The sequence below is a fragment of the Streptomyces sp. cmx-4-9 genome (assembly GCF_046548835.1).
GTDB lineage: Bacteria > Actinomycetota > Actinomycetes > Streptomycetales > Streptomycetaceae > Streptomyces.
Genome location: NZ_JAEBEE010000006.1, coordinates 448,214 through 505,884 on the forward strand (window position 1 = coordinate 448,214; position 57,671 = coordinate 505,884).

The 57,671-nt window shown below is 68.4% G+C and carries 45 protein-coding genes and 7 pseudogenes (2 of these 52 running past the window's edge); 36 read left to right on the top strand and 16 right to left on the bottom strand.

Going from position 1 to position 57,671, the window contains the following annotated elements:
- Positions 1 to 862, bottom strand: the 5' portion of a protein-coding gene (locus ACLJTM_RS20995) for a LysR family transcriptional regulator (RefSeq protein ID WP_411105185.1). 20 nt of this gene lie to the left of the window's left edge; only the first 862 of its 882 coding nucleotides appear in the window; it begins with the start codon at positions 860 to 862; its stop codon lies beyond the left edge, outside the window.
- Between the two features lie 275 nt (positions 863 to 1,137).
- Between ACLJTM_RS20995 and ACLJTM_RS21000 the strand changes: the two are divergent.
- The 15 genes and pseudogenes from ACLJTM_RS21000 (at position 1,138) to ACLJTM_RS21070 (ending at position 15,116) form a co-directional block, all read left to right on the top strand.
- Positions 1,138 to 1,424 (top strand): annotated as a pseudogene (locus tag ACLJTM_RS21000) (hypothetical protein).
- Positions 1,421 to 1,735 carry a hypothetical protein gene (locus ACLJTM_RS21005; RefSeq protein ID WP_411105186.1) on the top strand — a complete coding sequence of 105 codons (315 nt, stop codon included), beginning with the start codon at positions 1,421 to 1,423 and terminating at the stop codon, positions 1,733 to 1,735. Before ACLJTM_RS21000 ends, ACLJTM_RS21005 begins: the two are co-directional and overlap by 4 nt.
- A gap of 192 nt (positions 1,736 to 1,927) precedes the next feature.
- On the top strand, positions 1,928 to 2,863 hold the full coding sequence (locus tag ACLJTM_RS21010; RefSeq protein WP_411105187.1) for an EamA family transporter: 936 nt from the start codon (positions 1,928 to 1,930) through the stop codon (positions 2,861 to 2,863).
- A 302-nt stretch (positions 2,864 to 3,165) separates the two neighbouring features.
- Positions 3,166 to 3,947 (top strand): annotated as a pseudogene (locus ACLJTM_RS21015) (phage/plasmid primase, P4 family); the annotation flags it as partial.
- A 515-nt stretch (positions 3,948 to 4,462) separates the two neighbouring features.
- Positions 4,463 to 5,293, top strand: coding sequence for an ArpA protein (locus ACLJTM_RS21020; RefSeq protein ID WP_411105188.1), 831 nt, complete (start codon positions 4,463 to 4,465; stop codon positions 5,291 to 5,293).
- Between the two features lie 84 nt (positions 5,294 to 5,377).
- A complete protein-coding gene (locus ACLJTM_RS21025; RefSeq protein WP_411105189.1) occupies positions 5,378 to 6,679 on the top strand; it encodes a cation:proton antiporter in 1,302 nt (433 codons plus the stop codon).
- On the top strand, positions 6,676 to 6,888 hold the full coding sequence (locus tag ACLJTM_RS21030) for a hypothetical protein (protein WP_411105190.1): 213 nt from the start codon (positions 6,676 to 6,678) through the stop codon (positions 6,886 to 6,888). The genes ACLJTM_RS21025 and ACLJTM_RS21030 overlap by 4 nt, the downstream gene beginning before the upstream one ends.
- Positions 6,885 to 7,067, top strand: coding sequence for a hypothetical protein (locus tag ACLJTM_RS21035; protein ID WP_411105191.1), 183 nt, complete (start codon positions 6,885 to 6,887; stop codon positions 7,065 to 7,067). The genes ACLJTM_RS21030 and ACLJTM_RS21035 overlap by 4 nt, the downstream gene beginning before the upstream one ends.
- A gap of 73 nt (positions 7,068 to 7,140) precedes the next feature.
- Positions 7,141 to 7,500 (top strand): hypothetical protein, encoded by a 360-nt coding sequence (locus ACLJTM_RS21040; RefSeq protein ID WP_411105192.1) that lies wholly within the window; start codon positions 7,141 to 7,143, stop codon positions 7,498 to 7,500.
- 79 nt (positions 7,501 to 7,579) lie between these two features.
- On the top strand, positions 7,580 to 8,893 hold the full coding sequence (locus ACLJTM_RS21045; RefSeq protein ID WP_411105193.1) for a hypothetical protein: 1,314 nt from the start codon (positions 7,580 to 7,582) through the stop codon (positions 8,891 to 8,893).
- Positions 8,890 to 10,101: an acetyl-CoA carboxylase biotin carboxylase subunit family protein gene (locus ACLJTM_RS21050; protein ID WP_411105194.1), complete on the top strand. Its 1,212-nt coding sequence runs from the start codon at positions 8,890 to 8,892 to the stop codon at positions 10,099 to 10,101. The genes ACLJTM_RS21045 and ACLJTM_RS21050 overlap by 4 nt, the downstream gene beginning before the upstream one ends.
- A complete protein-coding gene (locus tag ACLJTM_RS21055; protein ID WP_411105195.1) occupies positions 10,098 to 11,378 on the top strand; it encodes an acetyl-CoA carboxylase biotin carboxylase subunit family protein in 1,281 nt (426 codons plus the stop codon). The genes ACLJTM_RS21050 and ACLJTM_RS21055 overlap by 4 nt, the downstream gene beginning before the upstream one ends.
- A gap of 164 nt (positions 11,379 to 11,542) precedes the next feature.
- On the top strand, positions 11,543 to 12,748 hold the full coding sequence (locus ACLJTM_RS21060) for an MFS transporter (protein ID WP_411105196.1): 1,206 nt from the start codon (positions 11,543 to 11,545) through the stop codon (positions 12,746 to 12,748).
- The gene (locus ACLJTM_RS21065) at positions 12,745 to 14,298 is read left to right on the top strand and encodes an ABC transporter substrate-binding protein (RefSeq protein WP_411105197.1); all 1,554 of its coding nucleotides are present in this window, start codon (positions 12,745 to 12,747) and stop codon (positions 14,296 to 14,298) included. Before ACLJTM_RS21060 ends, ACLJTM_RS21065 begins: the two co-directional genes overlap by 4 nt.
- A gap of 8 nt (positions 14,299 to 14,306) precedes the next feature.
- Positions 14,307 to 15,116 (top strand): aminoglycoside N(3)-acetyltransferase, encoded by an 810-nt coding sequence (locus ACLJTM_RS21070; protein WP_411105198.1) that lies wholly within the window; start codon positions 14,307 to 14,309, stop codon positions 15,114 to 15,116.
- Positions 15,117 to 15,120: 4 nt separating this feature from the next.
- Here the strand turns inward: ACLJTM_RS21070 and ACLJTM_RS21075 are convergent, their stop codons facing one another.
- Entirely contained in the window at positions 15,121 to 16,119 is a 999-nt protein-coding gene (locus ACLJTM_RS21075) for a LuxR C-terminal-related transcriptional regulator (RefSeq protein WP_411105199.1), read from the bottom strand.
- Positions 16,120 to 16,309: 190 nt separating this feature from the next.
- On the opposite strand from ACLJTM_RS21075, the gene ACLJTM_RS21080 reads away from it, so the two are divergent.
- The 3 genes from ACLJTM_RS21080 to ACLJTM_RS21090 all read left to right on the top strand — a co-directional run bounded on the left by ACLJTM_RS21080 (position 16,310) and on the right by ACLJTM_RS21090 (position 18,060).
- Positions 16,310 to 16,609 carry a hypothetical protein gene (locus tag ACLJTM_RS21080; protein ID WP_411105200.1) on the top strand — a complete coding sequence of 100 codons (300 nt, stop codon included), beginning with the start codon at positions 16,310 to 16,312 and terminating at the stop codon, positions 16,607 to 16,609.
- A gap of 131 nt (positions 16,610 to 16,740) precedes the next feature.
- Entirely contained in the window at positions 16,741 to 16,938 is a 198-nt protein-coding gene (locus ACLJTM_RS21085) for a hypothetical protein (RefSeq protein ID WP_411105201.1), read from the top strand.
- 45 nt (positions 16,939 to 16,983) lie between these two features.
- Positions 16,984 to 18,060: a ParB N-terminal domain-containing protein gene (locus tag ACLJTM_RS21090; protein WP_411105202.1), complete on the top strand. Its 1,077-nt coding sequence runs from the start codon at positions 16,984 to 16,986 to the stop codon at positions 18,058 to 18,060.
- A gap of 84 nt (positions 18,061 to 18,144) precedes the next feature.
- Here the strand turns inward: ACLJTM_RS21090 and ACLJTM_RS21095 are convergent, their stop codons facing one another.
- Positions 18,145 to 18,561: an STAS domain-containing protein gene (locus tag ACLJTM_RS21095; RefSeq protein WP_411105203.1), complete on the bottom strand. Its 417-nt coding sequence runs from the start codon at positions 18,559 to 18,561 to the stop codon at positions 18,145 to 18,147.
- A 442-nt stretch (positions 18,562 to 19,003) separates the two neighbouring features.
- On the opposite strand from ACLJTM_RS21095, the gene ACLJTM_RS21100 reads away from it, so the two are divergent.
- The 4 genes and pseudogenes from ACLJTM_RS21100 to ACLJTM_RS21115 all read left to right on the top strand — a co-directional run bounded on the left by ACLJTM_RS21100 (position 19,004) and on the right by ACLJTM_RS21115 (position 22,066).
- On the top strand, positions 19,004 to 19,744 hold the full coding sequence (locus tag ACLJTM_RS21100; RefSeq protein ID WP_411105204.1) for an SDR family NAD(P)-dependent oxidoreductase: 741 nt from the start codon (positions 19,004 to 19,006) through the stop codon (positions 19,742 to 19,744).
- A gap of 866 nt (positions 19,745 to 20,610) precedes the next feature.
- Entirely contained in the window at positions 20,611 to 21,354 is a 744-nt protein-coding gene (locus tag ACLJTM_RS21105) for a 3-keto-5-aminohexanoate cleavage protein (protein WP_411105205.1), read from the top strand.
- Between the two features lie 359 nt (positions 21,355 to 21,713).
- Positions 21,714 to 21,797, top strand: a pseudogene (locus ACLJTM_RS21110) (lipase); the annotation flags it as partial.
- Between the two features lie 50 nt (positions 21,798 to 21,847).
- Entirely contained in the window at positions 21,848 to 22,066 is a 219-nt protein-coding gene (locus ACLJTM_RS21115; RefSeq protein WP_411105332.1) for a hypothetical protein, read from the top strand.
- 218 nt (positions 22,067 to 22,284) lie between these two features.
- Here ACLJTM_RS21115 and ACLJTM_RS21120 read toward each other — a convergent pair whose 3' ends face one another.
- A complete protein-coding gene (locus tag ACLJTM_RS21120; protein WP_411105206.1) occupies positions 22,285 to 23,208 on the bottom strand; it encodes a LysR substrate-binding domain-containing protein in 924 nt (307 codons plus the stop codon).
- Between the two features lie 144 nt (positions 23,209 to 23,352).
- Between ACLJTM_RS21120 and ACLJTM_RS21125 the strand changes: the two genes are divergently transcribed.
- The 4 genes and pseudogenes from ACLJTM_RS21125 (at position 23,353) to ACLJTM_RS21140 (ending at position 27,444) form a co-directional block, all read left to right on the top strand.
- Positions 23,353 to 23,994 (top strand): hemerythrin domain-containing protein, encoded by a 642-nt coding sequence (locus ACLJTM_RS21125; protein ID WP_411105207.1) that lies wholly within the window; start codon positions 23,353 to 23,355, stop codon positions 23,992 to 23,994.
- 524 nt (positions 23,995 to 24,518) lie between these two features.
- Positions 24,519 to 25,703 (top strand): annotated as a pseudogene (locus ACLJTM_RS21130) (glycosyltransferase); the annotation flags it as partial.
- 24 nt (positions 25,704 to 25,727) lie between these two features.
- The gene (locus tag ACLJTM_RS21135) at positions 25,728 to 26,465 is read left to right on the top strand and encodes an SAM-dependent methyltransferase (protein ID WP_411105320.1); all 738 of its coding nucleotides are present in this window, start codon (positions 25,728 to 25,730) and stop codon (positions 26,463 to 26,465) included.
- A 100-nt stretch (positions 26,466 to 26,565) separates the two neighbouring features.
- Positions 26,566 to 27,444: an alpha/beta fold hydrolase gene (locus ACLJTM_RS21140; RefSeq protein ID WP_411105208.1), complete on the top strand. Its 879-nt coding sequence runs from the start codon at positions 26,566 to 26,568 to the stop codon at positions 27,442 to 27,444.
- A 382-nt stretch (positions 27,445 to 27,826) separates the two neighbouring features.
- On the opposite strand, the gene ACLJTM_RS21145 is transcribed toward ACLJTM_RS21140, so the two are convergent.
- Positions 27,827 to 28,456, bottom strand: a complete 630-nt coding sequence (locus ACLJTM_RS21145; RefSeq protein ID WP_411105321.1) for a TetR/AcrR family transcriptional regulator — start codon at positions 28,454 to 28,456, stop codon at positions 27,827 to 27,829.
- A gap of 725 nt (positions 28,457 to 29,181) precedes the next feature.
- Between ACLJTM_RS21145 and ACLJTM_RS21150 the strand changes: the two genes are divergently transcribed.
- The 7 genes and pseudogenes from ACLJTM_RS21150 (at position 29,182) to ACLJTM_RS21180 (ending at position 35,972) form a co-directional block, all read left to right on the top strand.
- Positions 29,182 to 29,985 carry a VOC family protein gene (locus tag ACLJTM_RS21150; RefSeq protein ID WP_411105210.1) on the top strand — a complete coding sequence of 268 codons (804 nt, stop codon included), beginning with the start codon at positions 29,182 to 29,184 and terminating at the stop codon, positions 29,983 to 29,985.
- A gap of 90 nt (positions 29,986 to 30,075) precedes the next feature.
- Positions 30,076 to 30,957 (top strand): GNAT family N-acetyltransferase, encoded by an 882-nt coding sequence (locus tag ACLJTM_RS21155; protein ID WP_411105211.1) that lies wholly within the window; start codon positions 30,076 to 30,078, stop codon positions 30,955 to 30,957.
- A gap of 215 nt (positions 30,958 to 31,172) precedes the next feature.
- Positions 31,173 to 32,600: a rifampin monooxygenase gene (gene rox / locus ACLJTM_RS21160; RefSeq protein WP_411105212.1), complete on the top strand. Its 1,428-nt coding sequence runs from the start codon at positions 31,173 to 31,175 to the stop codon at positions 32,598 to 32,600.
- A gap of 378 nt (positions 32,601 to 32,978) precedes the next feature.
- Positions 32,979 to 33,980, top strand: coding sequence for an aminotransferase class V-fold PLP-dependent enzyme (locus tag ACLJTM_RS21165; protein ID WP_411105213.1), 1,002 nt, complete (start codon positions 32,979 to 32,981; stop codon positions 33,978 to 33,980).
- Between the two features lie 153 nt (positions 33,981 to 34,133).
- The gene (locus ACLJTM_RS21170) at positions 34,134 to 34,553 is read left to right on the top strand and encodes a DUF3224 domain-containing protein (protein ID WP_411105214.1); all 420 of its coding nucleotides are present in this window, start codon (positions 34,134 to 34,136) and stop codon (positions 34,551 to 34,553) included.
- Between the two features lie 314 nt (positions 34,554 to 34,867).
- Positions 34,868 to 35,399 (top strand): annotated as a pseudogene (locus ACLJTM_RS21175) (GNAT family N-acetyltransferase).
- 252 nt (positions 35,400 to 35,651) lie between these two features.
- The gene (locus ACLJTM_RS21180) at positions 35,652 to 35,972 is read left to right on the top strand and encodes a hypothetical protein (protein WP_411105215.1); all 321 of its coding nucleotides are present in this window, start codon (positions 35,652 to 35,654) and stop codon (positions 35,970 to 35,972) included.
- A 218-nt stretch (positions 35,973 to 36,190) separates the two neighbouring features.
- Here ACLJTM_RS21180 and ACLJTM_RS21185 read toward each other — a convergent pair whose 3' ends face one another.
- Entirely contained in the window at positions 36,191 to 37,429 is a 1,239-nt protein-coding gene (locus ACLJTM_RS21185) for an MFS transporter (RefSeq protein WP_411105216.1), read from the bottom strand.
- Positions 37,430 to 38,084: 655 nt separating this feature from the next.
- On the opposite strand from ACLJTM_RS21185, the gene ACLJTM_RS21190 reads away from it, so the two are divergent.
- Entirely contained in the window at positions 38,085 to 38,702 is a 618-nt protein-coding gene (locus ACLJTM_RS21190; protein ID WP_411105217.1) for a hypothetical protein, read from the top strand.
- Positions 38,703 to 39,126: 424 nt separating this feature from the next.
- Here ACLJTM_RS21190 and ACLJTM_RS21195 read toward each other — a convergent pair whose 3' ends face one another.
- From ACLJTM_RS21195 to ACLJTM_RS21230, 8 genes and pseudogenes are all read right to left on the bottom strand, one after another.
- Positions 39,127 to 41,703, bottom strand: coding sequence for an alpha-amylase family glycosyl hydrolase (locus ACLJTM_RS21195; RefSeq protein ID WP_411105218.1), 2,577 nt, complete (start codon positions 41,701 to 41,703; stop codon positions 39,127 to 39,129).
- 569 nt (positions 41,704 to 42,272) lie between these two features.
- Positions 42,273 to 44,933 (bottom strand): pullulanase-type alpha-1,6-glucosidase, encoded by a 2,661-nt coding sequence (gene pulA / locus ACLJTM_RS21200; RefSeq protein WP_411105322.1) that lies wholly within the window; start codon positions 44,931 to 44,933, stop codon positions 42,273 to 42,275.
- 21 nt (positions 44,934 to 44,954) lie between these two features.
- A pseudogene (locus ACLJTM_RS21205) lies at positions 44,955 to 45,626 on the bottom strand (hypothetical protein); the annotation flags it as partial.
- Positions 45,627 to 45,737: 111 nt separating this feature from the next.
- On the bottom strand, positions 45,738 to 47,429 hold the full coding sequence (locus tag ACLJTM_RS21210) for a glycoside hydrolase family 13 protein (protein ID WP_411105219.1): 1,692 nt from the start codon (positions 47,427 to 47,429) through the stop codon (positions 45,738 to 45,740).
- A gap of 187 nt (positions 47,430 to 47,616) precedes the next feature.
- Positions 47,617 to 48,510 (bottom strand): sugar ABC transporter permease, encoded by an 894-nt coding sequence (locus tag ACLJTM_RS21215; RefSeq protein ID WP_411105220.1) that lies wholly within the window; start codon positions 48,508 to 48,510, stop codon positions 47,617 to 47,619.
- Positions 48,510 to 49,508, bottom strand: coding sequence for a carbohydrate ABC transporter permease (locus ACLJTM_RS21220; protein WP_411105221.1), 999 nt, complete (start codon positions 49,506 to 49,508; stop codon positions 48,510 to 48,512). The genes ACLJTM_RS21215 and ACLJTM_RS21220 overlap by 1 nt, the downstream gene beginning before the upstream one ends.
- A gap of 86 nt (positions 49,509 to 49,594) precedes the next feature.
- A complete protein-coding gene (locus ACLJTM_RS21225) occupies positions 49,595 to 50,866 on the bottom strand; it encodes an extracellular solute-binding protein (protein WP_411105222.1) in 1,272 nt (423 codons plus the stop codon).
- A gap of 411 nt (positions 50,867 to 51,277) precedes the next feature.
- Entirely contained in the window at positions 51,278 to 52,348 is a 1,071-nt protein-coding gene (locus ACLJTM_RS21230; RefSeq protein WP_411105223.1) for a LacI family DNA-binding transcriptional regulator, read from the bottom strand.
- A gap of 695 nt (positions 52,349 to 53,043) precedes the next feature.
- Between ACLJTM_RS21230 and ACLJTM_RS21235 the strand changes: the two genes are divergently transcribed.
- Positions 53,044 to 53,460, top strand: a complete 417-nt coding sequence (locus ACLJTM_RS21235; protein WP_411105224.1) for a hypothetical protein — start codon at positions 53,044 to 53,046, stop codon at positions 53,458 to 53,460.
- Positions 53,461 to 54,331: 871 nt separating this feature from the next.
- On the opposite strand, the gene ACLJTM_RS21240 is transcribed toward ACLJTM_RS21235, so the two are convergent.
- Positions 54,332 to 56,665 carry an Orn/Lys/Arg decarboxylase N-terminal domain-containing protein gene (locus ACLJTM_RS21240; protein WP_411105225.1) on the bottom strand — a complete coding sequence of 778 codons (2,334 nt, stop codon included), beginning with the start codon at positions 56,663 to 56,665 and terminating at the stop codon, positions 54,332 to 54,334.
- A gap of 174 nt (positions 56,666 to 56,839) precedes the next feature.
- Between ACLJTM_RS21240 and ACLJTM_RS21245 the strand changes: the two genes are divergently transcribed.
- Positions 56,840 to 57,496, top strand: coding sequence for a TSUP family transporter (locus tag ACLJTM_RS21245; RefSeq protein ID WP_411105226.1), 657 nt, complete (start codon positions 56,840 to 56,842; stop codon positions 57,494 to 57,496).
- Positions 57,497 to 57,632: 136 nt separating this feature from the next.
- Here the strand turns inward: ACLJTM_RS21245 and ACLJTM_RS21250 are convergent.
- Positions 57,633 to 57,671: pseudogene (locus ACLJTM_RS21250) on the bottom strand (GNAT family N-acetyltransferase); it runs 455 nt beyond the window's last position.

The following is a 57,671-nucleotide window of genomic DNA, read 5'->3' on the forward strand; positions in this document are numbered from 1 at the left end:
TGCCGAGGACGGCGAGGAAGGCGGTGGCCGCGGGCGTGCTGTTGTCGCGGCTCCAGATGATGTACTCGACGCGGGTCGGGGCGTCGGTGACCTCGATGGTGGTGACGCCGCTGAGTTGGGCCACGTAGGCGGAGGGGAGCATGGCGACGCCGAGGCCCTGTCCGACCAGGCGCGCAAGGAAGTCCGCGTTGGTCACCTCGAAGGCGACGTCGCGGTGGACGCCGGCGGCCGAGAAGGCCAGGTCGGACTGGACACGTCCGGCCGTCTTGGCCGGCAGGTCCACGAACACCTCGGAGGACAGCCTGCGCAGGTCGACCTCCGACTCCTGGGCCAGCGGATGGTCCGGCCCCACCACCGCGACCAGCCGGTCACGGGCGAGTTCGCGGGAGTTGACGCCTTCGGGACGCACCGTCGTCGGCAGTCCGAGGAAGGCCACCTCGATGCCTCCCATCTTCACCTGCTCGACCAGTCCGTCGCTCGCGCCCACCCTCAGGCTGATGCGCACGTTCGGATACTGCTGGTGGAAGTCCCGCAGGGCGCCCGGGATGTCGACTGCGGCGACGGACGGGATGACGCCCACGGCGAGCCGTCCGCGTACCTCGCCGACAGCCGCGGCAACCTCGTTGGCCGCACGCTCGGCGGCGTCCAGACACTGCTGGGCTGCGGGAAGGAAGGCCGCACCGGCCGGCGTCAGCCGCACCCGGCGGCTGGTCCGCTCGAAGAGTCTCGCGCCCAGTTCCTTTTCGAGGCGGGCGACTTGGTGGCTGAGGGCGGACTGTACGACCAGACACCGTTCGGCGGCCCGGGTGAAGCTGTTCGTCTCGGCAACGGCAACCACGTAGCGCATCTGCTGAAGTTCCATAATCTATCGTGTATCACGATAGATCAAGTGACAAGCATGTGTTGGACTCATTGATCGGTGCGAACTGAGACTGTGTGTGTGTGCCAAGTCCAGCTGCCGCACCCCGGGCTTTCTCACGGACCCGCGTCGGTGTTCCTTGGGGAATTCCGCCCTCGCCCGTTTTCACGGTGCTCTCTCCCGAGCCTGAGCAAGCTGGCGCAACCAGAGTTCAACCGAGAGGACGAGCCGGTTATGAGCCTTACTCCACCGAAGCGGCAGACGTCACCGTCGCCGACATGTGGGTCGATCCGCGCTGTCCGTGGGCATGGATCACCTCCCGCTGGTTGCTGGAAGTCGAACAGGTGCGCCCTGTCGAAACGCGCTTCCACATGGTGAGCCTTTCGGTGCTCAACGAGGGACGGGAAGTACCGGAGAAATACAGGAAGGGCATGATCGAGGGCTGGAGGTGGTGCGCGTCTGCATCGCGGCCCAGGAGAAGTTCGGTTCCGAGGCGCTGCGTCCGCCCTACAACGCCATGGGAACCCGCATTCATCTCGAGCAGGCCGGCTGGCGGGGGACATGATGCTCGCGGCCTTTGCCGATGCCGATCTGCCGGGCCACCTGATCGAGGCGGCGGACACGACGGACTACGACGAGGCGCTGTGCGTCAGTCACCACGCCGGCATGGACCCCGTCGGCTCCGAGGTCGGCACCCCCGTCATCCATGTTCCCGGCCCCGACGGCGAGCCTGTCGCCTTTTTCGGACCGGTGATCAGCCCCACTCCGCGCGGCGAGGCTGCCGGACGCCTCTGGGACGGTGTCCTCGCCGTGGCGAGCACCGACGGCTTCTTCGAAATCAAGCGCATCCGCACCCGCGAAGCAATCCTCGACTGAGGTAGGTGGGTGGCCTGTCGCCGCACCACCTGGATGCCGCTCCTTCCCGACGAAATCGTCACCGTCCAAAACCACCATCTGGTCGCGGAGAGCGACCTCCTTCATCAAGGAATCAGTTGAACGTGAATGCATTTGCCCTGCCTGTCATCGGCGATGTCGATGACAGGTGTCCGGTACGGGAAGCGGCGTGACATGAAGAGCGAGCGGCAACTCTTCACCGCCGGTGTGACAGCACTGGCGCCGGCGGTCTGGGGCAGCACCTATCTGGTGACGACCGAGTGGCTGCCGCCGGACCGTCCCCTGCTGGCCACCACCGTGCGGGCGCTTCCAGGGGGCCTGCTTCTGCTGGCCCTCGCCCGCACGCTGCCAACCGGGGTCTGGCTGTGGCGCACCCTGGTGCTCGGAACCCTGAACATTGGCGCATTCAACTTCCTGCTGTTCGTCGCGGCCTACCGGCTTCCCGGTGGCATCGCGGCGGTGATCATGTCGGCGCAGCCGATGTTCGTACTCATCCTGGCGGCGCTGTTCATCGGCGACAGAATCCGGTTCCCCCATGTCGTGGCGTGTGTCCTCGGCGTGGTCGGTGTCGTGTTGCTCGTGTTCAGAGGAACGGTGGAACTCGACTACGTCGGTGTGGTGGCAGCGCTGGGCGGCGCGATGTGCATGGCCACCGGCATCACGCTGACCAAGCGGTGGGGGCGCCCGGACGGAGTGGGGCTGCTTCCCTTCACCGGCTGGCAACTCACCGTGGGCGGACTGGTCTTGCTGCCGTTCACGCTGGCCATCGAGGGACTGCCGTCCAGCATCGCGGGAACCAACCTCCTCGGGTTCGCCTATCTCGTCTCCCTCGGTGCTGTCATCAGTTACATGATCTGGTTCCGCGGGATGGAGAGGTTGCCGGCGCTGGCGGTCTCCTTCCTCGCCCTGGGCAGCCCGATCGTCGCCACCATCCTCGGATACGTGTTTCTCCACGAGACGTTGTCGATTCTGCAGCTGATCGGTGTCGTATCGATTCTCACAGCCATGCTGCTAGCGCAACCCCGGCCGGCCAAGCTGCAAAAGCCCGGCCCACACGTGCCTCTTCACCGCGACGCGACCAGCGGTACCCGAGCCAAGAAGGTGCATTGATCCGGTGAGACGCTTTGGAGAAGTCCGTAAGCCCTACAGCCTGAATCTATCGGAGCGACGAAGGGGTCACACAGCAGGAAGTGATCCGATAGGAAGAACGCCCGCCTTCAGCATGACGGGCATGGCTCGGTGTCTCCGCCATCACGGCCAGTCTGTTCGTCTTCCTCACCACTGAGCTGATGCCCGTCGGCCTGCTCACCCCGCTGAGCGACCGCCTGGACATCTCCGTCGGTGTCGCCGGCTGATGGTCACGGCGCAGGGTGTCGCGGCGGGGCCGGGCGTACCCTTCATCGTGGCCTGGGGCAGCCGGCGACCTTGCAGAAGCCATCGCCACCACAGACCCCCGCGGTATCCACAGCAACCAGTCGCTCCAAAAACACCGCCGCAGGGCTCTCAGCACCTCCGGAATGAACGCGATGCTCACCCAGGCCAAATCCGCCCCCGGCATGGTGCTGCGGGCCGAGCTGCTGGATACAGACCCCTACGCGCTCTGCACCCCGGCGGGCATCGTCGACCTGCGCACCGGCAACATCCGCGCCCCGCGCCCCGACAAGGACTTCCACTCCGCTCCACGTCCACCGGCCCCGAAGCCCAGCCGACCCCACGCTGGGAGCTGTTCCTTGCCGACACCTTCGGTGACGACACCGCAGGCCGCGAGATGATTGACTTCCTCCACCTGATGCTGGGCTACTCCATCACCGGAGAGGTCGGCGCACAGGTCATGCCCTTCCTCTTCGGGTCCGGCAAGAACGGCAAGTCCGTCCTCCTGGACGTACTGATGAAGCTCCTGGGCGACTACGCGGACGCTGCACCGCCCGGTTTCCTCATGGCCCGAACCTTCGACGGACACCCCACCGAACTCGCCGAACTCCACGGACGCCGTGTGATCGTCTGCTCGGAGGTCAAGCCCGGCGACAAGTTCGACAAAGCCCGCGTCAAACTGCTCACCGGCGGCGACCGCATCAAGGCTCGCCGCATGCGCCAGGACTTCTTCTCCTTCGCCCCCACCCACAAACTCTGGCTCATCGGCAACCACTGCCCCCAAGTCGGCACCGGCGGATTCGCATTCTGGCGCCGCATGCGATAGGTACCGCGCGACCGCGAGGGCAACGTCCAGTAGGCCCTTGCCTGGATCGTGTACCGCCCGAGGACGGCGCCCATGACCGCTTGGCGGGACGACCACCCGGCTACCGGGGCTTCGACCGACTCGCCTGATCCCCGCGCTGCCTGGTCTGGCGCATCGGGCACATGCCGCTGTCAGCAGTGAAGGGGTGTTCAACTGCTCCCGGGAGCAGTTGAACACGGGCCGCTCTTCCACGCACTTCGCCGAACACTCCGAAACTGGTTCGGAGTCGGCCTTTGCGTGCCAAGAATCCGCTGTTCAAGGTCTCAGTCATTTGCTCGTTGACCCTTTCGAAGACCTGCCGCAGGATTTCTTCCGTCGCCGCTAAACGGTGACCCGCCAAGAATCGGAAGCGTTCAATTCCGGCGAGGAGGCAGGGCTGTTCAGCCTTCTCTCCTGACCGGACTTGACAATGCCGCCGAATCTAATACGGCAGGGCTCTACCTCACTTCTGAAAGGCATTTCCTGTGACGATCATGGACGCTGGCGTGGACAACGCCGCCGTAACCCGTTCCGCCGCCCGGCAGCTCATCGAAGCGGGCAACATCCCCGGCGACTACGTGAACCGCGACAAAATCACCGAGATCGACGGGATCCTCGCGCGGAACAAGGGCCAGGTAGGTGAGGCCCTTGCCGTGGCGAAGAAGCAGTACTCAATGGAGCACTACGCCCGCACCACCGGCCTCCTCCCGGCCGAGCTGGTCAGCGCGCTGCGCGTCGAGGCACGCAAGCTGGCCGACACCAACACCCGCCGGATCGACATCAAGGTGCCGGTCACCGGCAACACCCCGCGCCGCCTGGGCAGCCTGCCCAACCCGCTCTTCCAGGAGCACAGCGAGCTCTTTACCGCCCTCTACAACTCCGCCGAGTTCCGCGCCCTGCTCTCGGAGGTCATCCAGACCCCGATCCTGGACGCCACCTTCGAGGACGAGAAGATCACCGGTACTCACCAGAGCCGCGTCGGCGACACGCACGGCTGGCACTGGGGCGACCACGAGTTCGCGTTCATCTTCATCTCCGAGGCCCCCTCCATCGAGCACGGCGGCATGCTCCAGTCCTGCCCGCACACCGCCTGGGACAAGACCAACCCGGCCGTCCACGAGCGCCTTGCCGAGGGCACCATCCGCACCTACTACCACGGTGCCGGTGAGTCCTACATCTTCAAGACGGACACCAGCCTGCACCGCACGGTCCCGATCGAGACCGAGGGCGTGGAGCGCATCATCATCAACCTGACCTTCGCCAGCTTCCGCGACTGGCTCGAGGAGAAGTCCTACGAGACCACCAACGCCGTCTACACCGACTGATCGAGCACTGCGTCGACCGCTTGGCGGGCCGCCCGGATGTGCCCGGGTGGCCCGCTTTTTCCCACCGCTCGTCATGGAGGAGAGATGGCAACGGCTAGCGCCCTGCCCCTTGACGCGATCGTCTTGGCCGATGTCGCGATCGTCCTGGTAGCCGGGGCCGCAATGGTGCGGCTGAGCCGGCGCCTGCACCAACCACCCGTCGTCGCGGAGATCGCGGTGGGCATCATGCTCGGGCCCAGCCTTCTGGGGCTGCTCCCCGGCAACCTGCCAGAGCTCATCTTCCCGCCCGAGGCCCGGCCCCTGCTCTCCGTACTGGCCCAGGTAGGTCTCGTCCTGTTCATGTTCCTCGCGGGCTGGGACCTGGACCTGAGCCGCCTGCGCGGCCGCGGCAAGGCCCTGAGCACCACCGCCGGGACAGCCATGCTGGTCCCGTTCGCCCTCGGCGCCGGCGCGGCCGCCCTGCTGTACGGATCCGCCGCTCCTGCGGGCGTGAGCACCTCGACCTTCGTGCTCTACATGGCCACGGCGTTCTCCATCACCGCTTTCCCCGTATTGGCGCGCATCATCCGCGACCGCGGTCTGTCCCGGACCAGGGTGGGCTCCCTGGCCATGGCCTGCGCCGCGGTCGGTGACGCGGTGGCCTGGTGCGTCCTGGTCCTCGTCGTGGCACTGGCCGGCGCGGGCGGCACCGGCGAGTTCTTCACCGTCGTCGCACTCACGGTCGCGTACGGGCTGGCCATGGCCTTCCTGGTACGTCCAGCCGTCGAACGGGTACTGGCCCGGTCCTTCGGGCGGGCGGACGGCGCCGTATTGCTCGCGGTCATCAGCTCCGGCGTGCTGCTGTCTTCCGTCCTGACCACCTGGATCGGCATCCACGCCATTTTCGGGGCCTTCGCGTTCGGCTTGGCCATGCCCCGGCAGGCGGCACCCCACCTGCACGATCAGGTGGCCGTCCCCCTGGAGAAGGTGACCGGCTTGCTCCTGCCCGTCTTCTTCGTCGTCACCGGCCTGTCCGTCGACATCACCGGGCTCGGCTGGTCCGGTCTGCTGACCCTCCTCGTCGTCCTGGCCGCCGCAGTGGCCGGCAAGTTCGCGGGGGCCTCCATCCCGGCCCGGATGTGGGGGATGAGCTGGCGCGAATCCGCTGCTTTCGGTGCCCTGATGAACACCCGCGGCCTCACCGAGATCGTCATCCTCGGAATCGGCCGCCAGATGGGGCTCATCGACGCCGACCTGTTCACGGTGATGGTGCTGATGGCACTCATCACCACGGCCATGGCCGGACCGCTACTGCGTGTGCTGCGCACGGCCGATCCCGTGCCGGTGCCTACCGCCGACCACCGGAAGGAAGAGCCGCGACTCCCGGAGTCGGCGCTCAGCAGGTGACCACCATGTCCCCTCCGCGTTTTTTCGGCTATCACCAGCGCAAAGACGGCACCGTCCTGATCACGCGCGGCTGCCGCACCCTGAACGTCGTCCGAGGCGAACAGAAGGTGTCTGAGCTGCTGGCCGCTCTCACCACAAGCGACGCGCAGAACGTGCTCGCGCACTGGGCCGCGGCGGACCTGGGGCACCGCGGTGGAGCCACCCCGTGACCCAGGACCACGATGACTTCGGCGACGCCCCCCAGACGGCGCGGTTCGAGACCTACGAGATCACCGCACCCCCACCCCCGTCCTTCCCGAGAACCTTCGGACACCCCGAAATCGAGGGCGCAGGCTCGGGGGGCGGCAGCAGGGACGCACGGGGCGAGAGCGCCTGGCAGGGCATCTGAGCAGGCACTCGAGCGGCCGCCCGGAGCTCCCAGGGCTCCCATGGACATGCACGGACCTCAACGAGAGACAGCCATGACAGCCACCAGCCAGGGATTCCAGATCGAAGGCAACGCCATCCATCTGGCCCGGCACCTCACGGACACGCACATCGACGAACTCGTCAGCTGGTCCTGCCTGCTCGACGACGTCAAGATCGAGCTTTCCGGTATCTCCTTCCGCATCAGCCTGCGCGAGCTCCGGGACACCGGCCGGCTCCACTTCCACGCCATCCACGACGGCCCCGGCAAAGACCGCACCTGGTCACGCCGCGTCCAAAGCGGCGCCTCCTCGAAGGACCTGGTCGCGCTGATCGTTTCCGACGTCCGCGCGATCCGCAGAGAGTTCCGTCTCCTGGAACCCCCCACCGCGGCACTCGGCCCTGCCGCGGTGTGAAGCCGCCGCAAGACCACGGCCCAAGGCGGAATCGGATTCCGCCCCCTCCTCCTCTTCAAAGCGACAGGACTCCGTCACCATGACCACCCTTCTCTTCGGCAAGGAAAGTGCCTGCACCGAGGACCCCGCCGGCCACGACCGCCGCACCGTCCTGGTCCCGGCGGACGTACGCGGCTACCTGGACGCCGGCTTCGACGTGGTCGTGCAGAGCGGCCTCGGCGAAGGCATCGGCTACATCGACAACCAGTACGAGATGGAAGGTGCCCGTGTCGAGCAGGGCCCGGAGTGCTACGCGGGCAAGGACCTGATCGTCAAGCTGAAGGGCGCCACCGCCGCCGAGATCGGCTGCATGTCCCCCGGCACGATCATGCTCACGATGGCGCACCTGTACTGCTTCCCCGAGCGCACGCAGCAGCTGGCCGAACGCCAGGTCAAGGTCATCGCAATGGAGGGTGTGCGCAAGACGCAGGAGGTCTCCGAGCGATTCCTGGCAGGCATCCGCGCCGGCGCCCGGGTCAAGGAGGACGCTCTGGGGCCCAACCCGCACGTCCACGTCCTCGACTCGGCCGACCAGGACTACCTCAACGGCCTGTTCCGAGCCCTCATGCGGAACGGCCGCGGGCCCCTCAGCGTCAGCTACCTCAAGGGCGACTCTCCGCAGACCGGCATCGAGGACGCCACCTCCAACCTCTGCGTCACCCGGTCCGGAGCCTACTTGCGCACCGCCGCCGGCGAGCTGTACGACCTCAACACCTCCTCCGAGGCGGGTGGCGACGAGAGCATGGTCGCCGAGGAGCTCACCAAGTCGGGCCGGGCCGTCGGCCAGACCCGCCAGGTCGGTATCGGCGCCACCCGCTACGGAGTCGGGCTGTTCCGCAAGGTGCACGGCCGTAGCCCCAGGGCGGTCGTCCTGGGCTACGGCAACGTCTCCATGGGGGCTTTCGAGCAGCTGCGGACGGCGGGCGTGGAATTCACCGTCCTGGGCCGCAAGCAGACCGCCCCGGACGCGCTCGGCAAGTGGCTGCGCAGCGCCGACCTGGTCATCAACGGCGCTGAGACCCCGGGCCAGAGCGATTACATCGTCACCGACCGGCACGTGGACAAGGACATCCGGCGGGGCACGGTAATCGTGGACCTCATCGGCGGCACCCCCTACCGGCGTTCGCCCGTCGAGGCGTTCGAGTGGACCACCTTCCTCCCCGACATCCACTTCGAGAAGGACGGCCGCTATTTCGCCGGCCTGTGGGCCTGGGACATGTACTACTCGATGCACGACACGACCGTTAACTACAGCCGGATGATCAAGGACCTGTTCACCGCTTCCGACCGCTACGTGAAGCAGCCCGCCGCCTTCGTCACCGACCACGCCTACGCCCAGCAGCTGGGGGCATGATGGCCACCGGCCTCGCACTGGTCAGGCACCCGCTAACCCAGTTCTCATACGAAACGCTCCCCGACGGCCTCGACATGCGGCTGCTGTGCCACGAGACCAAGAGCCAGATGCGCCGGACCTCCGGCGGCGTCAACCCTGAGCACATCACGGCGTACCCCGACTACGAGACCAACGACCTCGTGGAGTTCGACGCCGCACGGATCATTGAATCGACGGACTGCCGCGGCATCATCGCCCTCTCCGAAGTGGACATGCTCCGTGCCGCGCAACTGCGCACCCGGTACGGGATCCCGGGCCTGACGTACCCGACCGCCCGTCTGTTCCGCGACAAGGTCCTCATGAAGGAAGCCCTGCGCGAGGCGGGCCTGCGGGTGCCACGGTTCACCACCGTCGACAGCGGCCTCGACCTGATGGCGGCCGCCGCCGACTACGGCTACCCCTTCGTGGTCAAGCCGCGAATGGGCGGCGGCTCGATCGGCGCCACAGTGGTCCGCGACGAGGCGGCACTTCGCGCACTGCTGTCCAAGGGCCTGCGCCCCAACTTCTACACCCCCGCCCACCTGGAGGCGGAGGAGTTCGTGGCAGGAGACCTCTACCATGTCGACGGCCTGGTCCTGGACGGCGTCATACGCCTGCACACGGTCAGCAAGTACCGCTCGGACGTCCTGGAGTTCTCCACCGCCGTATCGACGCGCATGGTCGACCAGCGCTCTCCCCTGGCCCACCGGCTCAGCGAATTCACCGGCGCAGTGCTGGCCGAGCTGGGCCTGCTGAAGCCCGGCATTCACAGCTACTTCCACTGCGAGGCCTTCGACACCCCCGACGGCCCCGTCCTGTGCGAAGTGGCGGCGCGCCCCGGTGGCCTGGGCATCGTGGACCAGGTCGACGCGTACTTCGGCCTCAACACCTTCGAGCTGCTGCTGGCGGCCACCTTCGGAGGCGAGGTCCCCGAGCCCGCAGCCGACACCGAGCGACCCCTGGTCGGATGGGTCGGAGTCCCCAAGGCCTGCGACCCATCCGTCGTACAGGCGGGCATTCCCCGGGCCAATCTGGTCGGGGAGCGCATGCACAACACCTCGGTGGCCGGCCGCCAGATGTCCTCCGTGGACCTCGACGGCTTCGTGCTGGTGCGCAGCGAGTCGGAACAGGAACTGGACGCACTGCTGGGGGCCGCCGTGTCCCGCGCAGCACAGGCGGTAGCGGCGTGACGGGTACGGCAGGCACCGGCACCCGGGAGACCGTCCTCGTCCTCACCGGCTACGACCTGAAGAGCGTTCCCGTGGTCTCCTGGCTCTCCGACCGCTTCCGGGTCCTGCTGATCGCCTCGCGCAACGCCTCCAGCCCCCACGAGCCGGCCGCCTTCGCAGAGGTGGCCGCGGAAGCCGAGGAATGGCGCTGGATCGACGACGTGTTCGACAACTACGCGACCGTCGAGCAGGCGCTGGCCTGGCATGAGCGATACGGCATCCAGCACGTCGTCTGCCTGGACGAGTTCGGACTCATCAGCGCCGCGCGCATCCGCGAACTCCTCGGCACCTGCACCGGCCAGAGCATCGAGTCGGCGATGGCCTACCGCGTCAAGAGCCGGATGTACGAAGCGGTGGCCGGCAGTGTCCGGGTGCCCGAATACGCGGTGGCGTCCACGTCCTTCGAGGTGGCGGCTGCGGTCCGCGATTTCGGACTTCCGGTGGTCGTCAAGCCTGTGGACGGCGCCGCCTCCGTGGACACCCATGTGCTCCGCGATCAGGCAGACACCGACCGCTGGCTGCATTCCCATCCACTGGCCTGGGCGCGTCCGGTGCTGGTGCAGAAGTACGTCGACGGCGCCATGTACCACGTGGACGGGCTCACTGCCGAAGGCGAGGTACACGGGGTCACCGTCTCCGCCTACGGCTCCAACGCCCTGGCCCACCAGAACTCCCGCTCACTGACCTCAACCATGGTCGAACCGGGCAGCGAGCGGTACGAGCTGCTGGTGGACAGTGCGCGCAAGGTGGTGCGGGCCCTGCCGTGCACCGGGGGCAGTTCCTTCCATGCCGAGTTCTTCGTGACCGGGGACGGCGAGGTCCACTTCTGCGAGGTGGCCAGCCGGACCGGCGGCGGAGGAATCCGGAAGAGCTGCGAGCTGGCGACCGGCATCCACCTCACCCGCGCGCACGCCCTCCTGCAGTGCGGCCTCGCTGACGAGGTACTGCCAGCCGTAGGCCGGCCCGACCGGAGCGCCCGGTTCGGCTTCTACCTGGAATACGCGCCCAAGGGCCGGCTGCTGTCAGTGCCGGAGCAGTGCGGGCTGCCGGGAGTCGTCGGCTACGACGTGCTCGCCGGCGTCGGGAAGATCCGGGACGGAGCCACGTCAAGTGTGGACGCCATCCAGGTGTTCATCGTCGAGGCGCCCGACAACGAGGGCTTCGAAAAGACGTACCAGACCATCGGCGACTGGTGCCTTACCCACCGCGTCGTCGCCGACGCCAGCCCCTCGCCCTGAGGGGCCTTCCCCCGAAGCCCCGGCCCCCGGGGCCGGTCCGCCGTGATCCGGCGGTGCCGTGCCACGGGTGCCGGACGCGGCCGTGACCCGACCCGCTTCCGTACACCTCGCCGTACCGACTGACGCCCCCCACCCCCTCGCCCCGCCGACCCGTAAGGCAGGACATGAAGCAGGTCCTCGACAAGCCCGAGAAGAAGGAAGCCCGCTCGCGCCCGGCCGGGCTGGTGGCGTACTACGCCGCCGCCCTGGCCATCCGTACGTCCGACGCCGGAACGGCGGCCGCGGTCGTACTGCTGGCCCTGAGCACCGCGGGCGCCGGCGCCGAGGGAGCCGCAGCCTATTCAGGCCTGCTTGCCGCCTGCCTGACCATCCCGCACATGCTCGGCCCGCTCTCCGCGCGGTTCCTGTCGCTGATGCCCTCCGCCCGCAGCGGCCTCTGCGTCTCCTTCGCGGTGTTCGCGGTGACGTTCGGCGCCGCAGGCGTGCTCATCCACCGCGACAGCCCCCTACTCGCGGCCGCAGCCCTCGCCGTCACGGGTTTCCTCGGCCCCATCGTCACCGGCGGCCTCAGCAGCCACCTCAGCTCGCTGGTTCCCGTGGAGCAGCGCTCCCAGCGCCGCGCTCAGTCCGCCGACTCCCTCACCTACGCGATCAGCAACAGCGTGGGCAACTCCCTGGTCGGGGCCGCCGCCGCTGTGGTCTCCCCGTTGGCCACCGTGTTCATGCTGTGCGGGCTGGCTGCCGCAGCAGCCGTCCTCACCTCCGCGCTCCCGCTGGAGGACACGGACCGCGCCTCCAAGGCGCGGGCGTCCATGAAGAACGTGCTGCTGGCCATGGTGCGCATCAAGCAGCTGCGGGACATCGTCATCATCACGTACGGCAACGTGATCGGCTACGGCAGCCTGATCGTCCTCTCCACCACCTTCGCCCGCAGCCACGGCCTGCCCGCCTCGGTCGGCGCGCTGCTGCTGTCCGTCATGGGACTGGGGTCGTTGCTCGTCGCGGCATGGCTCATCGTCCGGCCGCTCGCCTTGGACGTGGTCACGGCGGCGAAGTGGAGCGCGGTGATCAGCGGTGTCTTCATGGTCGTTCCGGCCTTCACCGGGGTCTGGGTAGCCGGCGTCGCCTTCCTCGTCGTCGGCGGCTGCCAGGCCCTGCTGAACACTGCGGCCCTCGCCATCCGCCGAGAGGCCTCCCCGCCGGATCTGCGGGAGTCGGTCTTCGTCACGATGGCCGGCCTCAAGGTCGGCGTGGGAACCCTGGGCTTGGCCCTGGCCGGTCTCGTCCCCGCGGAACACATGGCATACGGCTTTCTTGCCGCGGGGGGGCTCAGCGTGGTGGCCGGCCTGCTCCCGAGGAGCCCCAAGTGAGGGCGGAATCCGGCATCGCCGGACCGGTCCGGGTCAACGGGGCAGAACCACAGAACGGCCTCGTCCCGTCCGACACGGTGGAGGGCCACGGCGGCCGCATCGTTGAACAGATCTTCACCGGGCTTTACCACTACGGGGCCGACGGGAAAATCCGGGCCGCCATGCTCGACACGCTGCGGACCGAGGACAACCGGCACTACACCATCACCCTGCGGGCCGGATGGACATTCACCGACGGCACCCCGGTCACCGCCCACAGCTACGTCGACGCCTGGAACCATGCCGCCTTGTCCACCAATGGGCAGGCGCAACGCAGCTTCTTCGCACCCGTCGAGGGATACGCCGACGTGGCCGCGACCCCGCCGCGTGCCCGCACCCTGTCCGGCTTGAGCGTGCGCGACGACCTCACCTTCACCGTCACCCTGCGCAGGCCCGACTCCGACTTCCCGCGCACCCTGGGCTGCCTGCCCGCACGGCCTTTGCCCCGCGCGTTCTTCGAGCTGGGCGCCCAGGCCTTCGGGGAAAACCCCATCGGCAACGGCCCGTACATGATGGCGGGGCAGGGGGCCTGGCGACATCACGAAGGGCTCGACCTGGTGCCCAACCCCGCCTACCGGGGGCCGGGAAGACCGCGCAACCAGGGGATCTCTTTCGTCTTCTACGACAGCCTCACCACGGCCTACGCCGACCTGCTGGACGGCCGCCTCGACGTCCTGGACAGCGTTCCCGACAGTGTGCTGGCCACCTACCACCGGGACATGGGCGCGAGAGCGGTGAGCCGGCCGATCGCTCTCAACAACCACCTAGCCATCCCCCTGGACCTGCCGCACTTCAGCGGACCGGAAGGGAGACTGCGCCGCGCCGCCATCTCCCGGGCCATCGACCGCACCCGCATCACCGAGCAGCTGCTGCACCACACGCGTTCACCCGCGAAGGACTTCACCGCCCGGGCCCTGCCCGGAGCCGGTGGCCCGCTGCCCGGCGCGCAGGTGCTGTCCTTCGACCCGGATGCAGCCAGGGCGTTGTGGGCCGAGGCGAACGCCCTCTCGCCGTGGGACGGGGTGTTCCGCATCGCGTACAACGAGAGCGGCGGCTATGACGTGTGGATCGACGCACTCGCCGGACAGCTGCGCGGGGTCCTCGGCATCGACGTGGCCACGATGGCCCATCCGACGTTCAAAAGCATCCGAGACAGCATCGCCGACGGGTCGCTGAAGTCGGCCTTCCGTACCGGCTGGCGCGGCGACTACCCGTCTCTGATCAACTTCCTGGCTCCGCTGTTCTCGTCCGGCGCCCCCGGCAACGAGGTCGGCTACCGGTCCCCAGAGTTCGAGGCACAGCTCACGGCGGCCAAGGCAGCTTCCGGGGCCGAACAGTGCGACGCTCATGTCCGGCACGCGCAGAGCATCCTGCTACGCGACCTCCCCGTGATCCCGCTGTGGGACTACCAGCACGCGGGCGGCTGCGGCGAGGGTGTGTCGGCGACATTCAAATGGAACGGCATGCCCGACTACCCGGGCATTGAGAAGCGGACACCGGTACAGAAATGAGAAACACCATGCTGAACCCGTGCGAAGGCCCCGTTGACGGAGGATTCCTACAGAAGGAGTTCGAGGCCCTGGGGCTGCCGAGAGGCGCCGTCGTCATGGTCCACGCCTCCCTGTCCGCCTTCGGATCCGTGCAGGGAGGTGCACACGCGGTGCTGAACGCGCTGCGCGGGTGTGTGGGGGAGTCCGGCACGGTCGTCGTGCCGACCTTCACCCCGCAGATCAGCGACCCCCACCCGGGGCTGCGGCCCTTCCAGGACAGCGGGGCCGACGCGGACCGCCTCGGCGTTCCTCTGTTCCACGACGCCCTCCCCACCCCGATGGGAGCGATCCCGAACGCGGCGCTGGCGGTGCCAGGGCGCCTGCGCGGCCGCCACCCGCAGGCCTCGGTCGCCGCCATTGGCCCCCGTGCCGAGGAGATCACCGGGAACCAGCCCCTGAACTACGCGCTCGGCAAGGACTCCCCGTTCGACCGGATGTACGGCATGGGTGCCCACATCCTGTTGTTGGGTGTGGGCCACAACCGCAATTCCTTCCTCCACTACGCCGAGTCGCTCGTGCCAGAGCACCGCACGAAGCTGCGTCGCTTCCCCTACGCGATGGGGGACGAGCGGGTCTGGGTGGAGGCCCCGGACGTCGGCGACGACAACGGCCGCTTCTTCCCGCAGCTGGGCGCCGAAGCCGACGCAGCCGGCCTGATCCGCCACCGCACCATCGGCCTGGCCCCCTGCCAGCTGATGGACAGCATCCCCTTCATCGATTTCACCGGCGCCCGCCTGGCGGAACTGCTCGCGCAGGGCCGCCAGGACCGGGGCCGTTAGCGGCTCAGTCCCGGGTGGAGGGCAGGTGGCCGAGCTGGACGGCATGGACACCAGCCTGGAAGCGGCTGCGCGCGTCCAGGTCTGAGAGCAGGCACGTGACTGTCCGGCGCACCGTACGGGTGGAGACTCCCAGGCTGTTGGCGATGGACTCGTCGGTCCTGCCCTCCGCCATCATGCGCAGTACCGCCAGCTGCTGCTTGGTCAGGGAGCCCGAATCGGATCGGACCGTGGCGCCGAGGGGCTCGGCCGACTGCCAGACGTGCTCGAAGAGCGAACACAGAAGTGTGATCATTCCGGGACTGGTGACGAGCGCTGCGCCCGCCCCGGTGTTGTCGGTGTCGGCTGCAATCAGCGCGGCCCGGCGGTCGAAGACGATGACGCGGTTGGGCAGCGTAGGCACGGTGCGGACCTGGGCGCCCAGGCTCTCCAGCCATTCGGCGTGCTCATAGGTCGGCTGGTCGCGGCGGATGCTGTCCAGGTAGATGGTGCGCATCCTGATGCCGCGCTCGAGCAGTGCGCGGTTGAGCGGCTTCGACGCCTTCATGTTCCCCGGAGCCTGCGGCCCGCCGGGGGCGAAGGTCAGCAACTCTTCCCGGACCTCGCTGCTGAGCAGTTCGATCTGGTCGCGGATGGCGTCGATCCCCTGCAGGTAGCGCAGCCCCGCCTGGGATCCGGGCAGGGCGCTGTCCGCGTACTCGGCGATGAGTTCGGCGGCGGCCGCACGCGTGGCCTCTATCCGCTGCTGCTGCGCCGACAGCTCGGCCTGCTGCCGGGCAAGGAGGATCTCCATGCCGAGCCGGGGATCGACCGCCCGGACCTGGGAGCGGTCCTCGCCGGAGATGCGCACCAGCGCCATCTCGCTTAGCCGGATCAACGCTTGGCGCACGTCCCGCCCGTTCATCTCCAGACGCGCCGCCAGCTCGGCTATGCCGTCCTGCGGATGGGCCAGCTTGCCGCGGTACACGGCCTCGGTGACAGCATCCAGTCCCAGTTTTGTAAACATGGACCGTTTCTCTCTCTGAACTCCATGCCGCTGGGTGAACGGCATGGTGGCTGGAAGGCTAACCGAGCCCGTGCAGCGGAGTGAAACCCGGCCGTGGAGGGTATGGCGACTTCTCTGTCAAAGAGCTAATGAGTCGATGAATGCCGTAATTCGTCCCCACCTGTCCGTTCCTTGAATAAGCCGGTTTTCCATGCACCTCGTCCACATTTATCTGCGCCCGCCCGAGTGTGGCCGCCCGCTCCCTCGTGAAACAGAGGAGCTGCTGGCCGGCTCCGCGGCTGACGCGGACGGTTGCGAACTGGTCGTCGCGCATCCGCAGGTAGAGCCGCACCCCGTGGTGGGGGTGTACATACGGGCGTCCAGTCTGGAGGCGGCGGAGGAGCGCGCAGGTGCGATCTGGCACAGTGCCTCCGCCGTCCACCCACAGCTGCGCCCCTGGGTACTGGTACGGGCTGAGATTCCACTGCTGCTGCCCGACCTCGACTGGTGACCGGCGAAGCGCGGCGGTGTCCCTTTCTGGACATGGCCGGATTGCCCGCCCCGCTTCCCCTTCAGTCCTGGGCATTGCCTCGGCAACACTGGAGCCCTCAACAAAATGTTGAAACACCAGGGGGTAAAAACATGAAGAACCGGACCAAACTCATCAAGCTCCTCGTCGCACTGGTCGCCGCCGTCGCAGTCGGCACCACACTGCCCGTAGGCCCGTCCACGACGTCATCCAAGGTGTCCACAACCCACCAGGTACGCGCCGACGCCGGCTGGCAGAACCCGGCCCCGCCGGTCGACCCCTTTGCCGTAGGCGACGCGGGCTGGCAGTAGGAAGCCCAAGTAGTCGACCTGGTAGTCGAACACATGGAACCGACCGTGCGCACCACTCAGAACACCGACTCCGACTATGTGCTGAAACTCCGCGACGAACTGCTCCGGGCGCCTACGGAAAACCTCGCCCTCGCGCAAATCCGCATCACCCACTCCCCTCGGATGCGGGGGGAGGACCCCGCCCACATCAGGACCCTCACCGAATCGGTAACCGAACTCCCGCCTATTCTCGTCCACCGCCCAACGATGCGGGTCATCGACGGAATCCACCGCCTGCGGGCCGCCGCGGAGCGCGGACTCACCCACATCCAGGCCCGGCTGTTCGACGGATCCGAATCGGACAGCCGACTGCTGGCCGTAGCCCTCAACGTCGCCCACGGCCTCCCGCTCTCTCTGGACGACCGCTGCGCGGCCGCCGAGCGGATGCTCGTCGCCCACCGCGACTGGTCCGACCGGGCGGTCGCCGCAGTCGCCGGAGTCTCGGCCAGGAAAGTCGCCGAAATCCGGCGACAGGCCCAGGCCGCCGCCGACAGCAACGGGCCCGGGAACGGGCACGAGACCAAGGACGCCCGAGTCGGGCGCGACGGACGCGCCCGGCCCGTCGACCCTGCACGCGGGCGGGAACTGGCCGCCGAGCTGCTGCGCCAGAACCCCGAAGCCTCACTGCGCCAGATCGCACGGCAGGCCGGGATCTCCCCTGCAACCGTGGCCGACGTACGCGACCGCCTGGCCCGCGGAGAAGGTCCCGTACCGCTGCGCCGACGACAAGCCGCGGGAAACACAGCGGCTGGCGGCGCAGCGACACTTACCGCCGTGCAAGCCCTCCCGGCCTACGACCGCCCGGAACCGGGGAAATCGGCGGCCGAGCTGGAGACCCTTGCCACCGCCATGCGGCGGGACCCCTCCATGCGGCACACCGAACGCGGCCGCGCCGTGCTGCGGATGCTCGACACCTGGGCCGCCTTCGCCCGGGACCGCGAGGCCATCGCGGCCAGCCTTCCACCCCACTGCCGCGGCGTGATGGCCGAACTCGTCCAGGGCTACACCCAGACATGGCAGCTCTTCGCGGACGAACTGCAGCACGGTGCCGATACGTGCGGCGCCACCACTGCCGCATGCTGACGGTAAACAGCGACGCCACTGCGCGACAGCTGCCAAGCCGTGCTGGAACGGTTGCTGTACGCCCAGCTTCGCCAGCCACTCCTGCTACTCCAGGAGAAGCTGGGTGCGCCAACCATCGGCGGAGTCGGAGCGCTCCCGTGCGCGCTGCGCCTTCTCCTCGAGGAGAAGGCGGAAGCCTGCCAGGGCGTAGCGTTCCCCGGTGCCCGCCCTGGGCCCGGGGATGCCGGCCACGGTGGCCATGCATTGCTGAGGCTGCGGCTGCCAGCCGGTGACCAGCACCCTCAAGCGCATGCGTTCGGCACGCCGGTGCAGGTTCAGGAGGTGGAGCAGGCCGTCGACGTCCATGGAAGCAACAGCGTGCAGGTCCACCAGGAGATCTCGCTCGTCCATGGTCACGTGGTCCAACGCGCGCTGGAAGGCTTCTCCTGCACGCTCGTCGAGCTCCCCGTTGGCGCTGATCAGAATCGAGCTGCCGCAGTGCCGGACTTCCACGTTGATCATTGTTCTGCTCCCGTCACCCGAAGGATCCGGACCTACGGGGTCCCATCCATCGTGGCCTGGTACGGCTTCGGGCCGGTGTACGGCGCGCTGAGGCGCACGTAGAGGCCGAACTGGGGTTGCACCGGGAGGAGGCTGGACCGTTGCCCGGAGGGTTGCTTTCAGCGGGGGGCCGTAGGTGTGGCCGGAGGTGGGGCAGGACGTGTGTGGTCCGGTCGGTGCCGTGGGGACCCCTACAAGACCTCCGACCCCGCGGACGCGGTCCATCACCACGGCGTCGTCCTCCAGTCGACGAGGCTGGTCGGCCGAGTGACACGCCGCCCCAGGTATCGGCCGATGACGCCCAGGCCGTGGGACCCATCGCGACAGGGTGTGTTCCACGATGTGGAATTCAATTTCCGCAAAGTGAGAGTTAGGCTGCGATCTCGTTCTCAAGGGAGGCAGAATGAACGAGGACCGCGTAGCCCTGATCACTGGCTCTTCTTCCGGCATCGGCGCCGCGATCGCCCGACGGCTCGCATCGGAGGGGATGCGGATCGTCGTGAACTCCGCCCGCAGCGAGGCTGCCGGCCGGGCGCTTGCCGAGGAGCTCCCGGATGCCGTGTACGTCCGGGGTGACGTGACCGACCTACGGGACGTCGGCCGCATCGTCCAGAGCGCCATTGACACGTACGGGCGCTTCGACGTGCTCGTCAACAACGCCGGGACCACCCGCTTCATCGCCCTGGACGACCTCGAGGGAGCCGACGCTGCCGCCTGGCGCGAGATCTTCGAGGTCAACGTCATCGGGGCTTGGCAGATGGCCACTGCCGCCGTCCCGCACCTGCGTGCTTCCGGCGCCGGCGCGATCGTGAACATCTCCTCCGTCTCCGGCACCCGGGCGCTGGGGAGCTCGGTCCCCTACGCAGTCAGCAAGGCGTCCCTGAACCACATGACCCGCTTGCTGGCCTCCCAGCTCGGTCCGGACGTCCGGGTGAACGCCGTCGCGCCGGGGCTGGTCGAGACCCCCTGGTACGACGAGGCGGAGGAGGTCTGGGAGAGCTCACGCGAGTGGATCACCGCGCACACCCCGCTGCGCCGCGTCGGCGCCCCGCAGGACGTCGCCGAGGCCACGCTCTACCTCGTCAACGCCGCCTATACGACAGGGGACGTCCTTACCGTCGACGGAGGCCGTCACATCGTGTAACGGCTGGGCCCGTACTGCGTTCCCCGTCGGCGAACGGGCCGCTCCTTCTGGCTCGCCAGCGCCCTTTCTGCTGTTCAGAGGGTGTATCAGATGTGGAAACCTAGTGGGGGGAGGCCGGATGCCTGGTGCGCTTGTCCATCCGGCTGTGGGTTCACCGGCAAACTCCACCTGAGTGCGGGCGGCCGCTGCCGCCCGTTGTCCCTGATCGTCACGCTAGGTCAGAGGGCGGACTGTACGCAGTTCATGCCGGTCCTGAAGAAGATCCGGGTTCCGAAGACTGGGCCCGGCAGGCCCCGAAAGAAACCGGAAGGGTCGCGGCCGACAAGGTTTACAGCAAGGGGCCCTGCCGCGAGTACCTGCGCCGACGTGGCATCCGGCACACCATCGCTGAGAAGACCGACAGCCGAAAGTCGGCCGCGCTCGGCGCAAGCTCCTTGCGTCGAACGCAGCGCACACTGCGCCCGGCCACCGGCCGTGCGGGCGGTGCGTCGCGGTTCGACGTACCGCTCAGGCTACCGAGCCGCCAGGCTACCCCGCGCCCCCGCCTATGAGGTCGGCAGCCGTGGGAGCGGGGCGCCCTCGGCTGCGGCGTGGCTCCCTGGGGCGCCGGGGCTCTTGAAGCTCATATTGCCGGTCGGGTGGGGCTGTGGAGGCACCAGTCGGGGCTGCGGGTGGGGCGAGGTGTCACAGCACTAGCCACCCCGAAGCCGATGGCTTCACGGGGCCGGGAGCACCTCTTCTGCGGGTGCCGCTCCGCTGCCCCAAGGGCCTGTGTCAGGTCGTGATCAATCGGCGGGAGTCGATGCCGCCCCGAGTCCGGTCGCCTGCCCAGGGAGACCCAGGGCGCGACCTGCGAAGATGACGCCATGCTGCAGGTTTGTCTCAACGGTGCTCGAAGCCGTGCCGAGTGTTCTCAATTGCCGCTGACCGCCGACGAGCTGGCGGTGGCGGCCCGTGAGGCTGTCGCGGCCGGCGCCGAGGATGTCCATCTGCACCCCAAGAACCTCGCCGGTCAGGACACGCTGGAAGCCACCGCCGTCGCCGCCGCTGTGAGCGCGGTGCGGGCTGCTGTCCCAGGCATTCCGGTCGGGGTCACCACCGGTGCATGGGCCACGGCCGACCCTTACGCCCGTGCCGCGCAGGTTCGAGCCTGGACCGTGCTACCTGACCACGCCTCCGTAAACTGGCACGAGGACGGTGCCACCGATGTTGCTGCAGCCTTGCTGGACCGGGGGATCGGCATCGAAGCCGGAATCTACTCTGGTACCCCCGCAGCACAACGGTTTCTGGACTGGCCCGGATCCCGCCGGGTCCTGCGCGTCTTGGCCGAGATCACCGAGGCCACCCCACAGGATGCGCTCCATGCCGCAGACGTCCTGCTGGACGAACTTGCATCGGCTGTCGCGCCGATTCTCATCCACGGTGAGGACACCGCCGCGTGGCCCATCCTGCATCTTGCGGCCTCCCGCCGTCTGGACGCCCGCATCGGCTTGGAAGACGTGCTCCACCTCCCCGACGGCACGCCGGCCGCAGGCAACGCCGACCTCATCCGCGCAGCACGCCAGATCGTCCAGGACACACACCGCAGGGCACGCCATGGTGAGCCGTGATCACGTCCTCCGCGTGAGGTCGTTGATCCCGGTCATGGGGCGCCGGTCCTCCTTCTCCGGGATGACGACATTAATCCGGCGTGTCCGCACATGGGAGTGGCTTGCATGGGAGGAGTACGCCTGATCCCGGGCGGCTGCGTCCGGCCGGGCGCGGGGTCAGGTGACCGTGCCCCAAGCCCGGATCTTTCTCAGGACCGCAGTGCATAGCGGACTGTCGGCCGCCTGACCGGTGGTCAGGATGGACGTCGGCGGGCGGCACTTCACCCAGTCCAACACCACCACCGCCGAGCAGCTGCCGAGGAGATCGAGCGGTCCTGCACACCACGGGCGCCACCGAGGTCGATATCGTCACTCATCAGATGGGCGCCCTGTCCTCCCGCCACTACCTCAAAAGCCTCGGTGGCACCTCCCGGGTCCACGCGTGGGTCTCCCTGGCCGGACCCAACCACGGCACGCATACCGCACGCCGGTGCAGCGGCACCCATGCATCGAGATGCGACCGGGATCCGCCTTCCTCAACAGCCTCAACTCCGGTGACGAGACCCCCGGCTCGCCCCGCTACGCCACCTGGGCCTCACCCTGCGACCGCACCCAACGCCGCCACCAGCGTCGCCCTTACCGGCGCCGTGAACACCACCACCGCTGCCTCGACCACAACGGACTGCGCATCGACCGGACGGTCTACGAACAGGTCAAGGAGCACCTTGGGTAGCCACTGCACGGTGCGGCGGCGCCCAGCTGTACAGGGGAGGACTTGCCGCCGAGCGGGCGCGGGACAGCACGTGATCGTGCACGGGCTGCCCGGCCCGCAGCTGAGGCCGCGGCCAACACGGACAGCCGCGGGACAGGAGCAAGCTGCGGCGGGCAACCTGCCCTGCCGGTACGAATGAAGTGTCGAGGGTTGGTAAAGAATGCGACAGGCTGCGGTGCCTACGGTGTGGTGGAGCCCGTCAGGCTGGCCTCAAAGCGGAATACACCCAGGTCGCGCACCGTGGCGGCCAGGGCGCGGATGAGGTCGTTTTCGGCTTCGGTCCGCCAGACCAGGGCGAAGTCCATGGTGGCCATGTCGGGGACGGGGAGCCACCGGATGTGGGACATGCCCCAGTGCCTGGTGACGTGGCCGGGGAACATGTGGATGATCTCACCCATGCCGACGTGACTGATCAGCTCGTCGGAGTTGTCCGAGGCTGCGGATGCGGTGCGCTCGATCGTGCGGCCTCGTGGGGTCTGGAACGGCAGGTAGCTGTCCTCCCAGTAGTCCGCCAGGCCGTGGGCGGTGCCGTGCGGGAACTCGGCGAGCAGTTCCAGTGACACGGATTCGCGTTCCGCGAACCGGTGGTCGGCGGCTACGGCAAGGATCCGGGAGTCGGTGCACAGGATCGGCCCAACGGTGAAATCCGGCTCTTCCACAGGCAGCCAGGCGACCAGCACGTCCATGGCACCACTGCGGAGCTGGCCGAACACATCGGTGAAGGTTGCCTGACGGACCTGGAGTCCCCACTGCGGGTGCCGCGCCCGGAAAGCCTTCCAGTAGGGGTGCAGATCGCCCACATTGAAAGGCATCAGGCTGACGCGCAGCTGGGCGGTGATGCCCCGGGCGGCCAGCTGGGCTCGCTCCAGGGATTCGTGCAGGCCCGTGTAGACGGGTTGCAGGTCGTCACGGAACTGCCTGCCAACCTCGGTCAAGCTGACCGAGCGGCTGCTGCGGGCGAACAACTCCGCGCCGATGCGCCGTTCCTGCTTCTTGATGGCCTGGCTGACGCGTGCCTGGGAGACGTGCAGCCGCTGCGCGGCCCGGCCGAAATGCAGCTCCTCCGCCAGTACGAGGAAGATCTCGATGTCCCGCAGCTCCACCGGCCCCCGCCCCCTGTATCGATAACCCAGCGGTTAACGAACCGCGCATAAGTATGACTTGATCATATGCAGGGATCGGCAGATCGTTGAAGGCATGGATTCACGCATGAAGAACTGTGAAGAACGCCGCGTTCGTCCGGCCCGATGAGCGCCGCCATAGACCTGACCTTGATGTACGCGATGCATGGCGCCCTGCGCCGGGATCTGGCCCAGCTCGACCGGGTCACCATCGCCGCGGACCGTGACCCCGCGCGCGTACTGGCCACCGCTGCCGGATGGACACTGTTCAAGCAGGCTCTGCGCGCCCATCACACGGCCGAGGACGGCGCGCTGTGGCCGTCACTGCGTCGAAACCTTGCCGACAGGCCGAAGGACCTGGCGTTGTTGGAGGTGATGGAAGCCGAGCACGCCGCCATTGCTCCGGTGATCGAGGCCATCGACGAGCTGCTGGCCGAACCCGAAGCCGACACGTTGCAGCTGGGCCAGCTCACTGACGCGCTGGCCCGCGGCCTGGCCGGACACCTTAGGCATGAAGAGGAGACTGCCTTCCCACTGATGCGGCGGTCACTGACCGCCGAGCAGTGGGCCCATTTCAGCCAGGTCCATGCCCAGCGCATGGGCAAGGACGCACCACTGCTGCTGCCGTGGCTCCTGGACGGCGCTGACGAGCTGACCACGACCAGGCTCCTCGCCCAGCTGCCCGCGCACATGTACGCCGACTGCACCGCCCGATGGATCCCGGCCTACATCGCTCTCGACCGCTGGAGCCCGGGAACCACGGCCTGACCCACCTTCACCACACGCCGCCCGCCGTCCATCGCCCCGCTGAATTCACCCCTCGGCCTCTACCACGAATGCCACGATGTCCCCACCTGTACATGTCGCTCCGCTCCAGCCCGCCTCGGACACCAGAATCCGCCGCGTGGCAGCGCGTCGTCGTCGCCTCGACGCCCCACGACCTGCCCGAGTACTGGCTCCAGCCTCGGACAGGTTCATGCCCAGCTCACCCGGCCCGCCCCGGCAGCCGCCGCTTCTTGCGGGCCCCGAGCCTGGTCCTCCCGCGCGGCCTCGTCCGTCGGATCCATGCCCCGGAACGTGCCCAGGCCCACGTCTCGATGCGCTCCGACGGGATTGTCTCCGTTCCCGGCACCCAGGGCACCCAGGGCACCCGGTAACTGCCATGGGCACGATGACCGCAGCTGCCGCGAACGAGCCTGCCCCCCTGCTCCAGAGGTTTCGGCAACGCCCGGATCTCTCCCTCGAAATTCGCCGGCCAAGGCCGGCCACCCACATGGAATGAGAGACACGATATGCGTGTGCTGTTGATGGCGTACGGATCGCGCGGCGACATCGCGCCGCTGGCGGCGCTGGCGGCGCAGCTGCGGGATCTCGGCGCGGAGGTACGTGTGTGTGCGCCGCCGGACGAGGAGTTCGCGGAACTTCTGGCCCGTGTCGGCGCGGAGCACGTGCCCTTCGGGCGGGACGTGCGCGCGTTGCAGACGGGAGCGCCGCCGTCGGACGCGGCCGCGTTCGCAGCCGAGCTGGTCGCCGCGCACTTCCAGACGGTCGGCAAGGCGGCCGAGGGCTGTGACGTGCTGGTGGCGAGCGGTCTGATGCCGGCCGGTGCCCGCTCGGTGGCCGAGAAGCTGGGCATCCGCTATGTGTACGCAGGCTTCCACCCGTTCGAGATGCCTTCCGTGCACTACCGGCCGTCGGGGCGGCCCGGCCCCCCGGTTCCGCCCGACATGACCGACAACCAGGCCCTGTGGGACCTGGACGCACAGAAGGTCAACGCCCTCTACCTCCAGCCCCTCAACACCCACCGCGCGGCGATCGGTCTCGAACCGGTGGACAACGTCCGCGACCACGTCTTCACCGAACGGCCGTGGCTGGCGGTGGACCCGGTCCTGGGCCCTTGGGAGCAGCTGACGAACCTCGACCTTGTGCAGACCGGGGCGTGGATCCTGCCCGACGAGCGCCCCCTGCCCGCCGATCTGGAAGCGTTCCTGGAGGCCGGCACGCCACCGGTGTACGTCGGCTTCGGCAGCATGCCCATGAGCACGGCCACCGACATCGCCCGCACGACCGTCGAGGCGGCCCGCGCTCAGGGCCGCCGCGTGCTCGTCTCCCGCGGCTGGGCGGAACTGGCCCTCGTGGACGACTCGGACGACTGCTTCGCCGTCGGTGACGTCAACCACCAGCTCCTGTTCCCCCGGGTCGCCGCCGTCGTGCACCACGGCGGTGCGGGTACCACGACCACCGCCGCCCGGGCCGGCGCACCCCAGGTAGTGGTGCCCCAGTTCGTGGACCAGCCGCACTGGGCCGCCCGCGTGGCCGAGCTGGGCATCGGCGCGGCACACGACGGTCCGACGCCGACCTTCGAGTCCGCATCGGCCGCGCTCAGGACGGCCCTGGCCCCCGAGACACTAGCCCGGGCGAAGACCGTCGCCAGCACGATCCGCACCGACGGGGCGACGGTGGCCGCGAAGCTGCTCACCGGCACGGGCCACGTCGCGCCGATGAACCGCGAACAGATCTCCGCGATCGCTCACACCGACCACCCGATCAAGTCTCCGCTCGATGACGACTCGGTCAGCCGACTGCTCGAACGCGGCCTTCCACAAGGCGACGAGCGCGTGCTCGACCTGGGATGCGGCACGGCGGAATGGCTTCTGCGCGCCCTGACAGCACGCCCGAACCTACGTGCCGAGGGCGTCGACGTCTCCGAAGTAGCCCTGCGGCAGGCCAGCCGGGCAGCGCGCGAACGCGGGGTCAGCGAGCGGCTGGTGCTCCACCGGCAGGAAGCCGCGGACTTCGTCTCTGCGGAGCCGTTCGACCTGGTGATCAGCGTCGGCGCCACCCATGCTTTCGGCGGCCTTCTTCCCACCCTTGCGGCAGCCCGCAAGCACCTGGCCCCCGGCGGCCGCGTTCTGGTGGGCGAGTCGTTCTGGGACCGCACCCCTTCACCGGAGGCTGTCGAGATGTTCGGCGACCTCGCCGACCTGGCAACCACCGTGGACCAGGTGGTAGCCGACGGGTGGACCCCCGTCCACGGCCACGTCAGCACCCGCGGCGAGCTGGACACCTACGAGTGGTCCTGCTGGGGCTCACTGGCCTCCTGGGCTCTGGACCACCCCGCCGACCCAGCTGGCGCCCAAGCCCTGGAAACAGCCACCGTCCAGCGCTCGCAATGGCTGCACGGATACCGGGACAGCTTCGGCTTCCTCTGCCTGGTCCTGCGCCGAACCTCGGAGTGATCGCGTAGGCCACCGACAGGCCCGCGCACCCAAGACGACCCCCGCCACCCGGGGCCCGGCATGGCCGGCCGCCCCGCGGCAGCCTGAAAGCGAGAAACAGATGCAACCCACGTTCGTACTCGTCCACGGAGCATTCGCGAACTCCTTCTCCTTCGCGCCCCTCCAGGCCGAACTCGGTCTCCTCGGACACCGCTCGGTGGCCATCGACCTGCCCGGCCACGGGTTCCAGTCGACCTTCATCCACGCCTATCAGACCCCGCAGGACCCCGCGGGTCTCGCGAGCGCGCCCGGCTCGATCAAGGGCGTCACACTCGCCGACAACGTCGAGCACCTGATCGGGATCCTGGAACGGGCCAAGCAGAACGGGCCCGTGATCCTCGTCGCCCACAGCCGCGGCGGCGCCACGATCACGGCCGCCGCCAACGCGCGTCCGGACCTGATTGACCACCTTGTCTACGTCTCTGCCTGGGCCCCGGTCCACCTCGACGTCAACGACTACTACGCCGAGCCGGAGATGACCGCGGTCGATCCCGCCGCCTTCGCCCCGGCGCTGGCCGGGAGCCCCGCCGACCTGGGCCTGCTCCGGGTCAACTTCCGAACCGCGGACCCGGACGTGCTCGCCATGTTCAAGGCCGCCTTCCTCGCCGACGGCACCGACGAGCAGTTCCTCAGCTTCCTCAACACCTTCCAGCCCGACGAAAACCTGGACGTCGGCGGCTCCGCCGACCGAGCGCAGGCCGCGACCTGGGGCCGCATCCCCAAGACCTACATCCGCCTGGCCGGCGACACGAGCCTGCCCCTCGCCCTACAGGACCGCCTGATCCGCGAGGGCAACGAACTGACACCCGACAACCCGTACGACGTACACACCCTGGAGGGCAGCCACCTGAAATGGCTCGTCGAACCCGCACCAGCGGCCCGCATCCTGGGTGGACTCGCTCCGCGCCCCGCCCCGTCCACCCAAGGCGTGCCCGAATGAGGTGAAGGCGGTAGCGGGACAAGGAACGAGAGCGTCCGTGTGGGGCGCACCCACGGCCGCCCCCGGCACCGAGATCCGACTGCTACCGGGTTCCCGGCCGCACGAGGAGGCAGGGCTCCGCACTCGCCCCTTCACGATCTGAGGGACGGGGACGCCCTGGTCCTTGAGCGCGACGGCGAAGGCATGGATGTCGCCGTGGTTGCCCTTGACTGCCGTCCGGGCCGGCGGATGCGCACGGGGGCGGCAGCGGCAGGTCGTCGACCAGCCGCCGCTCCTTCAGCCTGGCCCGCTCACGGGCGAGGAGATCGACCTCCGCGAACGGCTCCGGCCCAGCCGCACCGAGACTGGGCGATTCGAGCGGTTGAACGGTCGGCGTGGGTTGTCACCAGATGGCGCCGGTGGGGTCGTTGGTGAGGGCGGCGGCGAGGAGGGTGCGGAGGTGGTCGGCTTCAGGGAGGAGGGTGGTTTCGATCTCGTCGTTGGTGTGTCCGGCCAGGGTGAGTTGTTGGATGCGGTGGAACAGCAGGCGGTCGGACGCGGCGATCATTGCGGCGGCGGCCCGGGGGGCGATCTCCGGGACGTCGGCCGGTGCGGCGTTGGTGAGAGCGTGAGCCAGTGCCTCCTCGCGCCGGTCGTGGAGTTCACGCAGTCGGGCGGTGAGAGTGGGGCTGTCGGCGACCATGCGGGCGAACGCGGAGCCGGTGAAGCCGACCACGGGGCTGTGTTCCAGTAGGGCGCTGCGGAAGGTGCGGCCCAGTGCGGCGAGTGGCACCTCGTCCGGGTTGCGTTCGGCGACCGCCCGGGCCAGGCCCTGGGTGAACTCCTCGTGGTGGTCGAGGGCCAGGTCCTCTTTGCGAGGGAAGTAGTTGGTCACCGTCTTTTTGGCGACCCGGGCGGCGCTGGCGATCTCGGCGATGGTGGTCTGCTCGAAACCATGTTCGATGAACAGTCGGGTTGCGCAGTCGGAGATCAGCTGCCTGGTCTCCTGCTTCTTGGACTCGCGGAGTCCCATCTCGGTAGCCATGTCGAGGAATCTTACACCGGTAGCAAAATTAGTCTTGACGGCCAGGGAGTATCGATCTAAGTTTACGTCTGTCGCAAAATTCGCCTGACTGAATGGACCTGGATTGCGCCACCCCCACCACTTCCCGGACCGCAACGACAACGGCCCCTTCGCCCTCCCCACGGGGGGCGCCGACCCCATGGGCGACCACACCGGACGTGTCCTGCAGCATCTGCTGGGAGAACACGTGCGCGGACTGCCCGGCCCGACTCACGCCGCCGTGGTTCCGGTGGTCACCGGCACCCGCTGGTCCGAACCCGAGCTCCCCCGCCGCACCCTGAGCCGCCCGGCGTGGCCGTTGGACCGGCCGATTTCTTCGTCCGCATTCGGCGGGTCCTCTCGTCCCGTTCACCCGGCACGCGTCTGGACCCGGCCGCCAAGGTGATCGCGGCAACTACCCGGCCTCACGGCTGGAGCGTCCGGAGAGCCCCACATGGCTCGGCATCCGGATCGTGGGTCCCCTTCCGGTGGCGTGCTCCCGCTACGCCGAGGCCCCTCGGCTTTGAAGACAGCCTGCAACCACGTCGGCGAAGTGCTCGCCTCCCAGTACGTCCGGGGCCGCCCACCGGTGCCTGTCCGCAATGTGTCATTCCGGCCGCAGTACCCCCGCAGCATCCTGCTGCCCCTCGTTGACCCCACTCCCTGGAGTTGCCCTGAACGTCACCACTTCCACCGTGTCCCTGACCGTCGAGGACGTCGACGCCTCCCGTGAGTTCCTCTGTACGCATCTCGGCTTCCAGGTCGCCGTCGCAGCCGATGGCTTCGTCTCCCTGACCCGCGAAGATGCCGCCGTCGACATCGTGCTGCTCCGTACCGGCACCGGAGTACTCCCGCCCGAACAGCGCGACCTGAAGGCCGGCGGCCTGATCCTCGCGCTCACCGTCACCGGCCTCCACGCCGAGGAGCGCCGCCTGCGGGAAGCCGGAGCCCCCATCACTCTTCCGCTGCGTGAAGAACCTTGGGGAGAGCGGCTTTTCCAACTCACCGACCCGAACGGAATCGTCGTACAGCTGGTCGAATGGGTTGCCCCCACTGAAGCCCCTACTGCCGCGGCTACCCCCGTCGAAGCGGCTTCAGCCGAGGTCGCACCGGCAGGAGAGCCGGCCGTGCACGTGATCGCTCCGGCCGACGAGCACGTCGTCGAGTCACCGAACGCCCGCATGACCGGTCTGGCGGCACCCAGTCGCGGCAGCAGCGAGTTGAGCACCTGGACCGTCGCCATGGCGGCGGGGCAGAGTGGGCCCGAACACGCCATCAGCCGCGAACAGGTCTGGACCGTTACCTCCGGCGTGCTTGAGGTGAGTTGCGGCGGACGCACCGAAACCGTTCCGGTGGGACGGACCTTCGTCCTCCCCCCGGACGCACTCCGCCGCATTCACGCCCCGAAGGACGCCGAGGCCCACGTCGTCATGCGTGTCGACGGCGTAGCTCGCGTACCGGGCACCGAAGGCACACGGCCCTTGCCCTGGGCTCAATGACGACACGTCAGTACGCCGCCTGAACAGCTCCCCTCCACCACGACTGCACAGCGCCACCGCACCACCCCACCCACCAGCAACGGAGACAGCTTGTCCGTCCGCATAACCGCCCTGACCGATCTCGAAGAGACCTCTTCCAGACGCCGTTTGGCCTGGCTGGCCTCCGACGCCGACGGAAGCCCCCTCGGGGCCGCGTTCCTGCATCTGTTCACCGGGGAGGGCCAGCGTCACCTCGCCGAACTGGACATCCAGGTCCATCCCGCCGAGCGACGCCAGCAGGTAGGCACCCGACTGCTCGCGGCGGCCGTGAGGGCAGCACGCGAGGACGGCCGCCGCAGCGTCATCGCCCAGGCCCAGAACGACAGCCCCGGCCTCGGTTTCCTGACCGCCAGCGGGTTCCGGACCGCGTTGACCCTGACGTACGCCCGCCTCGCCCTGGCCGACGCGGACCTTGCCGCCCTCACCGCGCTCACCCGAGCCGACGACGCCGGATACCGGTTGACGACATGGGACGGCATGGTTCCCGATGAACTCGCCGACACCTACGTGGCGTCACGGCGGGCGATGGACGACATGCCGATGGGCGCCGTCGACTACGGCACGGTGAGCTGGGACCTCGACCGGATACGAGCCGCCACCGCGGCCGTCGAAGCACGGGGGGAAAGCCTGCACACCGTCGCCGCCATCGACAGGTCCAACGGAGTCATCGTCGGCTTCACGGAACTCGTGGTCCCCTCCGACGGCATCGGCGACGCCCTGCACTACGGCACAGCCGTCCTGCCCGAACACCGGGGCCACGGCCTGGCCCGACGTATGAAGGCCGCCGCGATCCTCACCGCCCGTCGCAAGCATCCCGAACTCGACGGCCTGCGCACCGACACCGCCGACAACAACCCGTACATGCGCCGCGTCAACGACGCCCTCGGCTACCTCCCCACTCACGTCGCCCACGAATGCCAGCTCGACCTGTGACCGACCCTGGCCCGGCAAGCTCCGGGGGGAACGAAGGCATGCCCTACCGGGTAAGCGGCCCACCGGCCGTCGTACCACCCGGTGGGGGAGACCTGGCTACGCCCGCTCCGTTTGAAGATCAAAGTAGGGTGCGGCGGGGAGCTGGCCACAAGGCTGTGGGGATGCCGCAGAACCGGCGACCGTGGCCGGGGCCCGCACAAACACATGGGGGATCGATGATTGACGTGATCGTGGCCGGCGGCGGACCGACCGGCCTGATGCTGGCTGCCGAGCTGCGACTGCACGGCGTGGGCGTGGTCGTACTGGAGAAGTCGGCCGAGCCGACCGAGCAGACCCGAGCCCGCGGTCTGCACGTGCGAAGCATCGAGGTGTTGGACCAGCGGGGCCTGCTGGAGCGGTTCCTGCACCTGGGCCAGAAATTCCAGGTGGGCGGCTTCTTCGCCACCATTCTCAAGCCATGGCCCGAGGCACTGGACACCTCCCACCCGTACGGCCTGTCGATCGCGCAACCGGTCACCGAGCGACTGCTGGCCGAGCAGGCCATCGAGTCCGGCGCCGAGATCCGGCGCTCCTGCGAGGTGGCCGGGCTGAGTCAGGACGAGGACGCGGTGACGGTCGAGCTCGCCGACGGCACCCGGCTGCGTGCACGCTACGTCGTCGGCTGCGACGGCGGCCGCAGCACGGTCCGCAAGCTTCTCAACATCGGCTTCCCCGGCGAGCCGACCAGGCTGGAAACCTGGCTGGGCGACGTGGAAGTGACCGAGGACCCGGCGACGCTGATGAGGGTGACGGGCGAGATCCGCCGCAAACACATCCGTTTCGGCGCCGTCCCCATGGGCGACGGCGTGTACCGCGTCATCGTGCCCGCCGAGAACGTCTCCGCGAGCGGCGCTCCGGCTCCGACCCTCGAGGAGTTCAAACAACGGCTGCGCGATTTCGCCGGTAGCGACTTCGGCGTCCATTCCCCGCGCTGGCTCTCCCGGGTCGGTGACGCCAGCCGCCAGGCCGAGCAGTACCGTTCCGGGCGGGTGTTCCTGGCCGGAGATGCAGCGCACATCCACCCGCCGACCGGCGGACAAGGCCTCAACCTCGGCATCCAGGACGCCTTCAACCTCGGCTGGAAGCTTGCGGCCGAGATCAACGGCTGGGCGCCGAAAGGCCTCCTGGACAGCTACCACACCGAACGCCACCCCGAGGGCGCCCGCGTCCTGTCCAGCACCCTCGCACAAGGGGTGCTGCTGGGGGACGACGCGGGTGCCAAGGCGCTGCGGGAGTTGTTCGAAGAGCTGATGGACATCGAGGAGGTGAACCGGAAACTGACCGAGACCATCACTGCCGTCGGGGTCCGCTACGACCTCGGCGAAGGCCACAAATTCCTCGGACGCCGGCTGCGGGACATCCAACTGAAGCAGGGCCGCCTCTACGAGCGGATGCACAGCGGCCGCGGCCTCCTGCTCGATCGCACCGGCCGGCTCTCCGTAACCGGCTGGGCTGACCGGATCGACCACATCGTCGACACCACCGAGGAACTCGACGCGCCCGCGGTTCTCCTGCGCCCCGACGGCCACATGGCCTGGGTCGGCGACGACCAACAGGACCTACTCGGCGCGCTGCCCACCTGGTTCGGCGCCCCCACGCGCTAAGCACCCTAGAGAGAGGTCCCTGCCTCCCGGTTGTGGAACAAGGCCGTCCCGTGCGAGCCGCCCCGGACCAACGCCGCACTGTTCAACTCCTGCGATCGGCTGACCAGGGCGTGTCTGGCCGAAAGAGACGGCCCACCACGTGTTGAGCTGTCGTTCAGGGTGCTGGCCGGGCCAGAACAGCCACATCATCAGCCCGCTCAGGGGAAGGCAACAATTCCTGTGACTACCCGCACCCGTGGACGCGTCCTTCCCAACGCACGCCGCCTTTTCCACATCCCCGAAGACATCGCATACTTCAACACCGCAAGCCTCGCGCCCACCCTGAACGGCGTGCTGGCCGCAGGGCGGGCGTCCCTGGAACGCCGAGCGCAGCCTTGGATGATCACCGCATCGGACTGGTTCACCGCCGCCGAGCAACGCCGGGCCCTCTTCGCCCGCCTCATCGGCGCCGAAGCTGACGACATCGCGCTGATCTCTGCCACCAGCTATGGCATCGCAACCGCCGCCGCCAACCTCCACGGCCGCCCGGGCCAGCGCGTTCTGGTCCTCGCAGAGGAGTACCCCTCCGGCGTCTACACCTGGCGCCGCTTCGCCGCCCGCACCGGCACCACCGTACACACCGTTCACCGCGAGCCCGGCGGGACCTGGACGGACGCGGTCCTCCAAGACCTCGACGAGACGGTCGCAGTGGTCTCGGTGCCCCAGGTGCACTGGACCGACGGCACCCTGATCGACCTCCCGCCCATTGCACAGGCTGCCCACGACGCCGGAGCAGCCCTGGTCATCGACGCCAGCCAGTCCGTAGGGGCCATGCCTCTGGATGTCACCGCACTCCGCCCGGAGTTCGTGGTCACCGTCGGCTACAAATGGTTGCTCGGCCCTTTCGGGCTGGGCTACCTCTACGTCGCCCCTGCTCGGCAGAACGGCCGACCGCTGGAGGAGAACTGGATCGTACGCGAGGACGCCCAGGACTTCGCCCGTCTGGCCGATTACCGCGACACCTATCAGCACGGTGCGCGCCGCTTCGACATGGGACAGCGCACCGCCTTCGAGCTCACCCCGATGGCCATCGCCGCCCTCGAACAGGTCGCGGACTGGACGGTGCCGAGCATCGCCACGACCTTGGAGGTCGTCACCGGACGGATCGCCGAGGCCGCACGCGGCCTCGGCCTACACGTCCCCGAACCACGTGGCCCGCACATGCTCGGCATCGAGATGCCGGAATACCGACGAGCCCGTCTGCTGCGCACGCTCAGCGAAGCCCACGTCCACGTAGGAGCCCGCGGAGCCGTACTGCGGATCAGCCCCCACCTCCACACCACCGACCGCGACATCGAACGACTACTCCAAGCGCTCGCAACCGACCCGAGCCATGCGTAGCCTCGCCAGGCTGCCGCCCCCGGGCCGTCATGGGTTCGGCGGTGCCCGGTTGCAGCTGCGGGGATCGGGGTGCGGGGCCCCCTCGCCGCGAGCATCCGGCTGGCCGCTCCCGGCCGAGGGGCGTTTGTCAGACCCCATCGGTACGGTCTGCACATGAGAGCTACGGCAACTTTCACCGTCAAGGCGTTCGTCCTCACTGAGCTGAGGCCCGAGCCTGCCGTGTCCACTGGCCTGCCTGTAGGTGTCGCAACGATGGAGAAACACTTCGAGGGAGAAGCCGTGGGACGCTCGGCGACCCTGTTCACCTCCGCGTTCGACCAGTCGACCGGCGTCGGCACCTATGTGGCTATGGAGTCGTTCGAAGGCTCGCTGAAGGGACGGGTGGGTTCCTTCAACTTCGTGCACTCGGCGACAACATCCGGCAGTGACAGGACGGCGGAGTTCTTCACTATCGTGCCTTCGAGCGGCACCGGCGAACTTGCCGGGATCTCCGGGGCCGGAGAGTTGGCCGTTGATGCTGACGGCACGCATCGCATCCGGTTTGACTACCAGCTCGGTTGGCTTTGTCCATGAACCGACAGCAGTCGCTCAGCGTTCCGGCGGGCACTCCAGCAATGTCATGTTCGATGTTCACCGCAAGCGGGAGCGACGCCCCCTAGGAGTTGTCGTCAAAGTGTCACGCTCACATCAGGAGCGATGCGAGGCTGACGGCTGCTTGAGTAGGACTGGGTGGTCTTGTCGTACCTGGTGGTGATGGAGCCCATTGCTCAGCAACGTTCCACGACGTTGCGGCGTTTGTAGACCTGCTGGTCGAAGGCCGGCGGGCGGCCGCCAAGGCTGCCTCGCCGGGCACGGTTGCGGACCTGTTCGGACCGCTCTGGAATGGTGTGGGCGATGCCGCGACGGCGAAGCCAGGTACGGATCGCCTCCATCCCACCGCCGCCACACCTGTCAGGGTGCACAATCTGCTGCCCCAGGATGTGCCAGCGTGCGCCTGGTCCGGCTCGGCCGCCCACCTGCGCCACGTAGAGCGAGAGCTGGTGCGAGCTGCGTCGGGCGAGGTGGATTGCCTGGCGGTGTGCACTCCTGTGGGCGGGTCTGCCGGAGGCGATCGGCGGTATCGATTACCAGGTCTCCTTGGAAGTCGGAACCTTGTGGCGGCTCGCCGTGCTGCCTGCGCTGCAGTCCTGCGGCTTGGGAACGCTGCTCGTCCGCGCTGCGGAACAGCCGATCCGGCACCGCGGGCTGCGCAGGACTGAACTTGCGGTGGAGGAGGACAACCCCCGGGCACGTGCCCTGTACGAGCGCCTGGTCTATGTCGCATACGGCCGCGAATGGGAAGCCTGGGACGTGGAGCGGCCGGACGGATCGATCCGTCGTCACGACACGGTGTGCGTTCTCATGCGAAAGGGCCCTTGAGTCCGCGTCCAGAGACGCTGCGCAAGGGGGCAGCCAGGTGGTCGTCGCGCGCAATGGCACCAGGCTGGCGGGGCCGGGTTTCGATCATCCCGGCCGCGTGCTGAGCCGGCCTGACTCGCCTTCGGATCGCTCGCCGCGCCCAGGTTCTCTTCAGTGGATCACTCGCCCGTGGTGATGTCTGTGGACGCAGGGAGCGGTGGGTGTCATGATCACGCTCGCGCGCGGCACGGGTCCGGCACTCAGGAGAGAGACATGAAACTGTACTTCGCCGCACCTCTGGTCCTTATCGCTCTGCTCCTCGCCGCCTCCGGGGTGGCGGCGGTCATGCGTGGGTGGGTGCTTCCCAGGAACAGGCGCCACATCCGCAGCCCCCGCCTCTACGGCTCGGGCCAGTTGGTGTCGGCTTTCGCGCTGTGCTGGCAGGTGGTCTTCGGTTTGGTGATCAGCGACGCTGGCACCCGGCATTGGGGGACCTTGACCGGCGGCGCGATTCTGGTGACTGGCCTCATGGTGATGCTGGTGGGCCAGCTCGCGCGTGGTAGTCGCGAGGGTGTCAGTACGCCTTGGCGATGAGCTGGCAGGTGGCTCGGCAGCAAGGATGGCGAGTTCGGGCCCGGCGGCCAATCCGGCCGTGCACCGCCCGGCCGGACAAGGCGGTTCGTATGGCGGGGAGGCGTGCCCAGCACGGCTGGCTTGCCTGTTGCCGTGGTGCAGGCCGGGGCGGTCGTGCTGGGGAGCGGTCCGGGCGGCGCTGCGGGGCCGCGGCAGCGGTTCTGACCGCACCGCTCCGGTCATGCCAGAACAGCGCCCTGTCCGGCTGCTGCCGCGCGGCTCTGCTCGGCCCACCGGACCGCATACGGCATCGCCAGTCCCGCAAGCACGAAGACGCCGCCCAGCGCCAGCCAGCCGGGAACTCCCCAGGTGATGCAGAACAGGGCCAGGACCGACGGCGCCAGGGAGCTCGCCAGGCCGGTGCCGGTGGCTTGAAGTCCGGAGTACTGCCCCTGAGCCCGGGCGGGTGCGAGTCCGAAACTCAGCTCGAACGAGGCCGCCGCGTGCCAGAGCTCGCCGATCGTGTGCACGACGACACCCGCGACGATCAGCACGGCGGCGAGCCACCCTGGCATCCCCGCGGCGGCCGCGATCGCCGCCATGCCGAGTAGGAACGCCACGCCGGAACGGACCGCGCCCCGTCCCGCAGAGGCGTTGTCGACGACACCCCGGCTCGCCCGTACCTGGAATGCCACCACCATCAGCGTGTTGACCACCCCGCATGCCCCGATCAGCCAGTGGGGCGCTTGGCTGTGGCCGACGATCCACAGCGGTAGCGCGAACACCAGCACGTGTCCCTGAAGCGAGAGGAGTGAATCGAGCGCGGTCACCACCGTGTACGGGAGGTCCTTCAGCACGCCCCACTGGCTGGCAGAGGGCGCCTCCGATGCGGATGTGGGCTCCGGTTCACGCACAGGCGGCAGGTGTGGCAGTCGGGTCACCACGGCCGCGCAGAGCAGGAAACTCAGGGCGTTGGTCAGGATCAGTGTCACGTACGCCCCCCGCGTGTCCACCTGCACCACCACGCCGGCCATGACCGCACCGCACGCTCCGGCGAGGTTGGCCGTCGCCCGCAGGTAGGACCGGTACTTCGTCGGGTTCGGCCCCCCGAAGCCGCGCGTTAGCGGCCCTCGGGCCGCAGCTCCGGCCGAGGCCGCGAACTGGCTGAGGGAGATGGTCAGTACGAACGCCCAGAACGAGTCCACGAGCACCAGCGCCGCCATCGCCGCGGCCTGCACGCACTGGATCACCAGGTACGTCTCACGCGGCCCGTGCCGGTCGGCTACCCGCCCCGCTGGCACTCCAGCCACCAGGCTCACCAGGGCCGCCACCCCCATGGCCAGACCGACCTGCGTCACCGACAGGCCGACCGAGCGGGTAAAGAAGAGAGCGGCGCCGGTCATGAAGAGACCGTTGCCGATCATGCTGATGAACGTCGCCAGCGCCAGCGTCCGCCGCGGACCGCGTTCGAGCAGCACCCCTCGCCCGATCAGCCACGACGGCCGAGGCCGCCACCGTGACTGCGGTGGTATGTCTGCCGACGTGCCGCCTGAAGTCTTACCGGTCCTCATGGTGTGCCGAATTCCCCTTCCTGAAAGCCCTCTTGCCGCCCAGGACTATGCACGGCGCCGGACCCGCAGTGAAAGGCAATCTGATCTGGTGAAATGTCACATCTGTAAAGGGAACTGGAGGCGACCGCCAGCAGTTGAGCTGAGTGACGAGGCGCCGGTTCCCCTTGTATGCGTTCAAGGCCGCCTTGAGCGAGAGCCCGTTTAGCCGTGAGCAAGAGCAAACGTCGATGCTCGTCTCACTGAGTGAGCCAGCGGTGGCAGGTGAGGGTGCAGGCGATGCTCGTGAAGGCTAGGAAGTGTTTGGTACCTGGTCCCTGGTTGCTGACACCACTGACCCCTTGGAATTGATCATCTAGGCGGCGGCGAAGGTGATGTCGTGCTCGCGCCCGGCCCGGTCCATGCCGATGGACGCGTACCGCGCCATCAGGATCCCCACCCGCCGGTCGAACCTCGTCTTTGGGGAGCCAGTACCGCGCGAGCGGCTCGCCCCACGCGAAGCCGGTAGGGACGGCGGGTGAAGTCGCCCCTGGTGTAGTCGGTGTGCTCCTGGTCGGTCTGGTGGATGAGCTGGAAGCCGGACCGGGCCGCAATCCGCCCGAACAGCTGCGGCTGGAACATCGGGACCAACGCCTGGACCGGCAACCTCGACACCTACGCCGACCGGATCACCAAGGGCGAGCTGCGCAAGGGCGACATGCTGCTCTTCCACAACTCCGCCAACCCGGTGAGCGGATCGCACGGCGTCCTCTTCGAAAGCTGGACCGACTCCTCGATGTCGTCCTACATCGGCATCGAGGAGACCCCGCCGCACGCAGTGCGCCGCGTTATCCCCTACGCGTACTTCAAGAATTCGGGCTCCTACATCCCGTACCGGTACAAGAACATCGTGGAAGACGCCGCCACCCAGGGTGATGTGCCGGTGTCGGGTAACTGGGACGGGGGCGCGGCGGCGAACGTGGGTGTGTGGCGCAGTGGTGTCTTCCACCTGCGCAACGACGACGGTTCAATCAACAAGCTGGACTGGGGTCCGTCGGGTGACCTGCCCGTCGGTGCCAACTGGGACGCCGGCAATGGCGGGCCCGCGGTCAATGTCGGGATCTGGCGTCCTTCCCAGGGCCGCTTCGACCTGCGCAACGACGACGGCTCCCTCACCGCCCTCGACTCGGGCCAGCCCAGGTAGCCCTTGCCCACCCCGGACAGCGTGCCTGTGTCCCACCCAACTCGGGTGGGACGCTGCTGGCAGCAGTTGGCGTGGGTGGGACGCCCCGCGAAGCGGTCCGCTATGCAAGTGTCCACTTCGAGCGACCGGGGATCACCCCCGCTGACGTGCTGGCCGACCCAGACGGTGTCGAACTTTGCGGCTGCTCCTGCAGACCCGGCGCGACTCTCTCGTCCAGGACCGGTTCCCCGACGCCTTCGCTCCCGCAGACCCGTGATGCGTCCCCTCATCAATTACCCGGCCATCGCCTACATTGCCGCAGGCTCCACGGCACTGATTCTGGCGACCAGCTGGGGCGGCACCGAGTAGGGGCGCGTGCGGCTCCGGAGGAGGGCCTGCTGTGTGCCGCCCGGGACGGCGGCACACAGCAGGGAGGTGGGGCAGGTCAGGACTTCTTGAAGACGGTTACGGCGAGCGGGTCGGCGGCGGTACTGGTGGAGTCGGTGGCCCCGTTGGTGCCGAGGACCTTCTTCCAGTTGCCGGCGGGCAGGCTCACGCTGGTGGCGCTGTTGGTGGGGTTGTAGACCACGACGGTGTCGTGGCTGGTGGGGGCGGCGGCGTTGGAGCTGATCGCCGAGGTGACGATCGAGCCGTTGATGGTGGTGGCCATCTGGGTGTTGACCGCGTCCCAGGTGCTCAGGCGCAGGGCGGGGGTGTTCTTGCGGAGGGCGATGGCGTCCTTGTAGTACTGGAAGATCGCGTTGTTGGCGGTCTTCTCGCCCCACTGGATGGCGTTGACGTTGTCGCCGGATTCGTAGGAGTTCTTCGCGGCCTCGTAGTCGCCGCCCACGACCTTGGAGTGCAGGAACTCGTCACCTTCGTGGAAGAAGGGGATGCCCTGGGAGGTGAGGACCATGCCGGCGGCGAAGCGGCTCATCTGCCCGGCGCGGCCGGTGGGGCCGCCGGTGACGCCCGAGTAGGTGATCTTGTCCCAGATGTTGAGGTCGTCGTGGGCGGAAACGTAGTTGATGGTCTGCTCGGGGTCGTAGGCGAAGGCCGCTGCCCAGGGGTCGGCGAGCGGGCTGGTGCTCTTGGTGGCGAGGGGGGAGCCGCGCATTCCGAGGGCGATGGAGGAGGCGTTGGAGGAGGAGCCGCCCATGTAGCCGAGGAGCTGGTCGCGGGTGCCGCCCTTGATGGCGTCGCGGTAGGTGCCGTTGAAGACTCCGACGTGGCCGCCGGCGATGGCGGGGGTGGTGCCGTAGCGGACCTTCTGGGCCTGCAGCGGGTCGTCGACGCCGCCGCTCCAGGGCTCACCGTGGATCTGCAGGGTGCGGCCGGGAAAGGTGGACTGGAGGTACTTGGCCCACTGGTCGACGTTCTTGTACTGGTGGACACCGATGAGGTCGAAGCGGAATCCGTCGAGGTTGTAGGTGTCGATCCAGTACTCAAGCGAGTCGAGGATCATGCGGCTGACCATCGGGTTGCCGTCGTCGATGGAGTTGCCGGTGCCGGAGAGCTGGGTCTCGTGGTAGTACTTCCCGGTGATGTTCTGGAAGACGTCCTTGCTCGCGGTGTGGTTGTAGACCACGTCCATGAGGACCCGGATGCCGTTCTTGTGGTACTCGTTCACCATGTTCTGGAACTCCCGCACGCGGTCCTCGGGCGCGGTGAACTGCGAGAACTGCTCTTCGGGAACGTTGTAGTTGAGCGGGTCGTAGCCCCAGTTGGGCACGGTGCTGTTGAAGTCGTACGAGGGCAGCAGCTGGACGTGGGTGACGCCGAGCTCCTTGAGGTGGTCGATGCCCGTCTTGGCGCCGTTGCTGGTGGTACCGGTCTGGGTCAGTCCGGCGAACTTGCCCCGCTTGGAGCTGTCCACGCCGGAGCTGGCGTCGATGGTGAAGTTGCGGACGCTCATCTCATAGATGACGGCGTCCTCGCGCTTGATCAGCGCAGGCGTGGGAGCCCAGCCGCCGGTGGGCTGGATGGACTCGATGTCCATGACGATGCCCTCGGTGGTGCCGGGCTTGACCATGCGGGCGTAGGGGTCGCGCACGGTGTTGTTGCCGACGCGGAACTGATAGGCCTGGTTCTTCCAGTTTCCGGGCACGACGGCCTGGTAGACGTCCGTGTAACCGCTGACGTCCGCGGGCTGGAGGGTGTGGGACTGGCCCCCGACCGTAACGGACACCTGGGAGCTGCCGGGAGACCAGATCCGGAACGTGGTCTCGGTGGGCGTGTAGAGCGCGCCGAGGGTGCCGTCGAGGGCGGGGCCGGGCGGTTCCTCCGTCTGGACGCTCAGGACGTGGGTGGTGCTGTTGTACCGGAAGTCGACGGTGGACCCGGTCTCCGGGACGGTGAAGGCGATGTCGGCGCCGGCAGGGCTTCCGCCCTGGCCGTAGCTCTCGGTCCAGGACTGGCCGACGGCGGCCTTCACGGTATAGGTGCCGGCAGGGATGGACTCGGTGGACCAGGTGTAGACCCCGTCACCGTCGATGTCCTTGAGCCAGGACTTGAGACAGTCGGGGGCCCAGTCGGCCGCACAGCCGATCTCTGACTGGAAGGATCCGCCAGCGGTGACGATCCTGCTGTTGATGTCGTCGGTGATCCAGTGCGTGACGGGGTCGTAGACGAAGGTGACGTTCTTGCCGCCGGCCGGGACCTGGAGCGGGATATTGGCGCCGAAGTGCTGCGCCTTGGCGCCGTAGTTCTCGGCCCAGCTCTTGTTGATGGCCGCCTTGTAGGCATGGGACCCGGCCGGAAGGCTGAATGTCTTGGACCAGGCGCCGGAGCCGTCGATGCGGGCGGTGAGCTGCGCCTGGGCGCAGTCAATGGACCAGTCGCCGGCGCAGCCGATCTCGCTGTTGAAGGTGCCGGGGACAGAGACGGCGGTAGCGGCCGTCTCAGCCTGGGCGGAGGTGGTCAGTGCGGGTACGAGCGCCAGTCCCATGGCGGTCGCTGCCAGGACCGCAGCCGCGGTCCGGGCGCTGTTGCGCCGGGAGGGGCGCGTGGGGGTGCCGTGCAAGGTGGTGCCTCCTCTGGAGGGGATCACCCGTCTGTGCGGCGAGAGCGCCGTTGCGGGTGGTGAGGGAAGGCGGACGCTGGTCGGTTCACCAGCGGCGCGGCTCCACGGCAGATCTACGCCTGCCGGAACGGACAGCGTTGCCGGAGGTGAACCGGCGGTTGCTAATCCGTGTCTAACTCCAGTTAATAACGTGCCAAGTTGAGGAGAGTCAATGGATTGCGCAGGATCCACGCGAACCGTTTCCCCTGTGCTCCCCTCGGCGCACGAAGCCAGGCCCGGGCCGGACATGGGTGCGGGGTGCGGCCGTCACGGCGACCTTCGCAGGTGGGACCCCGGCGACCTTCGCCGCGCGCTGCAGCCCAGGCCGGCGCGGACGGCGCTCTCCCGTGCACGGAGGCATTCGTACCCTCCGCCTCCGGCGGTCGCCTTGCCGACGCGGCAGGCTGCCGGAATCCAGTCGTGGTGGGTGACGGGCCTAAGATCGAGCGGACGGCCCCCTGGATGCCAGCACCTGTAGCCCGGCAGGACAGCGTGTCTGCTGTCCTGCCGGGCTGTTCGGGTGGGCGGGGTCAGTGCTGAACGAAGACGGCTACGGTGCAGGCGGGGACGGTGAACGTGCCCGTTGCCCGGTCGAAGGCGGCCTGCTTGACCACGGGGTCGCTGCCGCCGCTCTGGACGGGGTGCAGGTCCTGCCGCGTCCCTGCGAGGCTGTTAACCGTCTGGGTCTGGGCGTTGGGGGTGGCGTTGTAGACGACGGTGACGGACCGGTAGGTGCCCAGGCCGCGTCCGTCGAGGTGCTGGGTGATGACGCCGGGCTTCTCCCCGGCCGTGCCCGACAGTGGGAAGGTCAGACGCTGCTGGATGGCACCGGCGGTGCCGAGGGAGAAGAGCGGTGTGGACTTCTTGATGGCGAGGTACTGGCGAAACTGCGCGGTGGCTGTGTTGATCTCGGTGCAGCCGGGACGCAGCTCTGGGTCGGCCAGCAGCGGTTTCGCGAGCGGCCACTGGGCGTTGTTGGACTCGGCCAGGGGCAGACCCCTGCCGAAGCCGTTGCCGTTGTTGCAGTCCCATTGGATGGCGTTGAACCAGTCGCCGCTGTCGTAGGAGTTGTGGTCCAGGGACTTGGAGCGGAGCAGGTCGGTGCCGCCCTGTGCCATGGAGGGGCTCTGGGAGAGCGTGCTGGTGGCGAGTGCGAGGGCCTGGAGGCGGGCTCGGTCTGCCGGGGAGGTGGTGGGGGCGAGTTTGTAGGCGAGGGCGTCGTAGAGGGCGAGGTTGTCGTGGGCCTCGACGTAGTTGACGGCTTCGCCGGGTGAGGCGGTGTAGCCGGCGGGCTGGCCGTTGTAGTCGATCTGGGCACCGGTGCGGCGGGTGCCGTCGCTGGTGGTGAAGGTGTAGCGGGCGAGGTTGCCGGTCAGGCCGATCTTGACCAGGTCCATGTCGTGGAGCAGGCGGGCCTTCTGCTGCTCGGGGGTGCCGTTGGCGTCGGCGCCGTTGGGGGCCGTGTACAGGCCGCTGGCGAAGCCCTGGCGGCGGGGGTCGGCGTCGGAGATGCCGCCGCCGCGGGCGCCGTCGCGGAGCCGGTCGTTGAAGGTGCCGATGCCGGTGCCGGCCATGTTGCGCTGGGTGGCCTGCTCGAAGCGGGCGTCGTTCGCAACGATTCCGTAGTCCCAGCCCTCGCCGTACAGCAGGCTGGCCTTGCCGTTGATGCCGTCGCGGCCGGGGGTGAGGCGGGCCAGGGAGGACTTGACGTCGAGCATGGTCTGCTTGGGGTCGAGTCCCATGAGGTCGAAGCGGAAGCCGTCGATGCGGTACTGCTTGGCCCAGGTGGTCACGGAGTCGACGACGAGCTTGTTCATCATCGCGTTCTCGGGGGCGGTGTCGGCGCAGCAGCTGTCACGGGTGACGGCGCCTGTGGCGTCGAGGCGCTGGTAGTAGCCGGGGACTATCTTGTCGAGGACCGAGGCGGTGTCCTGTCCGGCGGCGGCCGTGTGGTTGTAGACGACGTCCATGACGACGCTGAGGCCGGCTTCGTGCAGGGCCTTGACCATCTGGCGGAACTGGACGATGCGGTCCGTGCCGTCGGGGGTGGTGGCGTAGGCGCCCTCGGGAACGGTGAAGTGCTGCGGGTTGTAGCCCCAGTTGTAGGCATCCCGGGCCTGGGTCGAGGCGACGCAGGCCTGCTGCTCGGGCGAGTCCGGCGCCATGGAGGCCATGTCGCATGCCGGGGTCGACTGGTCTGCACGGAGTTCGGCGGTGCCGGCGAAGTCGAAGGCGGGCAGGAGCTGGACGGTGGTGACACCGGCCGCCTTGAGGCCCCTCAGGTGCTTCATGCCCAGGGACCCCGGCTCGGTGAAAGCGAGGTAGGTTCCCCGCTTGTCCGCGGGGACGCCGTCGTCGGCGGTGGAGAAGTCACGGATGTGGACTTCCTGGATCTGCTGCTTCTCCAGGGGCAGCGCTTTCGGAGCGTGCGACTTCTCCCAGCCCTGCGGTGCGGTGGTGCGGTCGTCGAGGTCGACGATCTGGCTGCGCTGGGAGTTCGCCGACAGCGACAGCGAGTAGGGGTCGGTGACGGCGTTGGTCACGGTCCTTTGTGCTGCGGGGGCCCAGACCTTCACCTGGTAGCGGTAGTAGAGGCCCTTCCAGCTCTTCTCGCCGCGCACCGCCCAAACGCCGGTGTCCCGATCGAGCGCCAGCGGTACGATCCGGGCCGTGGTCGAGGCCGGGGTGTCGTACAGCTCGACGCTGACGGACTGGGCGGTGGGTGCCCACAGGGACAGGGCCGGCTGGCCGCCGTGGAAGACGGGGCCGAGGGAGGCTTCCTTCGCCTTGGCCGCGTACAGGGCGTCGAGGACGCCGGCGGTCTGCAGTCCGGTGGCATTGACGAGCTGCCCGCCGGGGTTGATGGCCGCGATGGCGCTCTGCCCCTTGACCAGGTCGCTAGCCTTGGCGGCCCATGCGGCGGGAACGCGGAGCGCGCCGAGCTTCGCCAGGTGCGGGTACTTTTTCTTGAGGGCTTCCGGCAGGCCCTTGGCGTCGTACTGCAGCGGGATGGCGGTACCGCCGCTGATGCCGGTGCCTCCGGCGGCGAGGCCGCCGTCGGGGGCGGTCGCGAGCTGGTAGGTGGTTCCGGACGGGTTCGCGGTGGTGTCCCAGGCGATGAGGTCAGGGGTCAGCCAGTATCCGGAGCGGGGCGCGAGGCTCGGCTTGGGCTTGCCCGGGTAGACGCTCAGCGTCTTGGAGGCTGTGCTGAAGCCGAAAGTGGTCTCGGCCCCGTCGGCGGCCACGGTGAAGGTGCTCTGGTCGCCGGTCGCCCGGGCGGGCAGGCCGAGGCCGGGCTGGGCAGTGTAGGTGCCGGCCGGGAGCCTGGTGGTGGTGAAGGTGGCGATGCCGTCGCCGTCGGGGTCCGTCAGCCAGGACGCCAGACAGGAGGGGTCCGTGTCACTCGCGCAGCCCAGTTCGCTCTGGAAACTTCCGAGAGCGGTGGCCAGGGTGGTATTCAGCGTGTCGGTGATCCAGTGGGTGACCGGGTCGTAGACGAAGGTGACCTCGGCGCCGTCGGCGGGGACGCTCAGCGGGATGTTCGCACCACCCAGGGCGGCGTTGAGCCCGTAGTTGACGGCCCAGCTTCGGTCGAGGGCGGCCTTGTAGCTGTAGGTTCCGGCTGTCAGGCGGGCGGTGAGCGCCCAGGTCCCGTCGGCGCGCAGCCGCATCTGGGCTTCGTCGCAGTCCGGGGACCAGTCCCCGGCGCAGCCGAGCTGGCTGTCGAAGTCGGAGGCGACCGCGACCGCGGTGGGCTGGGGGGTATCGGTGGCGGCGGCGAAGCCCGGTAGCGCGGCCGTGCCGGCGACGAGGCTCAGGGCCAGGACGGCCGACCTTCTGGTCAGGCGGCCGCGGCCGCGCGCGGAGGTGGAACGTGACGTCATGGAACACCTCGTTGTGTCGCGGGGGTGGGGACGTGTTGCGAGTTGCGGGTACGCCTGCTGACGGCCCCGCGGTGGTGCGGGTACGAGGCCGTCAGCAGGAGGTGGTGAGGGTCAGGCGGTGGTCCACCACACAGTGGTGTCCGCGGGCAGTACGGTCCGGTCGTTGCCCGTGGTGGTGTGGTTGCTGGCCATCAGGGCCTTGCCGGGGGTGTCGATGGTGACCGCCTCTCCCGTAACGTTGACGGTGCACAGGAACGTCGGCCCGTCGTCGGCGGTGCGCTCGAAGCAGAGGACGCCGTCCGGGCTCGGGAGCCAGCGCAGGTTGTCGGTGCTGCCGAGCGAGGGGTGGCTGCGGCGCAGGGCGAGCGCGCTGCGGTACATCTCCAGCGTGGAACCGTCCTGGCCGGTCTGAGCCTCGACGCTCAACTCCGCCCATGTGTCGGGCTGCGGCAGCCAGCTCGGACCGTCCTGGACCTGGTTGAAGCCGTAGGGGGCGCTGGTGCCGGACCAGGGGATGGGAACCCGGCAGCCGTCACGGAATCCGTCCTGTCCGGCGCCACGGAAGTAGGCGGGGTCCTGGCGGACGTCGTCGGGCAGGTCGGTGACGTCGGGCAGCCCGAGCTCCTCGCCCTGGTAGATGTACGCGGATCCGGGCAGGGCGAGCATGAGGAGGCTGGCGGCGCGCGCACGGCGCAGTCCGAGCGTGCGGTCGCCGGCCTCGCGGATCTGGGTGCCCAGGCCCGGCGGGTTGGCGAAGCGGGTGGCGTGCCGGGTGACGTCGTGGTTCGACAGGACCCAGGTGGCCGGGGCTCCGACCGGGCGCATGGCGTTCAGGGTTCCCTCGATCACCTCGCGGAGTGGGTCGGCCTGCCAGGCGGTGGCGAGGTACTGGAAGTTGAACGCCTGGTGGAGTTCGTCGGGGCGGACGTAGTTCGCCGTCCGTTCCAGGGTCGGCGCCCAGGCTTCGGCCACGCCGATTCGCTCGCCTGCGTACTCGGCGAAGATCGTGTGCCAGTGCCGGTAGATCTCGTGGACGCCGTCCTGGTCGAAGCACGGGCCCGCGTCGTTGCCCAGCAGCCGCATCCGCTCGTGGTCACCGAGGTCGGGCAGGCCGTCGGCCTTCACCAGGCCGTGCGCCACATCAATGCGGAACCCGTCGGCCCCGAGGTCGAGCCAGAACCTGAGAATGGAGCCGAACTCGTCTCGCACCGAGCGGTGTTCCCAGTTGAAGTCCGGCTGCTGGGGTGCGAAGAGGTGCAGGTACCACTGTCCCGGGGTGCCGTCGGGGTTCTTGGTACGGGTCCAGGCAGGTCCGCCGAAAACGGACTCCCAGTCGTTGGGCGCCAGGTCCCCGTCCGGGCCCTTGCCATCGCGGAAGTGGAACCGTTCCCGTATGCGGGATCCGGGACCCTCGCGCAGCGCCTGCTGGAACCAGACGTGCTGGTCAGAGCAGTGGTTGGGAACCAGGTCGACGAGTATCCGCAGGCCCAGGCGGTGTGCTTCGCCGATGAGTTCCACGGCGTCCTCCAGGGTGCCGAACATGGGGTCGACCACCCGGTAGTCGGCCACGTCGTAGCCGGCGTCGGCCTGAGGGGAGGAGTAGAACGGCGACAACCACACCGCGTCGACACCGAGGTCGCGCAGATAGGGCAGGCGGCTGGTGATGCCGGGCAGGTCTCCCATGCCGTCGCCGTTGGCATCGGCGAAGCTGCGGGGGTAGACCTGATAGATCACCGCTTCCCGCCACCAGTCGGTTGCGGGGTTGGTGTGTGCGGGCTGGGTGGCGGCGAGCGGCTGGGTCATGTGGGAGGAGTCCTCACGTCAGAGGCGCGGCAGGCATGGCGCCGGGCGTGAACAAGTGGGTCGTAGTACGGAGCCGGGGAGCCGGCGGCCGTGGCCGGCTCAGTGGCCTTCGGTAGCGCCATACGCGGGCACGAACGGGCCTTGCGGGAAGGAAGGCCTTGAGGTGCTTCGGGCGGTGGGCCGGGCATCAGCCCTTGGTGCCGCCGGCCGTCAGGCCGGCCACGAGGTGCCGTTGCACGACGTAGAACACAGCGGCGGCAGGGATGGCGATGAGGACCGAGGTGGCGGCCAAGTAGTTCCACTGGGAGTTGAACTGGCTGATGTAGCTCTGCAGGCCGACCGCGAGGGTGTACCTCGGCTCGGTGAGCATGAACTTCGAGGCGAACGCGACCTCGCCCCACGCGGTGATGAAGGTGTAGAACGCGGCGACGGCCAGGCCGGGGCGGGCCAAGGGCAGGATCAGACGCCAGAAGGTGCCGAACGGGGTCAGGCCGTCGATGCGGCCGGCCTCGTCGATCTCGGCCGGGATGGTGTCGAAGTAGCCCTTGAGGAGCCACGCGCAGTACGGCACCGCGGTCGAGCAGTAGATGACGATCAGGCCGCCGTAGGTGTCCAGGAGACCGAGACTGCCCATGATCTTGTAGAGCGGAACCATGAGGACGGCGACCGGGAACATCTGCGTCAGCAGGAAGGTGTACATCAGCGAGCCGCGGCCGAGGAACTTCATCCGGGACACCGCGTAGCCGGCGCTCGCGGCGATGAGGACGCCGACGAGCGTGGTCCCGAAGGCGACGATGATGCTGTTGAGCATCCACGTGCCGAAGTCGGTCTTCTGGAGGACGTAGGTGTAGTTGTCCAGCGTCGCGTTGCTCAGGATGCGCGAAGGATGCTGGTAGTCGTTCTTGTCCGGGCCGAGGGAGATGTAGAAGATCCACAAGACCGGGAAGACCGCGATGAAGGCGCAGACGGCCAAGACCGCGTGCAGGGACACGGACGATGTGCGGCTGCGGCGGCTGAGCAGGCGGCGGGGGCTGGTGGGGGCCTGAATGGTCCCGGCCGGAGGGGTGGGGATGGTGGTCATCACAGGGCCCCTTGGTCGTTGCGCTTGAGCCAGCGGCGGTAGACGCTCGTGAAGACCACGAGGAGGGACAGGCACAGGATGCCGACGGTCGCGGAACGGGCGTAGTCCTGGGGCTGCTGTCCGAAGAAGAGCCGGTAGGCGTAGGTCACCAGGATCTGGACGCTGTCGCTGTTGCCGCCGAAAAGCAGGAAGATCACGTTGAACTGGTTGAAGGTCCAGATCACGCCGAGCAGGATGACGGTGCTGCTGACGGGGCGCAAGCCGGGCAGGGTGACGTGGACGAATCGCTGCCAGGGGGTGGCGCCGTCCATGGCCGCTGCCTCGTACATCTCCCGGGGGATGGACTGCAATCCGCCGAGCATGGAAATCGTGATGAACGGGAAGCCGCACCAGATGTTCACGCCGATCGCGGCGACCTTCTGAGCGAAGGGGTCGCTGAGCCAGGACGGGCCGTCGAGACCGAGGCTGACCAGGAGCTGGTTGACGACACCGTCGTCAGCGAGGATCAGCCGCCACGCGAAGATCGTCACGAAGGTCGGCACGGCCCAGGGCAGGATCAGCAGCATGCGGTAGAAGCCGCGGGCCTTGATCTGCCGGTTGATCGCCACCGCCAGGGCCAGGCCGAGGGCGTAGGTCAGGGCGACGCAGGCGATGGTCCAGATCACGGTCCAGGCGAAGTGGGGCCAGAACTGGTTGTTGGAGCCGGTGAGGACCTCGGTGTAGTTCTTCAGTCCGACCCAGGAGAAGGTGCTCGGAATCTCGTTGGCACCGATGGTGCGTCCGACGTTCTGGCTGGTGGCATCCGTGAACGTCAGGTAGATCCCCTGGATCAGGGGGTAGGCGACGACGGCCAGCAGGACCAGGACGACCGGTACGCACATGGCCCAGGCGTACCAGTGCTGGTTGTAGGAGTTCTTGATGCGTTGCATCGGGCCGCGGCCGGAGCCCCGGCCTTGTTGGCTCTGGCGGGCGGATTCGCCCTCGACGACTGTGGTCATCTCGGCACCTCATGGGACAAGGACGGGAAGGAGCGTCAGCGGAGCGGGCTGCCCCCTGGCGCGGCAGGGGGCAGCCCGCGGTGGTCTTACTGGGTGCTGAACTCCGGCAGCAGCTTCTTCGCCTCCGCGGCGGCCTTGTCCAGGCCGGGCTTCGTGGTCTCCTGCTTCGAGACGATCTTGATCAGCTGGGTCTCGAACGGGGTGTAGAGCGAGGAGTACTGCGCGAGCGGCTGGCGCGGCTTGCCGCCGGCCAGGAGCGGGGAGTAACCGGCGATGCCCGGGTTCGCGTTCACCTCGGCGGTGTAGGCGTCATCCCGGGTCGGCAGAGTGCCGTTGGCGAGCGCGACCTTCACCTGGGACGGCGCGGAGGTCATGAAGGCGATGAACTTCTGCGACGCCTCCTGGTGCTTGGCGTCCGAACCGGCGTAGGCGACAAGGTTGTGGCCCCCCAGCGGGGCACCCTGGCCGGCGCTGCCCGCGGGCAGGGCAACGATGCCGAGGTTGTTCTTGTCCTTGAACGCGGCGCCCTTGAAGACGTTCGCGTTCTCCCACGGGCCCTGGATGATCGAGGCGACCTTGCCGCTGTTGAAGGCGTCCATGATGTTGGCGTACGCGTTGCTGGTGGTGTCCAGCTTGCGGATGCCCGGGGTTTCCAGGACAGAGTTCAGGGTGTCGATGCCCTTCACTGCGGCCGGGGAGTTCAGCGTGATCTGCTTCTTCCCCGCGTCGACCATGTCAGCGCCCTCGCCGTACAGGAATGGCATGGCGTAGTACGACTGCGGGTTGAAGGCGAAACCGTCGACGCCGGTCTTCTCCTTCACCTTGGCCAGGTCCGCCTTGAGCGCGTCCCAGGTGGTCGGAGCCGTGGTGATGCCCGCCTTCGCGAACAGCTCCTTGTTGTACATCAGCGCGAGCGTGTCGGTGACCTGCGGGACGCCGTAAAGCTTGCCCTGGTACTTCGCCTGCTCGATCAAATTCGGCTTGAACTTCGCGCTTTCCGCGGCTGCGGCAGTGCCGTCGAGCGGAGCGAGGAAACCTGCCTCGACGAAGCCCGGGGTCCAGCCGACGTCGGCGCGCAGCACATCCGGGGCACCCTTGCTGCCCGCCGCGGTCTGGAACTTCGTCTGCGCGTCACCGAACGGCACGCTGACGTACTCGACCTTGACGTCGGGGTTGGCCTTCTCGAACTCGGCGACCAGGCCCTTGAAGGTCCCGGCCTCGTTCGTGGCGTCGGAGGTGTCCCACCAGGTGATCGTCACCGGGCCGGACGTGTCGGAGCCGGAGCTGCCGCCGGAACAGGCAGAAGCAGAGATGGTGAGAGCCGCTACAACGACGGCTGCCGCAAGACCACGGCGCATGGGGAACTCCTCGGAGAAAAGGCTGACCGGAAGGCGACCCGGGCACTGCCGCCGGAGCGGGACGGAACCGGCGGCAGCTAGCAATCATGCACCTTTCGCACATATCGGTTGTGCGGAAGGCCGGGCCGCGGGTGGACTCGTCCACCGATGGGAACGGGTTCCGTTCCGGGTGGCGGGTCGAGCACCTCGCGAGCTCTTTGATGTCGCAGACGTTAGCAGGTTATTAACAGCAGTTAGTTAACGTTTCTGTAACGTGGATTTCGAATGCAGTCCCTGACGCGGCGGCCTCGGGGTGCACCTCTCCGATGGCGTCTGACCTGCGGAAACAACGAACCCCGCTGCGCCGGGAGAACGGCGGGCGGGGTCACGAAAGGAGTGGGCCCGATGTGGTCGGGCGGCGAGGCTGGCCCATCAGTCGGTGGTGGGGGGATGGGCCGTCGAATCGCGCACGATCAGGTGCGTTCCCAAGAGCTGGTGAGGATGCTGATCCTCGCCCCGGATGGTGGAGAACAACAGATCCGCCGCAGTTCGGCCCTTGGCCGCGATCGCTTGCCGTACCGTCGTCAGGCGGGGCCTCATCCACGAGGCGTCGGGAAGATCGTCGTAGCCCGTGACGGAAACATCCCGCGGTACCTCCAGACCCATGTCCTGCAGGGCGTCGATCGCGCCGAGGGCAAGAATGTCCGACATGGCGACGACCGCGGTGGCGGGCTGCGCGGCCATGAACCTTTTGGTGGCCTTGAACCCGTCCATGCGCGTGGCGGGCACCTCGACCACCTCAATGTCCTCCAGGCCCATCCCGGAATCCTCCAAAGCCCGGGTCACGCCCGCCATCCGGCGGGCGAGCGGCCCCCGGTAGCCGCGTTCGGCGCGCTCGGGACCCGGATCGATCGACAGCAGCGTGATCCGGCGGTGCCCTAGGTCCAAGACGTGACGTACCGCCTCGTACGCACCGCCCTCGTCGTCGACGTCGACACTGGAAACACCCTCGTGGGAACTGCTGTCGACCAGCACGAAAGGAATCCCGTGCCGGCGCAGCTCGGCGACCTCACCACGATCGTGCTCCAGGCCGCAGACGATGAAGCCGTCGACCGCCGCATACGGAATCGCCTTCAGCATGGAATCCCGCAGCGGCGGCGTCAGCAGCAGTGTGTACCCCTGCTCGTCGCAGACCTGCCCCACACCGGTGAGGAACCGGGAGTAGTACGGGTTCTCCATCACGCGTGCGAGGTTCTGCGGGAGCAGCACGCCGAGGGACTGGGTTTGGCCTGCCTTGAGCATGCGGGCCAGGGTGTTCGGGGTGTAGCCGAGCTCCTGGGCCACCCGCAGGATGCGGTCCCGGGTGGCCACCGAGAGCTTTTCGGGGCTGTTGAACGCGAACGAGACCGCCGACCGTGACACACCTGCCGCCTCTGCGACGTTCTTGGCTGTCGGCCGGGACTTCCCCTCGCTTGAGGCAGTCCCGGATGTGGTTGCCGGCATGTCTGCCCCCCGCGTCGGTAAACGATTAGTAACGGTATAGCGCACGGCTGCCGCCTCCCGCTACTGGCGTGGAGGATGCTGGCCTGCTTGGCGGAAGAAGGCCGACGCGCTGTCGACGTCTCCGCGGCTCCGCCGAAGAAATTTACTCATCATTAAATTGGGTTAGCAAATCTCCGAACGGCTCCCAGCAGGCCATATCAGCCAACGCCAGCGCCCACGGGCAAGCGCGGACGCACCCCGTACGGCAGACCGGCCCCCCCGTGCGAGGACGTACGATCCGTGACCCACCGCCTCCTCGCCGGCCACCCCTACTGCGTCACCCTCACTCAAGGCGGCGGCCGGCTTCCGTTGCTACTTGCCCCTGCTCGCCTCCCTGGAGCCAGAGGTCCGCCGACCCGCGGCTGTCCCACACCCGCACGACCGCGATCGCACTCCCCGCCCTGCGCGCAACCGGGACGAGGAACCCGACGCACGCGCTGAAGTCCTGGCCGGGATCGACCGGCTCGACCCACGTGACGTTCGCCGACTCGATGTTCCTGAGTGTCCCGGTCCGCCTGAATGGCGAACGCCGGCTACGGCTCGCAGGACCGTGCCGGAACAGCGCGTTTCCGTCAGGGCCTTGTCGCTGCGGCCGGGTGACGTGAGGTGTCGATCAAGGTCGAGTCTCGTTGGCAGGGCGTCTTGTTCTCCGATTGTTGGAGCAGCTCATGTCGCGTCGTCCTGTTGCCACTGCCGTTCTCGCGGCGGCTGGTATCGCTTTCACCGCTACTCCTGCCCTGGCTGGCGGGATCGTCGTGGTTGGTTCGCCGTCCCACGACAATTCCTGCGCCCACCAGCGCACCGGCACGAGGCCGCAGGGTGCCACCACCGCCGGCCCGGGGATCGCCAACGCCCTGTTGGGTCAGCTCCCGGCCACTGCAGCCCTGAATCACTGTGGTGGGGCGGATCTGCCCTGTGTGCCCGCCAAGGTGCCGGACGGTCAGGCGCAGCTCCTTGCCAAGCTGGGTTCACCTGTCACGGGAGGGACTGCCTTGCTGTGCGATGCGCAATCCACCCAGGCAAAGGGCAGCGAGCCTTTGTCCGACGTTCTCGAAGAAGTCGCGATTTTGTAGAACAGCGGTTCCAAAGTGGACGACAGCTGACGATGGCGGGCGCGAGGATGCCGTGACGTCACGGCCTCGTCTGGACGTGACGGGCTCGATCGGGCCTGCGGGTCTGCCTCGGCGGGGACGCCGGGTTCCCCAACGTCCATCCAAACCAGGTGGCCGTGCTCACCCGCTACCGGGACCTGCCCGCCCTGGTCAACCGGCACGTCGCCCTCGGCCTGGAGCAGACAGCGGTACACCCCTGCTGCCAGCAAGATCCCGGTATGCGGGCTTGGGGAGCCACCGCCTCGGTTTGGCGGGCTCGTGTGAAATGTTCGGGCTACGCCCAGGTCTTGGACGTCGCCTCTGGCCCGTACCCCGTTCCTGACTGTGGACGTGTCGAGGCCGTCCATGTGCTGCAGCCCGGTGTGGCCGGCAGAGCGTGCCGCTGGTGACGTAGACACGCCAGGGTAGGGGTGCAGCGCCGTTTCGCCGCGGACCTCGATCGTGATGACAAAGAACGTGCAGGACTCGTAGATCGACTCGAAGTGGCAGTCCAACTCGACCTGGCGAGCGCAGTATCCCGAGCATGCGACGGTGTATTTCCCGGCGGAGCTTGGCCGTCTCCGAGCCCTCGGCGTCGGCTGGCAAGCGTCGCGGGTGCTTGGCCAGTGCGGGTGATCGACCCGTTCCGGTCGGGGTCGGGCGGCCTGCGGGGTGACGCTGGCGTGCCCGTCTGGCCTGCGGGGCGCTGCTGCGGAGAAGTGGGCAGCCGGGTGGTCCATCACGCGATGGCGTACGCCGGGCCGGGTGGCGGCCTTGACGGTGACCCGTCAAGGCCAGGTGGCGGAGAGCGGCACTCGAACTGCCCGGGCCAGAAGACGACGCGACGTGAGGCTCACGTCATCTGGGTGCCCAGGCGTACGCACTCGATGAGGTAGTTCCCGGTGTCGGCATCGATGGTGACACCGTGGGCCTCGCTGTGGAATCCGGGGAAGGCCCGGTCGAACGCCTCCAGCGCGGACAGGTAGCGCAGGACCGGACCGCCTGGCGCGCCGAGTGCTTCTCCGGGCATCAGGACGGGGATCCCCGGGGGAGTCACGGTCACCATGGCCGCAGCCACCCTGCCGGCGGCCTGGGCGAGGGGAATCCGTTCCGTGCCGCCCCGGATCAGCTGCCGGTAGCACGCCTGGGGCGGGACTGCGGGCTCGGGCAGTTGCTGGAAGGCGGTGTCCAGGGCGTCGATCAGCTCCGCCCGGGTGAGGTGTTCGTGCATGTCCTGGCACAGACCGCGCAGGGTCGTGCCGCTGTAGCGCTGCGGGTAGCGCGCGACGAGGTCCGGCAGTACTTGGCGCAGCGGGGTGTCGGCGTCATGGAGGGCCTTGAAGTCCATGAGGGCGTCCATCAGGGTGCCCCACTTGCCCTTGGTGATGCCCATGGAGAACAGGACGAGGGTGGTGTAGGTGTCGGTCTTCTCCACGACGATGCCGCGGCCGGCCAGGTACGCGGTGGGGATACGGGCGGGGATGCCCCAGGAATCCGCCTCGCCTCGCGCATCCACGCCGGGGCAGGTCAACGTCACCTTGATGGGGTCCAGCAGGCACTGGCCCTCGCTGAGTCCCTTGAAGCCGTGCCAGTCCGCCTCTGGGACGAGCTCCCAGCAGCGGGGATCGGAGGCCAGGAGCGCCGGGGAGGCGTCTGCGAAGGCGACGGTGGTCCCGTCGGCCGGGTCGGTGACGGTGTCGGGCTGCCAGACGCCGAAGAACCACGTCGGCCGGTCCCCGGCCTCTGCGATCCGGCGCCCGGTACGGACGAGGGCCTGCCGGAACCGTACAGCCTCGGTCACCGCCTCGTTCACCAGCCACTCGCCCTGCGGTCCGTCCATCATCGCCGCGGCCACGTCCAGCGAAGCGATCACCGGGTACAGCGCCGAGGTGGTGCCGTGCATCATGAACGTCTCGTTGAACCGGTGATGTTCGACCGGCGCTCGGGGTGAGGACTTCACGTGGACCATGGCGCTCTGCGACAGGGCGGCCAGCAGCTTGTGCGTCGACTGGGTCGCGAAGACCGTGGGACGCTCGTCACCCTCGAAGGTGTCCGGCCCCACGGCCATGCCGTACCGGCCCGCGTACAGGGGGTGGAAGCGGGCGTAGGCGAACCAGGCCTCGTCGAAGTGCAGCCGTGGAGTACTGGGTGCCAGGGCGCGCGCCGTCTGCACGGTGTCGTAGCACAGGCCGTCGTACGTCGAGTTCGTGATCACCGCGTACTGGGCCTGGGGCGATACCGCGCCCGGCGTCAGCGGGTGGGCGGCGATCCTGGCGGCGACCGCGGCGGGCGCCGTCTCGCGCGCCGGCAGTGGTCCGGCCAGCCCGTATCCGTTGCGGGTCGGGACGAGGTAGACCGGGCGCGCACCCGAGATCACCAGGCCGTGCAGCACCGACTTGTGGCAGTTGCGGTCCACGAGGGCGATCTCGTCGGTGGTGACGCAGTAGTGGCCGACCATTCGGTCGGCTGTGGAGTCGCCGTGGAGCACGAAGTACGTACGGTCGGCGCCGAAGACGCGGGCGGCGTTGCGCTCGGCTTCCCCGATGGGGCCGCTGTGCTCGAAGAGGGAACCCAGCTCCTCCACCGAGATCGACAGGTCGGTGCGGAAGAGCCGCTCGCCGTAGTAGTCGAAGAAGGCCCGGCCGACAGGCGACTTCAAGAAGGCCACACCGCCCGAGTGCGCCGGGGTGTGCCAGGAGTACTCGTGGGCGTCGTCGAACCGTCGCAGCGCTTTGAAGAACGGCGGCAGGACGGAGTCGCCGTATTCCCGGGCGGCGTTGAAGACCCGGCCCGCGATGAAGGACGGCGTGTCCTCCAGAGGCCAGATGTATCCGACCGCGGTCTCCGCCACCCACAGGGGGAGGCGGTCCAGGCCGTGGTCCGACTCCTCGCTCATGACGACGAAGACGGGCAGGGCTGTGAACCGACGAGTGATCTGGCGCAAGACGGCCGCTCCCCGGCCGTCGCTGTCCTCGCCGGCCTCGGACGGCAGATCCCAGGCGACGACCGCGGCCGACAGCCCCGCCTCCGTACGCAGGGCGGCGCAGGCCGCCTCGACGGTCCGCGCCCACCGCACCTCCAGGCCGCGATTCTCCAGCTCCTTGCCGATCCTTCGCAGTTGGTCACCGCCGACGCCCCGGCCCAAGGGGTCCTCGCGGAAAGCCAGCAGGACACTACCGTTCGCCATGACATTCTCCACGTACGTCAACCCATCCCGACCTGCCAAGTGTCGAGTTCAAACATCACGGACCGGGCCGAAATCCGGCGGCCCTCACCCATTCGGCGGGGCGCACGACATGCGCATTACAGTCACCCGGCGCGGGTGTGACCGCGCCCATTCGATGCCGGTGTTCTGGGCGGGATGATCGGGCTGGGCGGCGCCGAGTTCCGTCTGCCGTTGCTGATCGGCCTCTTCGGGTTCGCCGCGCTCTCGGCGGTCATCCTGAACAAGGCGATGAGCCTGGTCGTCGTCCTGGTCGCGCTGCCCGCCCGTCTGGGCGCCGTCCCGGCCGCCGAGATCGCGGCGCGCTGGCCGGTCGCGGTCAACCTCCTGTCCGGCAGCCCGCTGGGAGCGTGGGCGGGAGCGACCTGGGCGGTACGCATGCGCAGCAGCACCCTCTACAAGGTGCTGGCCGCCCTGATGGTGCTCATGGCCGCCGCCCTCTTGGTCACCCACACCACCGCATTGGGCACCCTGGATCTGCCGCTGTGGGCGCAGGTACCCGCCGGTGTGGTCGCCGGGTTCGGCATCGGCGTGGTCGCCGCGATTGTGGGCGTGGCAGGCGGTGAGCTGCTGATCCCGACGATCGTGCTGCTCTTCGGCGAGGACGTCAAAACCGCTGGAAGCTCTCCCTGCTGGTCTCCCTGCCCACCATGCTCGTCGCGTTCGCCCGCTACAGCCGCGATGGCAGCTTCGCTGTCCTCGGTGCCAAGCTCCGCTTCACGGCGGTCATGGCCGCCGGCTCGATCGTGGGCGCGGTGCTGGGCGGGCTGCTCCTCGGCGTCTTCCCGGACCTGATCCTCATCCCCCTGCTCGCCGTGATCCTCCTCGTATCCGCAGTCAAGCTCGCGCGCCACGACTGAGTTCGGCGAGACGCCTCTGCACGCCTCTGCACGCCTTTGACGCGCCTGCGGACAAAGCCGCCGGACCCTGTTCAGTCGATCAGAGGGCTCCGGCGCTCCAGCAGGACCAC

Bases quoted from the DNA above. Each gene is read 5' to 3' on its own strand.
- ACLJTM_RS21125 (WP_411105207.1), top strand. From the start codon at position 23,353: ATGAGCGCCGCCATAGACCTGACCTTGATGTACGCGATGCATGGCGCC.
- ACLJTM_RS21050 (WP_411105194.1), top strand. From the start codon at position 8,890: ATGATGGCCACCGGCCTCGCACTGGTCAGGCACCCGCTAACCCAGTTC.
- ACLJTM_RS21140 (WP_411105208.1), top strand. From the start codon at position 26,566: ATGCAACCCACGTTCGTACTCGTCCACGGAGCATTCGCGAACTCCTTC.
- ACLJTM_RS21005 (WP_411105186.1), top strand. From the start codon at position 1,421: ATGATGCTCGCGGCCTTTGCCGATGCCGATCTGCCGGGCCACCTGATC.
- ACLJTM_RS21145 (WP_411105321.1), bottom strand. From the start codon at position 28,456: ATGGGACTCCGCGAGTCCAAGAAGCAGGAGACCAGGCAGCTGATCTCC.
- ACLJTM_RS21085 (WP_411105201.1), top strand. From the start codon at position 16,741: ATGAAGAACCGGACCAAACTCATCAAGCTCCTCGTCGCACTGGTCGCC.
- ACLJTM_RS21220 (WP_411105221.1), bottom strand. From the start codon at position 49,508: ATGACCACAGTCGTCGAGGGCGAATCCGCCCGCCAGAGCCAACAAGGC.
- ACLJTM_RS21230 (WP_411105223.1), bottom strand. From the start codon at position 52,348: ATGCCGGCAACCACATCCGGGACTGCCTCAAGCGAGGGGAAGTCCCGG.
- rox (WP_411105212.1), top strand. From the start codon at position 31,173: ATGATTGACGTGATCGTGGCCGGCGGCGGACCGACCGGCCTGATGCTG.
- ACLJTM_RS21215 (WP_411105220.1), bottom strand. From the start codon at position 48,510: ATGACCACCATCCCCACCCCTCCGGCCGGGACCATTCAGGCCCCCACC.
- ACLJTM_RS21095 (WP_411105203.1), bottom strand. From the start codon at position 18,561: ATGATCAACGTGGAAGTCCGGCACTGCGGCAGCTCGATTCTGATCAGC.
- ACLJTM_RS21105 (WP_411105205.1), top strand. From the start codon at position 20,611: ATGCTGCAGGTTTGTCTCAACGGTGCTCGAAGCCGTGCCGAGTGTTCT.
- ACLJTM_RS21070 (WP_411105198.1), top strand. From the start codon at position 14,307: ATGCTGAACCCGTGCGAAGGCCCCGTTGACGGAGGATTCCTACAGAAG.
- ACLJTM_RS21245 (WP_411105226.1), top strand. From the start codon at position 56,840: ATGATCGGGCTGGGCGGCGCCGAGTTCCGTCTGCCGTTGCTGATCGGC.
- ACLJTM_RS21010 (WP_411105187.1), top strand. From the start codon at position 1,928: ATGAAGAGCGAGCGGCAACTCTTCACCGCCGGTGTGACAGCACTGGCG.
- ACLJTM_RS21045 (WP_411105193.1), top strand. From the start codon at position 7,580: ATGACCACCCTTCTCTTCGGCAAGGAAAGTGCCTGCACCGAGGACCCC.
- ACLJTM_RS21100 (WP_411105204.1), top strand. From the start codon at position 19,004: ATGAACGAGGACCGCGTAGCCCTGATCACTGGCTCTTCTTCCGGCATC.
- ACLJTM_RS21020 (WP_411105188.1), top strand. From the start codon at position 4,463: ATGGACGCTGGCGTGGACAACGCCGCCGTAACCCGTTCCGCCGCCCGG.
- ACLJTM_RS21040 (WP_411105192.1), top strand. From the start codon at position 7,141: ATGACAGCCACCAGCCAGGGATTCCAGATCGAAGGCAACGCCATCCAT.
- ACLJTM_RS21180 (WP_411105215.1), top strand. From the start codon at position 35,652: ATGAAACTGTACTTCGCCGCACCTCTGGTCCTTATCGCTCTGCTCCTC.
- ACLJTM_RS21170 (WP_411105214.1), top strand. From the start codon at position 34,134: ATGAGAGCTACGGCAACTTTCACCGTCAAGGCGTTCGTCCTCACTGAG.
- ACLJTM_RS21135 (WP_411105320.1), top strand. From the start codon at position 25,728: ATGAACCGCGAACAGATCTCCGCGATCGCTCACACCGACCACCCGATC.
- ACLJTM_RS21240 (WP_411105225.1), bottom strand. From the start codon at position 56,665: ATGGCGAACGGTAGTGTCCTGCTGGCTTTCCGCGAGGACCCCTTGGGC.
- ACLJTM_RS21165 (WP_411105213.1), top strand. From the start codon at position 32,979: ATGATCACCGCATCGGACTGGTTCACCGCCGCCGAGCAACGCCGGGCC.
- ACLJTM_RS21025 (WP_411105189.1), top strand. From the start codon at position 5,378: ATGGCAACGGCTAGCGCCCTGCCCCTTGACGCGATCGTCTTGGCCGAT.
- ACLJTM_RS21210 (WP_411105219.1), bottom strand. From the start codon at position 47,429: ATGACCCAGCCGCTCGCCGCCACCCAGCCCGCACACACCAACCCCGCA.
- ACLJTM_RS21190 (WP_411105217.1), top strand. From the start codon at position 38,085: ATGAGCTGGAAGCCGGACCGGGCCGCAATCCGCCCGAACAGCTGCGGC.
- ACLJTM_RS21080 (WP_411105200.1), top strand. From the start codon at position 16,310: ATGCACCTCGTCCACATTTATCTGCGCCCGCCCGAGTGTGGCCGCCCG.
- ACLJTM_RS21115 (WP_411105332.1), top strand. From the start codon at position 21,848: ATGCGACCGGGATCCGCCTTCCTCAACAGCCTCAACTCCGGTGACGAG.
- ACLJTM_RS21060 (WP_411105196.1), top strand. From the start codon at position 11,543: ATGAAGCAGGTCCTCGACAAGCCCGAGAAGAAGGAAGCCCGCTCGCGC.
- ACLJTM_RS21075 (WP_411105199.1), bottom strand. From the start codon at position 16,119: ATGTTTACAAAACTGGGACTGGATGCTGTCACCGAGGCCGTGTACCGC.
- ACLJTM_RS21225 (WP_411105222.1), bottom strand. From the start codon at position 50,866: ATGCGCCGTGGTCTTGCGGCAGCCGTCGTTGTAGCGGCTCTCACCATC.